General features: G+C 64.9%; 53 protein-coding genes (2 of these 53 only partly in view). 28 read left to right on the top strand and 25 right to left on the bottom strand.

Annotated features, from left to right (window positions below; translation table 11 throughout):
- On the bottom strand, positions 1–794 hold the beginning of the coding sequence (locus CR156_RS22060) for an NHL repeat-containing protein (RefSeq protein ID WP_100554684.1). 1,291 nt of this gene lie to the left of the window's left edge; the window shows 794 of its 2,085 coding nt (coding positions 1–794); it begins with the start codon at positions 792–794; its stop codon lies off the left edge, out of view.
- Between the two features lie 150 nt (positions 795–944).
- Here CR156_RS22060 and CR156_RS22055 point away from each other — a divergent pair, with 150 nt between their 5' ends.
- Positions 945–2,480, top strand: a complete 1,536-nt coding sequence (locus tag CR156_RS22055) for a hypothetical protein (RefSeq protein WP_100554609.1) — start codon at positions 945–947, stop codon at positions 2,478–2,480.
- 7 nt (positions 2,481–2,487) lie between these two features.
- Here the strand turns inward: CR156_RS22055 and CR156_RS22050 are convergent, their stop codons facing one another.
- Together CR156_RS22050 and cycA are read right to left on the bottom strand one after the other, a co-directional pair.
- Positions 2,488–3,264 (bottom strand): lytic transglycosylase domain-containing protein, encoded by a 777-nt coding sequence (locus CR156_RS22050; protein WP_100554608.1) that lies wholly within the window; start codon positions 3,262–3,264, stop codon positions 2,488–2,490.
- 395 nt (positions 3,265–3,659) lie between these two features.
- Positions 3,660–5,033: a D-serine/D-alanine/glycine transporter gene (gene cycA / locus CR156_RS22045; protein ID WP_100554607.1), complete on the bottom strand. Its 1,374-nt coding sequence runs from the start codon at positions 5,031–5,033 to the stop codon at positions 3,660–3,662.
- 228 nt (positions 5,034–5,261) lie between these two features.
- Here cycA and CR156_RS22040 point away from each other — a divergent pair, with 228 nt between their 5' ends.
- Complete coding sequence (locus tag CR156_RS22040) at positions 5,262–6,884, top strand: EAL domain-containing protein (RefSeq protein ID WP_100554606.1); 1,623 nt, start codon at positions 5,262–5,264, stop codon at positions 6,882–6,884.
- A 288-nt stretch (positions 6,885–7,172) separates the two neighbouring features.
- Here the strand turns inward: CR156_RS22040 and CR156_RS22035 are convergent, their stop codons facing one another.
- Positions 7,173–8,357, bottom strand: coding sequence for an MFS transporter (locus CR156_RS22035; protein WP_100554605.1), 1,185 nt, complete (start codon positions 8,355–8,357; stop codon positions 7,173–7,175).
- On the bottom strand, positions 8,354–9,532 hold the full coding sequence (locus CR156_RS22030; protein WP_100554604.1) for a serine hydrolase domain-containing protein: 1,179 nt from the start codon (positions 9,530–9,532) through the stop codon (positions 8,354–8,356). Before CR156_RS22030 ends, CR156_RS22035 begins: the two co-directional genes overlap by 4 nt.
- A gap of 228 nt (positions 9,533–9,760) precedes the next feature.
- Here CR156_RS22030 and CR156_RS22025 point away from each other — a divergent pair, with 228 nt between their 5' ends.
- Both CR156_RS22025 and CR156_RS22020 read left to right on the top strand, forming a co-directional pair.
- Positions 9,761–10,660 carry a LysR family transcriptional regulator gene (locus CR156_RS22025; protein ID WP_100554603.1) on the top strand — a complete coding sequence of 300 codons (900 nt, stop codon included), beginning with the start codon at positions 9,761–9,763 and terminating at the stop codon, positions 10,658–10,660.
- Between the two features lie 166 nt (positions 10,661–10,826).
- On the top strand, positions 10,827–12,434 hold the full coding sequence (locus CR156_RS22020) for an ATP-binding cassette domain-containing protein (protein ID WP_100554602.1): 1,608 nt from the start codon (positions 10,827–10,829) through the stop codon (positions 12,432–12,434).
- A 195-nt stretch (positions 12,435–12,629) separates the two neighbouring features.
- Here the strand turns inward: CR156_RS22020 and CR156_RS22015 are convergent, their stop codons facing one another.
- The gene (locus CR156_RS22015; protein ID WP_100554601.1) at positions 12,630–13,958 is read right to left on the bottom strand and encodes a GTP-binding protein; all 1,329 of its coding nucleotides are present in this window, start codon (positions 13,956–13,958) and stop codon (positions 12,630–12,632) included.
- Between the two features lie 69 nt (positions 13,959–14,027).
- Between CR156_RS22015 and CR156_RS22010 the strand changes: the two genes are divergently transcribed.
- The gene (locus CR156_RS22010) at positions 14,028–14,399 is read left to right on the top strand and encodes a MerC domain-containing protein (protein ID WP_089238366.1); all 372 of its coding nucleotides are present in this window, start codon (positions 14,028–14,030) and stop codon (positions 14,397–14,399) included.
- A 90-nt stretch (positions 14,400–14,489) separates the two neighbouring features.
- Here the strand turns inward: CR156_RS22010 and CR156_RS22005 are convergent, their stop codons facing one another.
- Positions 14,490–14,774: a metal-sensing transcriptional repressor gene (locus CR156_RS22005; protein ID WP_100554600.1), complete on the bottom strand. Its 285-nt coding sequence runs from the start codon at positions 14,772–14,774 to the stop codon at positions 14,490–14,492.
- 46 nt (positions 14,775–14,820) lie between these two features.
- Here CR156_RS22005 and dmeF point away from each other — a divergent pair, with 46 nt between their 5' ends.
- The 4 genes from dmeF (at position 14,821) to CR156_RS21985 (ending at position 17,626) form a co-directional block, all read left to right on the top strand.
- Complete coding sequence (gene dmeF, locus CR156_RS22000) at positions 14,821–15,798, top strand: CDF family Co(II)/Ni(II) efflux transporter DmeF (RefSeq protein ID WP_100554599.1); 978 nt, start codon at positions 14,821–14,823, stop codon at positions 15,796–15,798.
- Positions 15,799–15,889: 91 nt separating this feature from the next.
- On the top strand, positions 15,890–16,306 hold the full coding sequence (locus CR156_RS21995) for a hypothetical protein (RefSeq protein WP_089238360.1): 417 nt from the start codon (positions 15,890–15,892) through the stop codon (positions 16,304–16,306).
- Between the two features lie 75 nt (positions 16,307–16,381).
- Positions 16,382–16,705, top strand: coding sequence for a hypothetical protein (locus tag CR156_RS21990; RefSeq protein WP_100554598.1), 324 nt, complete (start codon positions 16,382–16,384; stop codon positions 16,703–16,705).
- A 78-nt stretch (positions 16,706–16,783) separates the two neighbouring features.
- Positions 16,784–17,626, top strand: coding sequence for a class I SAM-dependent methyltransferase (locus CR156_RS21985; protein WP_100554597.1), 843 nt, complete (start codon positions 16,784–16,786; stop codon positions 17,624–17,626).
- A gap of 3 nt (positions 17,627–17,629) precedes the next feature.
- On the opposite strand, the gene CR156_RS21980 is transcribed toward CR156_RS21985, so the two are convergent.
- The 4 genes from CR156_RS21980 to CR156_RS21970 form a co-directional block, all read right to left on the bottom strand.
- Positions 17,630–18,598 carry a polysaccharide deacetylase family protein gene (locus CR156_RS21980; protein WP_100554596.1) on the bottom strand — a complete coding sequence of 323 codons (969 nt, stop codon included), beginning with the start codon at positions 18,596–18,598 and terminating at the stop codon, positions 17,630–17,632.
- 116 nt (positions 18,599–18,714) lie between these two features.
- Positions 18,715–19,359 (bottom strand): hypothetical protein, encoded by a 645-nt coding sequence (locus CR156_RS21975; RefSeq protein ID WP_100554595.1) that lies wholly within the window; start codon positions 19,357–19,359, stop codon positions 18,715–18,717.
- A 174-nt stretch (positions 19,360–19,533) separates the two neighbouring features.
- Complete coding sequence (locus CR156_RS23035; RefSeq protein WP_165781037.1) at positions 19,534–19,704, bottom strand: hypothetical protein; 171 nt, start codon at positions 19,702–19,704, stop codon at positions 19,534–19,536.
- Between the two features lie 24 nt (positions 19,705–19,728).
- Positions 19,729–20,541, bottom strand: a complete 813-nt coding sequence (locus CR156_RS21970; RefSeq protein WP_100554594.1) for an alpha/beta fold hydrolase — start codon at positions 20,539–20,541, stop codon at positions 19,729–19,731.
- Positions 20,542–20,766: 225 nt separating this feature from the next.
- Between CR156_RS21970 and CR156_RS21965 the strand changes: the two genes are divergently transcribed.
- Complete coding sequence (locus CR156_RS21965) at positions 20,767–21,246, top strand: nuclear transport factor 2 family protein (protein WP_100554593.1); 480 nt, start codon at positions 20,767–20,769, stop codon at positions 21,244–21,246.
- A gap of 22 nt (positions 21,247–21,268) precedes the next feature.
- On the opposite strand, the gene CR156_RS21960 is transcribed toward CR156_RS21965, so the two are convergent.
- On the bottom strand, positions 21,269–21,814 hold the full coding sequence (locus CR156_RS21960) for a hypothetical protein (RefSeq protein ID WP_133120132.1): 546 nt from the start codon (positions 21,812–21,814) through the stop codon (positions 21,269–21,271).
- A gap of 147 nt (positions 21,815–21,961) precedes the next feature.
- Here CR156_RS21960 and CR156_RS21955 point away from each other — a divergent pair, with 147 nt between their 5' ends.
- Positions 21,962–22,360, top strand: coding sequence for an XVIPCD domain-containing protein (locus tag CR156_RS21955; protein ID WP_243382186.1), 399 nt, complete (start codon positions 21,962–21,964; stop codon positions 22,358–22,360).
- 251 nt (positions 22,361–22,611) lie between these two features.
- On the opposite strand, the gene CR156_RS21950 is transcribed toward CR156_RS21955, so the two are convergent.
- The 3 genes from CR156_RS21950 to CR156_RS21940 form a co-directional block, all read right to left on the bottom strand.
- The gene (locus tag CR156_RS21950) at positions 22,612–23,187 is read right to left on the bottom strand and encodes a hypothetical protein (protein WP_100554590.1); all 576 of its coding nucleotides are present in this window, start codon (positions 23,185–23,187) and stop codon (positions 22,612–22,614) included.
- Positions 23,188–23,331: 144 nt separating this feature from the next.
- Positions 23,332–24,480, bottom strand: coding sequence for a YncE family protein (locus tag CR156_RS21945; RefSeq protein WP_100554589.1), 1,149 nt, complete (start codon positions 24,478–24,480; stop codon positions 23,332–23,334).
- A gap of 166 nt (positions 24,481–24,646) precedes the next feature.
- Positions 24,647–25,573 (bottom strand): XVIPCD domain-containing protein, encoded by a 927-nt coding sequence (locus CR156_RS21940; RefSeq protein ID WP_100554588.1) that lies wholly within the window; start codon positions 25,571–25,573, stop codon positions 24,647–24,649.
- 245 nt (positions 25,574–25,818) lie between these two features.
- On the opposite strand from CR156_RS21940, the gene CR156_RS21935 reads away from it, so the two are divergent.
- Genes CR156_RS21935 through CR156_RS22830 form a run of 3 tightly spaced genes read left to right on the top strand, consistent with a single transcriptional unit; the run spans position 25,819 to position 29,847 of the window.
- Entirely contained in the window at positions 25,819–26,319 is a 501-nt protein-coding gene (locus tag CR156_RS21935) for a hypothetical protein (protein WP_100554587.1), read from the top strand.
- An 11-nt stretch (positions 26,320–26,330) separates the two neighbouring features.
- Positions 26,331–29,315, top strand: a complete 2,985-nt coding sequence (locus CR156_RS21930; RefSeq protein WP_133120131.1) for an XVIPCD domain-containing protein — start codon at positions 26,331–26,333, stop codon at positions 29,313–29,315.
- Between the two features lie 40 nt (positions 29,316–29,355).
- The gene (locus CR156_RS22830; protein ID WP_133120130.1) at positions 29,356–29,847 is read left to right on the top strand and encodes a hypothetical protein; all 492 of its coding nucleotides are present in this window, start codon (positions 29,356–29,358) and stop codon (positions 29,845–29,847) included.
- A gap of 113 nt (positions 29,848–29,960) precedes the next feature.
- On the opposite strand, the gene CR156_RS21920 is transcribed toward CR156_RS22830, so the two are convergent.
- The 3 genes from CR156_RS21920 to CR156_RS21910 form a co-directional block, all read right to left on the bottom strand.
- Positions 29,961–33,368, bottom strand: a complete 3,408-nt coding sequence (locus CR156_RS21920) for an XVIPCD domain-containing protein (RefSeq protein ID WP_100554584.1) — start codon at positions 33,366–33,368, stop codon at positions 29,961–29,963.
- A gap of 34 nt (positions 33,369–33,402) precedes the next feature.
- Positions 33,403–34,056, bottom strand: coding sequence for a DUF1629 domain-containing protein (locus CR156_RS21915; RefSeq protein WP_100554583.1), 654 nt, complete (start codon positions 34,054–34,056; stop codon positions 33,403–33,405).
- A 189-nt stretch (positions 34,057–34,245) separates the two neighbouring features.
- Entirely contained in the window at positions 34,246–34,623 is a 378-nt protein-coding gene (locus tag CR156_RS21910; protein WP_100554582.1) for a hypothetical protein, read from the bottom strand.
- Between the two features lie 167 nt (positions 34,624–34,790).
- On the opposite strand from CR156_RS21910, the gene CR156_RS21905 reads away from it, so the two are divergent.
- The 4 genes from CR156_RS21905 to CR156_RS21885 all read left to right on the top strand — a co-directional run bounded on the left by CR156_RS21905 (position 34,791) and on the right by CR156_RS21885 (position 37,880).
- Positions 34,791–35,000, top strand: coding sequence for a hypothetical protein (locus CR156_RS21905; RefSeq protein ID WP_207764226.1), 210 nt, complete (start codon positions 34,791–34,793; stop codon positions 34,998–35,000).
- A gap of 91 nt (positions 35,001–35,091) precedes the next feature.
- A complete protein-coding gene (locus CR156_RS21900; RefSeq protein ID WP_100554580.1) occupies positions 35,092–35,517 on the top strand; it encodes a TonB family protein in 426 nt (141 codons plus the stop codon).
- 452 nt (positions 35,518–35,969) lie between these two features.
- Positions 35,970–36,338 (top strand): hypothetical protein, encoded by a 369-nt coding sequence (locus CR156_RS21895; protein WP_100554579.1) that lies wholly within the window; start codon positions 35,970–35,972, stop codon positions 36,336–36,338.
- A gap of 624 nt (positions 36,339–36,962) precedes the next feature.
- Positions 36,963–37,880, top strand: a complete 918-nt coding sequence (locus CR156_RS21885; RefSeq protein WP_100554577.1) for an HNH endonuclease — start codon at positions 36,963–36,965, stop codon at positions 37,878–37,880.
- Positions 37,881–38,025: 145 nt separating this feature from the next.
- Here the strand turns inward: CR156_RS21885 and CR156_RS21880 are convergent, their stop codons facing one another.
- The 3 genes from CR156_RS21880 to aceE all read right to left on the bottom strand — a co-directional run bounded on the left by CR156_RS21880 (position 38,026) and on the right by aceE (position 43,838).
- Entirely contained in the window at positions 38,026–39,834 is a 1,809-nt protein-coding gene (locus CR156_RS21880) for an ATP-dependent nuclease (RefSeq protein WP_093820964.1), read from the bottom strand.
- A 52-nt stretch (positions 39,835–39,886) separates the two neighbouring features.
- Positions 39,887–40,423 carry a hypothetical protein gene (locus CR156_RS21875; protein ID WP_133120129.1) on the bottom strand — a complete coding sequence of 179 codons (537 nt, stop codon included), beginning with the start codon at positions 40,421–40,423 and terminating at the stop codon, positions 39,887–39,889.
- A 727-nt stretch (positions 40,424–41,150) separates the two neighbouring features.
- A complete protein-coding gene (aceE, locus tag CR156_RS21870; RefSeq protein ID WP_100554575.1) occupies positions 41,151–43,838 on the bottom strand; it encodes a pyruvate dehydrogenase (acetyl-transferring), homodimeric type in 2,688 nt (895 codons plus the stop codon).
- Positions 43,839–44,474: 636 nt separating this feature from the next.
- Here aceE and CR156_RS21865 point away from each other — a divergent pair.
- On the top strand, positions 44,475–45,035 hold the full coding sequence (locus CR156_RS21865) for a PadR family transcriptional regulator (protein WP_100554574.1): 561 nt from the start codon (positions 44,475–44,477) through the stop codon (positions 45,033–45,035).
- A 60-nt stretch (positions 45,036–45,095) separates the two neighbouring features.
- Positions 45,096–45,893: a siderophore-interacting protein gene (locus CR156_RS21860; RefSeq protein ID WP_100554573.1), complete on the top strand. Its 798-nt coding sequence runs from the start codon at positions 45,096–45,098 to the stop codon at positions 45,891–45,893.
- 93 nt (positions 45,894–45,986) lie between these two features.
- Here CR156_RS21860 and CR156_RS21855 read toward each other — a convergent pair whose 3' ends face one another.
- Positions 45,987–46,808: a hypothetical protein gene (locus CR156_RS21855; RefSeq protein WP_100554572.1), complete on the bottom strand. Its 822-nt coding sequence runs from the start codon at positions 46,806–46,808 to the stop codon at positions 45,987–45,989.
- 91 nt (positions 46,809–46,899) lie between these two features.
- Here CR156_RS21855 and CR156_RS21850 point away from each other — a divergent pair, with 91 nt between their 5' ends.
- Positions 46,900–47,301, top strand: coding sequence for a hypothetical protein (locus CR156_RS21850; protein ID WP_100554571.1), 402 nt, complete (start codon positions 46,900–46,902; stop codon positions 47,299–47,301).
- A gap of 158 nt (positions 47,302–47,459) precedes the next feature.
- Here the strand turns inward: CR156_RS21850 and CR156_RS21845 are convergent, their stop codons facing one another.
- Together CR156_RS21845 and CR156_RS21840 are read right to left on the bottom strand one after the other, a co-directional pair.
- Positions 47,460–48,167: a YceI family protein gene (locus tag CR156_RS21845; RefSeq protein ID WP_100554570.1), complete on the bottom strand. Its 708-nt coding sequence runs from the start codon at positions 48,165–48,167 to the stop codon at positions 47,460–47,462.
- A gap of 85 nt (positions 48,168–48,252) precedes the next feature.
- Complete coding sequence (locus CR156_RS21840) at positions 48,253–48,843, bottom strand: malonic semialdehyde reductase (RefSeq protein WP_100554569.1); 591 nt, start codon at positions 48,841–48,843, stop codon at positions 48,253–48,255.
- A 121-nt stretch (positions 48,844–48,964) separates the two neighbouring features.
- On the opposite strand from CR156_RS21840, the gene CR156_RS21835 reads away from it, so the two are divergent.
- The 6 genes from CR156_RS21835 to CR156_RS21810 all read left to right on the top strand — a co-directional run bounded on the left by CR156_RS21835 (position 48,965) and on the right by CR156_RS21810 (position 52,825).
- Positions 48,965–49,924, top strand: coding sequence for a mitochondrial fission ELM1 family protein (locus CR156_RS21835; RefSeq protein ID WP_100554568.1), 960 nt, complete (start codon positions 48,965–48,967; stop codon positions 49,922–49,924).
- A gap of 79 nt (positions 49,925–50,003) precedes the next feature.
- The gene (locus tag CR156_RS21830) at positions 50,004–50,222 is read left to right on the top strand and encodes a hypothetical protein (protein WP_100460003.1); all 219 of its coding nucleotides are present in this window, start codon (positions 50,004–50,006) and stop codon (positions 50,220–50,222) included.
- A gap of 57 nt (positions 50,223–50,279) precedes the next feature.
- Positions 50,280–51,131 carry a DUF2145 domain-containing protein gene (locus tag CR156_RS21825; RefSeq protein ID WP_100554567.1) on the top strand — a complete coding sequence of 284 codons (852 nt, stop codon included), beginning with the start codon at positions 50,280–50,282 and terminating at the stop codon, positions 51,129–51,131.
- A gap of 18 nt (positions 51,132–51,149) precedes the next feature.
- On the top strand, positions 51,150–51,641 hold the full coding sequence (locus CR156_RS21820; RefSeq protein ID WP_100554566.1) for a hypothetical protein: 492 nt from the start codon (positions 51,150–51,152) through the stop codon (positions 51,639–51,641).
- A gap of 33 nt (positions 51,642–51,674) precedes the next feature.
- The gene (locus CR156_RS21815) at positions 51,675–52,190 is read left to right on the top strand and encodes a hypothetical protein (protein ID WP_089238290.1); all 516 of its coding nucleotides are present in this window, start codon (positions 51,675–51,677) and stop codon (positions 52,188–52,190) included.
- Positions 52,191–52,264: 74 nt separating this feature from the next.
- Entirely contained in the window at positions 52,265–52,825 is a 561-nt protein-coding gene (locus CR156_RS21810; RefSeq protein ID WP_025878224.1) for a queuosine precursor transporter, read from the top strand.
- 200 nt (positions 52,826–53,025) lie between these two features.
- Here CR156_RS21810 and glnE read toward each other — a convergent pair whose 3' ends face one another.
- Positions 53,026–55,821 (bottom strand): bifunctional [glutamate--ammonia ligase]-adenylyl-L-tyrosine phosphorylase/[glutamate--ammonia-ligase] adenylyltransferase, encoded by a 2,796-nt coding sequence (gene glnE, locus CR156_RS21805; protein ID WP_100554565.1) that lies wholly within the window; start codon positions 55,819–55,821, stop codon positions 53,026–53,028.
- A gap of 368 nt (positions 55,822–56,189) precedes the next feature.
- Between glnE and CR156_RS21800 the strand changes: the two genes are divergently transcribed.
- On the top strand, positions 56,190–56,263 hold the 5' portion of the coding sequence (locus CR156_RS21800; protein ID WP_100554564.1) for an acetyl-CoA hydrolase/transferase family protein. The gene runs 1,441 nt beyond the window's last position; only the first 74 of its 1,515 coding nucleotides appear in the window; it begins with the start codon at positions 56,190–56,192; the stop codon falls past the right edge of the window.

Raw genomic sequence — 56,263 nt, 5'->3', positions numbered from 1 at the left:
CTGACCGTGCCATCGGCGCCGACGCGGCGGATCGCGTTGTTGAACAGGTCGGCCACCAGCAGTGCGCCGTGCGCATCGAAGGCCAGCGCCACCGGCGTATCGAAGCGGGCGTCGGTACCGGGCGCGTCGGCGAAGCCCGGGCGGTCGCCGCCGGCCAGCGTACGCACGTTGCCATCGGTACCGATCACCCGGATGCGGTCGTTCCAGGTATCGGCCACATAGACCTGTCCCTGCGCATCCACGGCGATGCCCATCGGTCCATCGAAACGCGCCTGTGCAGCGGGACCATCGGCGAAGCCCTGCTGGCCACCGGCCAGCGTCGTCACCTGTCCATCGGTGCTGATGCGCCGGATCGCATGATTGCCGGTGTCGGCCACATACAGATTGCCCTGCGCATCGGCAGCAATGCCCGAAGGGGTGTTGAAACTTGCCTGCAGGGCAGGCCCATCAACACGTCCCTCGCCCTGCCCCGCGACCGTTTCGATACGACCGTCGGGCAGGCGGCGGCGGATGCGGTTGTTGTCACCAGCATCGGTGAAATAAACGCTGCCATCGGCACTGCCCAGCAGTGCGTAGGGATCGGCGAAGCGTGCCTGCGCCGAGGGGCCATCGCGATCACCCGGATGGCCGTCGCCGGCCAGCAGCTCGATCTGTGCGGTCCACGCCAGCGGCGTCGGTACAGGGCCAGCCGGCGCCTGCGGGCCGGGGGCGGGAAAATCCCACCAGGTTGCCGCCAGGGCCACCGCTGTTGCCACCACCACCGCACCCACCGCCATCCCTTGCCACCGCGCCATCGTCCCGTTTGCCTGTACTTGCATGAAGAGGCACGAACGATAATCGCTGCGCCCGTGCAGCGCCATGGCCGATGGTCAGGGCTGTTTCGCGGCGCTTGTCCTGCGCTGCCACAGCAGGTTCAATGTCCGTTCCATGGACGGAGGCCCACCATGCCCCGCTGCACCCCACTCCTCGCGCTGCTGTTGGCCGCGCTGACCAGCGCGACCGCCTCGGCGAACGTGCCCCGCACGCCCACTCCTACCTCGCAGCATCCGCCCGATGCGGCGATGGATGCTGCGCACGCCGCGTACGCGCAGCAGTGGGATACGGCCATCGAACAGTCGCGCAGCGGCAATACGCTGGCCGCGTTGATCGCCATGCAACGGTTGATGGAGAGCCCGCTGCTGGCCGACTTCGATGCCGAACGCCGCGGTCGCGCCGCGCAGTTTGCCGGCTGGACGGCGGCCATGCAGAAGCAACCGGCGCTGGCACGGCGCTATCTGCAGCAGGCGCTGCTGGCGTTGCCGGGCGATGCAAGCATCCTGACCACGCTGGTGTCGCTGGACCTCAACGATGACCAACCAGCAGCAGCGGTCGAGCATCTGACACAGGCGCTGGCGCGTGCCGACAGCCCGCTGGCGATCGACCACCACACCATCAGCTACCTGCAGTACCACCTGCGCGAGCAGCCCGCGCAGCGCATGGCGCTGCTGCAGGCGCTGTTCGACAACGGCTGGAAGAGCGGCGGCAGCGAACCCACCGGGCTGTGGCTGGCGTTGGCAACGCTGCAGGCCGACAACGGGCGCGGCGATGCCATCCCGACCACACTGGCCCGCATCGACACCCCCGCCGAACTGATCCGCGTACGCAGCGACAAGCGTTTCGACCGCTACGTGGACCGTGCCGATGCACGCTTCGATCCGCTCAAGGCTGCGCAGGCCCATCTGGACACCCTGCGTGTATCGGGCCTGCTGGACCGCGTCCTGGATGCACGCATGGTGGATTTCAGCAGCACGCTGCTGATGCTGGATCGCAACGAGGAAGTCCTGGCGCTGACCGATACGCTGGCCGAGGCCGCCGCAGAAGGACAATCGCCGCCTGCCGCCGAGGCGGAATGGATTGCCTGGCTGCTCAACAGCCGCATCGCGGCACTGCGGCGCCTGCAACGCACCGATGAAGCGCTGGCGACGGCGAAGCTCGCCGCCCGCATCGGCGCGCTCGGACCGGATGGTCTGGAGCATCAGATGAACGTGGCCTTCGTGCTCAACTCACTCGGCAAGACGCAGGAAGCAGAGGCCGCGATGGAGACGCTGACCGGTCTAAGCGGCTATGGCCAGGCCGCACAGGCCTTGATCCGTTTCGCCGCCGCCCGCGAGCGCGGTGATGCCGCCGCTACCGCCGCAGCACGTGCGGTCATCGTCGCCCAGCGCAAGGACGCTCGGCTCTTCTATCGCGAGATGCTGCTGGAAGAAGGTGATCTGGATGGGGCCGCAGCCGTGCTGATCGAGCAGCTGCGTTCGCCGTTGGAACGCAGCGACGCGCTGGCCAGCCTGCAGGACATGCGCGTGTATCCCTCGTTGCCGGGCGATGTACGCATCGATGCCGCCTGGCGCGAACTCAAGCAGCGTTCCGATGTGCAGGCCGAAGTCTCGCGCGTCGGCCGCATCGAGCGTTACGACCTGGTGGGCAGCGCCACGTCGCGCTGAGCGCCGGCTACTTCGCTGGTACTTCGATGCGGATGCCCATCGCCTCGCGATAGCGGGTGTACAGGGCCATCACCTTGTCCACGTAGGCGAGGGTTTCGGCATACGGTGGCACGCCCTTGTAGCGCGCCACCGCACCGATGCCGGCGTTGTAGGCCGCCGCTGCCAGCGGACGGTCACCGTTGTAGCGGCGCAGCAGCGCGCGCATGTAGCGGGCACCGCCGTCGATGGACTGCTGCGGCGAGAACGGGTCGCGCACGCCGTATTCCAGCGCGGTATCGGGCATCAGCTGCATCACGCCCTGCGCGCCCTTGCTGGACACCGCCAGCGCGTCGAAGTTGCTTTCGGCATGGGCGATCGCCCGCAACCAGGCATCGTCGACACCGGTAGCCTTGGCCGCCGCCTTGAACTGTTTTGCGTGCTGGGCCAGCTGGGGCTTGCCGACCTTGCCGAGGCCTTCATGCGCCGGTTCGCCCGGTGGCGTGGCCACGGTGAACTTCAGGAACACGCGCGAGCCGGGCAGGTTGCGGGTGGAATAGACAAGCTTGCCGTCCTGCTCGCGCTCGTACAGCACGCCACTGAACACGCCCATGTTGCCCCACAGGTTGGGTGTCTGCACGGCGCTGTCGTCGATCTCCTTCGGCGTGCAGCGCGAGCCGGGCTCGGGTGCGGTGGCGAGGCTGACCGTGCTGCCCTGCACGCAGCGGTAGACCGTGCGCGCAGCGACCAGCCCTGGCCACAGGCCAGACAGCAGCAACAGCGCGACGAGGGCGGGACGGAGGGACATGGCGGCCGGATGATCCGGCGGCGGCCGCTAACAATGAGTGAATGGGGGGTTTCGGCCGGGCGGCGCCCGGCACCCGCAGAGGCAACGGCAACCTCAACAGCAACAGCAACGGCGGGCTATCCGTGGGATGGCGGGGTGGGTCCGGTGGCGGGGGGCGCCGTGAATCCGTCCCTGGGGGCTTGGGCGCGCCATCCATGGCGCTTACACCCCCGCAACCGGACCCACCCCGCCTTCGACAATTCCCCGCGACCTGGGAACGGTGTTCTGTGCGGCTGTTGGTGGGTGTCGACCCCGCGGCTGTTGGTGGGTGTCGACCTTGGTCGACACATGGATCCACGCCATGCGTGGATGGGACTCACCGAGGCTGTGAGATCTGTTGGCGAGGGTCTTCCTGATTACCGCGCCATCTTCCGCCGCAGCCAGTAACCTGCGCCCAGCAGCACGAACCATGCGGGGCTAGCCACCAGGGCCTGGCGGGTGTCGGCCTGCAGGCTCAGCAGTACCAGTACGGCGGCGAAGAAGACCAGACAGGCCCAGCACATCGCCACGCCACCGGGCATCTTGAAGATCGAGGCCGCGTGGCGTTCGGGGTAGCGACGGCGGTAGACCATGTAGGCCACCAGGATCAGCGACCAGACGAAGATGAACAGCACCGTCGCCAGGGTCGTCACCAGGGTGAAGGCGGTCACCAGGTTGGGGATCAGGTAGATCAGCAGGGTGCCGCCCAGCAGGCACAGGCAGGAGAACAGCAGGCCCCGTGCCGGCACCGCTGCGCGCGAGAGCTTGGACAGGCCACGCGGTGCATGGCCTTCCTCGGCCAGGCCGAACAGCATGCGGCTGGTGGAGAAGATGCCGCTGTTGGCCGACGATGTTGCCGAAGTCAGCACCACGAAGTTGATCAGGCTGGCCGCGGCGGGAATGCCGGCCAGCACGAACAGCTGCACGAACGGGCTCTTGTCCGGCACCACCTGGCGCCATGGGGTGACCGCCATGATCGCGATCAGCGCCAGCACGTAGAAGATGATGATGCGCACCGGGATCGAGTTGATCGCCTTGGGCAGGTTGCGCTCCGGATCGGCCGTTTCCGCAGCGGTGGTGCCCACCAGTTCGATGCCGACGAAGGCGAACACCGCGATCTGGAAACCGGCGAAGAAACCGACCAGGCCCATCGGGAACATGCCACCGTCATTCCACAGGTTCGACAGCGCTGCAGTGTGCCCGCTGGGCGAGGTGAAGCCCCACGCCACCAGCCCGGCGCCGGTGATGATCAGCGCGCAGATGGCCACGATCTTGATCAGCGCGAACCAGAATTCCATTTCGCCGAACAGCTTCACTGTCACCAGGTTCAGCGCCAGCAACAGCATCACGCAGGCCAGAGCGGGTATCCACGCGTCCAGCCCGGGGAACCAGAACTGCGCATAGGCGGCGATGGCAATCACATCGGCGATGGCGGTGACGATCCAGCAGAACCAGTACGTCCATCCGCAGAAGAACCCGGCCCACGGCCCGAGCAGATCGGTGGAGAAATCGATAAAGGATTTGTACTGCAGGTTCGAGAGCAGCAGCTCGCCCATCGCCCGCATCACGAAGAACAGCATCGCGCCGATGATCAGGTAGACGAACACGATGGACGGGCCGGCCAGGCTGATGGTCTTGCCCGAGCCCATGAACAGGCCGGTGCCGATGGCACCGCCGATGGCGATCAGTTGCAGGTGACGGTTGGACAGGCTGCGGCGCAGGTTCTCGGGGGGCGTGGCGGGCTCGGTCATGGGCGCGGGAAGAGGCGGGTGAAGCGTCCGACGGTAGTCCTCCGGCTTCCACAACGCCAGCGCCGGACGGACCAGGACCGTCAACAAGTGTCGCCTTCACCACAATGTGACCCGTTACCGCATTTGTCCCATTCCGCCCAGCCCGGCGCCGTGTTCATATACCGCCATCGCCCAAGGACCGGCCCCGCCCATGTGCCCAGCCCTGCACACCTCTCTGGAGCCCCGGTCATGAGCCGACTGCGGGTCATCATCGGCGGCACCGTACTGGCCGTGCTGGCCGCTGCAGTGCCGATCGCGGTCATGGTCTATGCCACCTGGGATCGCGCCGTCAGCGTCGAGCAACAGCGTCTGCATGCCATCGCCGAGCGCAGCCTGCGCCGTACCGAAGTGTCCTACCAGGAAGCGCTGGCGGCATTGAAGTCGGCCGAGGCCACGGTGCTGCCGCCCTGCGGGGCCGAACACATCCAGCGCATGCAGACCTTGGTGATGACCACGCCGTCGTCCGACCAGATGGGCTACTTCGAGGGCGGCAAGCTGCGCTGCACGTCGTGGGGCTCATTCCTGCGGGATGTGGACCAGCCCACGCCGGACCACGTCACCAGCGATGGCGTCGGCATCACCGTGGACGTGCGCCCCGAGGCGGCGGGCCGGCGGCCGATGCTGTCCATCATGTACGGGTCGTACGACGTGCTGGTCGACCCCCGTCGCTTCGTCGATGTCATTGTCGATCCAGACGTGCGGCTGGCCCTGGCAAGCCCGGATGGACGGCTGCTGACCCAGCAGGACGGCATGGACCCGACCCTGTTGCAGCAGTTGCTGCGCGAGCCCGGCGAGGGCCTGGACCGCAGCACCCTGTATGCCAGCGCGCGCAGCGGTGAATGGCTGGCGATCGCCACCGCCCCGCGCACCGCGCTGGCGGCCACGTTCCGGCAGCAGGCGTGGTTGTTCGTGCCATTGGGACTGCTGATGGCCGCCGCCGGTGCCGGCCTGGTGATCTGGCTGTCGCGACGACGGCTGTCGATGCGCGGCGAACTGCGCATCGCCATCCGCCGCCGCGAACTCTACCTGCACTACCAGCCGATCATCGAACTGGATACCGGCATCTGCGTCGGCGCCGAAGCACTGGTGCGCTGGCAGCGACCCGACGGCACGCAGGTGCGTCCGGACCTGTTCATTCCCTTGGCCGAAGAGGCCGGGATGATCGCCGCCATCACCGATCTGGTGATCGAGAACGTGGTTGCCGACATGCGTGAACTGTTGGCCGAGGATCGCAGTGCACACATCGCGATCAACCTGGCGGCCGAGGACATCAGCAGCGGGCGGGCGCTGAAGGTGATCTCGCAGCGCATGGCCGGCAGCGGCATCCTGCCGCAGCAGATCTGGCTGGAGGCCACCGAACATGGCTTCCTCGACATCGACCGTGCGCGCACCATGCTGGCGGCGGCGCGACGCGCGGGTCACAGCGTGGCCATCGATGATTTCGGTGTCGGCTATTCCAGCCTGCAGTACCTGCAGCAGCTGCCGTTGGATGCACTGAAGATCGACAAGTCCTTCATCGATGCGATCGGCACCGAAAGCGCGACCAGCCCGGTCACGCCGCACATCATCGGCATGGCCCGCGAGCTGGGCCTGTGGGTGGTGGCTGAAGGCGTGGAAACCGAAGCGCAGCTGGCCTACCTGCACAGCCAGCACGTGCAGTTCGGCCAAGGGTGGTTGTTCTCGCGGCCGTTGCCGCGCGATGAGTTCATCGCCTTCCACCGCAAGCGCCAGCAGCAGTACGGCGCGGCGCGGGAGCACATGCAGAATCCGCGTAGCGTGCCGTTCGAGCGTGAGCAGGCGGGGGAGGAGTAGTCGGCGAACGGCGCGGCCCCTCGTGGTGGGTCGCTAAGAGCGGTTCGTGGGTTGGTCGGGCGGGGTGGATACGCGGGGGACGCCGTGAATCCGTCCATGGAGGCTTGGCCGCGGCATCCATGCCGCGGACACCCCCGCGTACCCACCCCGCCCGACCCGGGACAGATCTCTGCGGCGTTCCACCACGTAAGAGAGAAGAGAAAAACAACAGCGGGTCGCTGCGCTCGCACGTTCTGCTCTCTGTAGTGCCGGCCGCTGACCGGCAACCCCGTCACCGTTGATCGACGCCTATGCCCAGGCCTTCGGGCGGGCCCACAGCCAGGCTGCACACACTGCCAGCAGCAGCAACGGCAACCAGGCCAGGTGCTGTGCGCCGCTGGCCTGCAGCATCAGGCCGCCGCCGACGCCACCGGCGGCGATGGCGAGATTCCAGCCGGTCACCAGCATCGACTGCGCGAGGTCGGCAGCGGCGCCGGCACGGCGCGCCAGCGCGGTCTGGAACAGGGTTGGTACGGCACCGAACGCGACGCCCCACAGGATCGTCACCAGCAGCAGCACACCCGGCACGCCCGGCCACAGCAGCAGCGAAACCACCGCCATCACGAAGCCGATCACGCTGGCCCATACCAGCGCGCGCAGATGGCGGTCCACGCCCCAGCCGGCAATGGCGATACCCACGATCGCGGCGATGCCGAACGCCAGCAGCAGCCGGTCCAGCCAACCGCCCGCGCCGGCCTGCACCGCCAACGGCTCGATGTAGGTGTACAGCACGTTGTGCGCCAGCACGTACAGCACCATCACCAGCAGCGTGCTGCGGATGCCGGGCATGCGCCAGACCGAACCCAGCGACATGCGCCGGCCTGCGCCGGCCGCCGGCAATGCGGGCAGCGCCCATCGCGCGTAGCCGAGCAGCAGCACCGCCAGCACGCTCATCAACGCGAACGCCCAGCGCCAGCCGATCTGCTGGCCCAGCAACGTGCCGGCCGGCACCCCCAGCGACAACGCCAGCGGCGAGCCGATCATCGCCACCGCGATCGCCCTGCCCTGCAGTTCCGGCACCACCATGCGCGCGGCGTAGCCGGCCACCAGCGACCACAGCAGGCCCGCGCCCACACCCGCCAGGAAGCGCGCCACCAGGGTCAGCACGTAGTCGTGGCTGAGCGCGGTCACGGTGTTGACCACCATGAAGCCGGCAATCGCCGCCAGCAGCAGCGGACGACGCGGCAGCCGCTGGGTCAGCGCGGTCATCGGCAACGCAGCCAGCAGCGAGCCCAGTGCGTACACGCTCACCAGCTGTCCTGCTGCCGCATCGCTGACACCGAGGCTCTCGCCCATCGGCCGCAGCACACCGGCCGGCAGCGTTTCGGTCAGCAGGGTGATGAAACCACCACCGGCCAAGGCCAGCAGACCACGCCACGGCAGACGCGTTGCATCACCGGCCGGTGCCCCGGCATCGATCGCGTGGCCGCTCATCGCGCCGTCTCCAGATCGGCGTACACCGCATCGCGCAGTTCATCCACGAACGCGCCATGCATGCCTTCGTACAGTGTATTGGTCAGCGCGACCACGCTCAGGCCGCGCGCCGGATCGACGAACCAGCTATGGCCGTAGGCACCGCCCCAGCGCCATGTGCCCACGGTCTGTGGCGTGCCGCTGGCTGCGGCATCACGCAGCACGGCAAAGCCCAGGCCGAAGCCCCAACCGGGTGGATCGACAGGTCCCAGTTCGCCCAGCTGAGGCGTTCCCATCTGTGCCATCAAGCTGTCCGGCAGCAGCTGTGAAACACACGAATCGCGCAGCGCCTCCAGCACGGCCATCACCTCGTCAGCGGTACCCACCAGCCCTGCACCGGCCGACGGATAACGGTGTGGATCGGTCGCCCGTGCCAGGCTGTATTCGATGCCTACCGAGCCCTCGAACGCCGCCACCACCTCGCCCTCCTGCAAGCGATGCGGCTGCGGTACGTCACTGACATACGGCGTCGCCAGACGGCTGCCCTCGCCGGTGGCGAACGCGGTGTCGCGCAGGCCCAGCGGCTGCGCCAGCAGCCGGTCGAACAACATCTGCAAGGTCTCACCGCTGGCTGCTTCAGCCACTGCGCCCGCCACATCCACGCCCAACGAGTACAGCCACTGGCTGCCCGGCGCGAACAGCAACGGCACCTGCGCAATGCGCTGCACGTTCTGCTGCAGCGTCACCGCGCTCGCGTCCATGCCATCGCTTACGCCCGCCTGCGCGTAAGGGCCCTCGGCGTCGGCTTCCAGAAAGCGGTAGCCCAGCCCGCTGCTGTGGCTGAGCAACTGGCGCAGGCTGATCGATGGCTGGCTGCCATCGGCCAGTGCCGGGCGGAACGCCGGCAACCAGCGCTGCACCGGCGTATCCAGGTCGAGCACACCCTCTGCCACCAGGCGCAGGATCACAGTGGTCAGCAGCGGCTTGCTCACCGAAGCCAGCCGGAACAGCTGGTCGCGGCGCATCGGTGTATTCGATTCACGATCGGCCAGGCCACTGGCGCTGGCATGGCGAAGCACGCCGTGTTCGCGCACCAGCACCACCGCACCGACCAGGCGCTGCGGGTGCACGGCCTGCAGCAGCGCGCTCACCGCGGGCAGTGCCGGTGCAGTTTCAACAGGGAAGGCGAGTGTCATCGGGGTGATCCGTGGGGAGAGGCCCGCCACGGTAGGCAGCTTCGGCGCCCGCAAAAAGCGGGGCCGGGCTCCGCGCATCATGGACCGCAAGGTCCGCAATCGGCATCATGCCCGGAACCACTGGGCCGCACCGACCCGCCAAGCACCCGCACCGCACTGTTGCACCGGCTGCGTCACCGCGCATGCCGACCGCCGCCTACCCTGCCCTCTTTCGCAGCGATCTTCCCCATGTCCGTCCTCGACAACCTGGCCAACCTGCAGACCTTCGTCCACGCCGCGGACACCCGCAGCTTCGTCGAAACCGGCCGCGTACAAGGCATCTCCGCCTCGGCCGCCGGCAAGTGCGTGGCCCGGCTGGAACAGGCGCTCGGTGTACGCCTGTTCCACCGCAGCACGCGCAGCATCACCCTCACCGCCGAGGGCCAGCTGTTCCTGGCGCGCTGCCGGCGCATCCTGGACGAGCGCGACGCCGCGCGCACCGAACTGGCCCAGCAGCATGCAACCCCCAGCGGCACCCTGCGCATCAGCCTGCCGCTGGTGGGCGACCTTACCCTGCCATTGATGGCGGAATTCATGGCCGCCTATCCCGACATCCGCCTGGAGCTGGATTTCTCCGATCGACTGGTCGACGTCATCGAAGAGGGATTCGATGCCGTGCTGCGTGTCGGCGAGCCCAGCGACTCACGTCTCACCGCGCGCCGCCTCGGTGTGTTCCCACGCCGCGTCGTCGCATCGCCGGCCTACCTGCAACGGCATGGCACGCCGCAGACGCCGGCGGACCTGCTGCAGCACCGCCTGCTGCACTACCGCTTCCCCAGCAGCGGCAAACTCGAACCGTGGCCGATCCTCTGGCCCGAGGGCGACACGGCACAGGAACTGCCGGTGCACCTGGTCGCCAACACCATCGAGGCACGGGTGGCACTGGCACTGCGCGACGGTGGCCTGGCGTTCGTGCCGGTGCATTCGGTACGCGATGCACTCGCTGCCGGCCGGCTGGTCACCGTGCTTGATGAGCACGTGCATTCCTGCGGCACGTTCCACCTGCTGTGGCCGTCGGGCCGCCACGTATTGCCGAAGCTGCGGGTGTTCATCGAATTCGTCGGCGCGCGGCTGGATACGGTGCCGTAACGCGGCGCAGCGGCCGCGACCATTCAGCTCGCGGCGCTATACTGCCCGCTCATTCCTCATAGAGGCTCGCGACCAATGCGCCAGTGATGCCGCCGTCTTCGCACTAGACGGCCCGACTCTTCCCGCCCCTGCGCGCAGGGGAGAACCAGGCATCCATGGAGGTCGCATGACTTCGCATTCCCTCACGCTCGATCGCGTGTCGTATCGGTTGGCCGATGGCCGACCGCTGTTTTCCAATCTGTCCTTTTCCTTCGAGCCAGTGGCCACCGGTCTGGTCGGCGCCAACGGCGTCGGCAAGAGCGTGCTCGCGCGCCTGCTCTCCGGTCAGCTGTCGCCCGACGAGGGCCACGTGCACCGCGGTGGCCAGGTATTCCTGTTGCCCACACCCGGCTATCCACCACGTGGCACGGTCGGCGAACTGGCCGGCGTAGGCGCCGAACTGGCGGCACTGGCGCGCATCGAAGCGGGCAGCGTCGATGCAGCCGACTTCACCTGCATCGGCGACCGCTGGAACCTGCGCGAACGCCTGCAGCAGCAGTGGCAGGCAATGCAGCTGCCGGCCGACCTTGATCCCGCGCAGCCCGCCGCGCGACTCAGTGGTGGCCAGGCGATGCAGGTCGCCCTGTCGGGCGCGTGGGCCAGCGGCGCGGACTGGCTGATCCTCGACGAGCCGAGCAATCACCTCGATGCCCATCACCGCCGCCAACTGTATGCACAGCTGCAGCAATGGCAGGGCGGCCTGCTGGCGATCAGCCACGACCGTGGCCTGCTCTCGCAGATGGCGCAGATCGTCGAACTGGATGCGCACGGCCTGCAACGTTATGGCGGGCCGTGGCAGCACTATGCCGACGCGCGTGCCGCCGAACGCGAGGCCGCCGCCGCCCAGCTTGACCACGTCCGCGCCCAGCACCGGCAGCAGCAACGCAGCGCGCGCGAGCAGCACGAGCGCCAGCAGCAGCGCCAGGCACGCGGCAACCGCGAGGCACGCGAGGCCAACCAGGCACCGATCCTGCTCGGTCGGCAGAAGCAGCGCGCCGAAGCCAGCCATGGGCGTGCGCAGCAGATCCAGAACGATCGCCTGCTGGCCAGCGCCGCACAGGTGCGCGCCGCCGCAGCAGCGGTGCACGTGGCGCCGGAACTGGCGTTGTTCAGTGGCGAAGGCGAGCGTGGCCAAGCCCGTTTGCTGCAGGCCCATGACCTGGTGCTGCCGCGCGGCTGTCGGGCGCCACTGCAGCTGGAGATCCGTCGTGGCCAGCGCATTGCAGTGGTCGGCGACAACGGCAGCGGCAAGTCGACGCTGTTGCGCGTGCTGGCCGGCGAGCTGCCCGCAGACAGTGGACAGGTACATCGGCACGCGCCGTTGGCCCTGCTCGACCAGCAGCTGCTGAATCTGCGCAGCCAAGAGAGCATTCTCGACGCGGTGCAGGCTGCCCATCCCAAGGCCGATCCGGCTGAGCTGCGCACGCGGTTGGCGTTGCTGGGCCTGGATGCACAGCGCATCCAGCGCCCGGCCAGCAGCCTCAGCGATGGCGAGCGGGTGAAAGGTGCGCTGGCCAGCGTGCTGTATGCCGATCCTGCCCCGCAGCTGCTGTTGCTGGACGAGCCGGGCAACGCGCTGGACCTGGCCGCGCTGCAGGCGCTGGAAGAGCTGTTGGCGGCATGGCCGGGGGCATTGCTGATGGTCAGCCATGACACCCACCTCCTGCAGGCCCTGCAGCCAACGCAGGTGCTGCAGGTCGGTGATGCAGGTTGGCAGTGGCGCGATGCGTTGTAGAGCCGAGCCCATGCTCGGCTCCTGCCGGCTGGCATCCACGCATGGCGTGGATCTACTGGCTGGCAATGCGTCCACGTCCATTGGAAGCGATGAGCTGTAGAGCCGAGCCCATGCTCGGCTCCCGCCGGCTGGCATCCACGCATGGCGTGGATCTACTGCCAGCCGAGCGTTCATCCACGCATGGCGTGGATCTACTCATCCGCGCTTCCACACCGGGAACGTCTGCGGCATCTGCTGCCACAGCAAGGGGCCGGCCTGCAGTTCGTCGTCGTTGAGCAGGCATGCATCCAGTGCCGAGCGCACCGCGCGCTCGTCCATGTGCACGCCGATCACCACCAGCTCCTGCCGGCGGTCACCCCACAGCGGGTGCCACAGGCGTGCCATCGCCGAGTGCGCTGCCGCGTCCGGGAATTCCTGTGCATCGGGCAACGGCGCGCTCCAGCAGTCGGCCTGCTGCCGGGCCCAGCCCAGATCGCTGTAGGGCAGTGGCGTCGGCGGCAGCAGCGGCGTGGTGTCCTCCTGGCCAGCGCGCACACGCTCGCGCGCCGCATACCAGAAGCCCGCCGCCTGGGTGCGCGTGGCCGCGCCCACACTGTTCAACTCACCCACCCAGTCCATGCGGTTGGCCAGCCAGAACCAGCCTTTGCTGCGGATCACCCCGGGCATGCCGTGCTGCAACGTGCGTGCGAAGCGTGCCGGGTGGAACGGCCGTCGCGAGCGGTAGACGAAGCTGGCAATGCCGTACTCTTCGGTTTCCGGCGTGTGCTCGCCGCGCAGCTCCTTCACCCAGCCCGGAGCCTGCTGCGCGCGCTCGAAATCGAAGCGGCCGGTATCCAGCAGCTCCGCAAGCGGTACGTCGCCGAAGCTGGACAGCAGCAGCTTCGCGTCGCGGTTCAAGCCGCGCAGCACCGCCAGCGTGTCCTGCAGCAGCTCCTCTTCCACCTGGTCCACCTTGCTGACCACGATCACGTCGGCGAACTCCACCTGCTCGCACAGCAGGTCGACCACGCCGCGATCATCGTCCGGCCCCGCCTGCTGGCCACGCTCGGCCAAGCGCAGCGTCGAACCGAAATCGGCCAGGAAGGCACTGCCGTCCACCACCGTCACCATCGTGTCCAGCCGCGCGATATCGCTCAGGCTGAAGCCATGCTCATCGCGCACCGCGAAGGTGGCCGCCACCGGCATCGGCTCGCCGATCCCGGTCGATTCGATCAGCAGGTAGTCGTAGCGGCCGCTGTCAGCCAGGCGCCGGACCTCCTGCAGCAGATCATCGCGCAGCGTGCAGCAGATGCAGCCGTTGCTGAACTCCACCAGCGTCTCTTCGGTGCGACGCAGCTCCGCGCCGCCATCGCGCACCAGCTGCGCATCGATGTTGACCTCGCTCATGTCGTTGACGATCACCGCCACCCGCAGGCCATCGCGGTTGCGCAGGATCTGGTTGAGCAGGGTGGTCTTGCCGGCACCGAGGAAGCCGGAGAGCACGGTGACCGGAAGGCGACGGTCGGCGCGGGAAATAGCGTTCATCTGGGGCTGGGTTGGCTGCAGAAAGGAAATGTTACTGTATAACAATTGTCGCGCAAGGAACCTCCCCACATGAAGTCGCCCTCAGCCGCCCTGCTTGATGCCGGTGCCGTCGCCCTGTCCAGCCTGTGCCTGCTGCACTGCCTGGCACTGCCCCTGCTGGCGGCCGCGCTGCCGCTGTTCGGCGTCTGGGCCGAAGCGGAATGGGTGCACCTGGTCTTCGTGGCCATCGCGCTGCCGATGACTGGCTTCGCCCTGTGGCGGGCCGAACGCCGACATCCCCTGCCTGCGCTGGCGTGGCTGAGCGCCGGTATCGGCCTGGCCCTGTTGATGGCGGGCGCCCTGGCGCTGCCCTCGCACGCGTGGGAGACCCCGCTGACGGTCACCGGCAGCCTGCTGCTGGCCGCCACGCACATCTGGAACGCGCGGCACCGGCACCGATGACACCGCAGGGGTAGTGCCGGCCGCTGGCCGGCAACTGCAGGCTACGTCCGCAGTTCATGAGGTTGCCAGCCAACGGCCGGCATTGCCCGGCTATTTGCCGTAGCGGCGCAGCAGCTCCACCAGCACCTCGGCTTCGGCCGCCCGCTGGGCCGGGTCTTCCGCGCCCACCACGTGTTCCTGCAGGTGCTCGTGCAGCAGTTCCATCAACAGGCTATGGGCAGCGCCACGCACGGCGGCCACCTGCACCAGCACGTCGGCGCAGTCGCCTGCTTCGCCCTCGGGCGTGTTCAACGCCTGCTCCAACGCCGCCACCTGGCCGCCGATGCGACGGATCCGGGTCAGCAGCTGCTTTCGATTCCGGTGTACATGCGCCATGAGCGGATCATATACCCTATGGGGGTATCCATCCATCACTGCCGCCATGCACCTGGACGCCCTCGCCGCTGCCCGCCGCCACGAACACCGCTTCGACGACGGCAACCCGCTGGCCGAACGCAATACCCGTCGCGCGATGTGGCTCACCGTCAGCATGATGCTGGTCGAGATCGTCGGAGGCTGGTGGTTCAATTCCATGGCCGTGCTCGCCGATGGCTGGCACATGAGCTCGCACGCACTGGCGCTGGGCCTCTCGGTGTTCGCCTACCGCTGTGCACGCCGCTACGCGCACGATCCGCGCTTTGCCTTCGGCACCTGGAAGATCGAGATCCTGGCCGGCTACACCAGCGCCATCGCCCTGCTTGGTGTTGCCGCGCTGATGGCCGTGCAATCGCTGCAACGGCTGTGGGTGCCCGCACCCATCCACTACAACGAGGCCATCGCCATCGCCGTGGTCGGCCTGGGCGTGAACCTGCTGTGCGCGTGGTGGCTGCACGACAGCCCCGGTCATGCGCATCACCATCATGGCCACGGACACGGGCACGACCATGGCGATCATCATGGGCATGACCACGATCACGACCATTCGCACGGTCACGACCTCAACCTGCGTTCGGCCTACGTGCACGTGCTGGCCGACGCCGCCACCTCGGTGCTGGCCATCGTCGCCCTGCTGGGCGGCAAACTGCTCGGCCTGACCTGGCTGGACCCGGTGATGGGCCTGGTCGGTGCGGTGCTGGTCACCGTGTGGGCGATCGGTCTGCTGCGCGCCAGCGGTCGCATCCTGCTCGACGCGCAGATGGACGCGCCGGTGGTGGCCGAGGTGCGCGAGGTGATCGAGCAGGGCCCGTGGCCGGCACGCCTGGCCGACCTGCACGTGTGGCAGGTGGGGCGCGGCAAGTACGCCGTTGCTGCCTGCGTGGTCACCAGTGATGCCACGCTCGACCCGGATACCGTGCGCCAGGCCTTGGCGATCCATGAAGAGCTGGTGCACGTGACAGTGGAGATCCATCGCAGCGCGTGACGCCAGCGGGTCGCGGTTCTTGCCGAAAATCTGTACCGGGCGCCACCGCGTACTGCCTACACTGGCCGCACCTGCCCCGTCGGGACATCCCATGCGCGCGCTCCGCCTGCTGCTGCCCGGTGCCCTCCTGCTGCTGGTGGCCTGTTCCGGCGACACACAGCTGCCGTTCTCCTCCGACCCGATGCTCGGCTGCTTCGCCACCAGTCCGCGCAAGTCCGCCGAGTTCCGCATCGAAAAGGAAGGAAGCCAGTACTTCGTGTCCTTCGAGCGTGACGGCCAATGGCAGCGCGAACCCAACGCGCTGTACAAGGCCAGCCGCAGCGACATCCAGCAGTACTTCCGCGACGACGCCGACCAGATCGACAGCGCGCTGATCCGCATGGCCGGCGGCTTCGGCATCTTCCATGTCAAGGACGGCGCCACGTTGAAGGCCCGGGCACGCGACAGCGACTACATGGCGCTGCTGTTGATCGGGGCGGGGCCGGTGTATGCGGTGAAGTGCCAGTAGCGACCAGATTGCAATTCTTCCCATGGCCTCAGCGATGCTGCTGGCACACGCTGCCGGTTTCGAGGAGGAATACCGATGCTCTTTCTTCTCCTGCTGGCCGCAGGCACCGCAAAGACCCAGGGTGCCTATGACGAGGTGCGTGAGACCGATGACGGCAAGGTCGTGGTGATGCGCACCTTTGACTGGGAAATCGAAGGGCAACGCGCCGAGCGTGTAACCGTGCATTGGTTGCTGCAGGAAGACGGCAGCATGCGCTACGACTTTGACCGGCAGCCAGCCGCCACCCAGGATGCCCATCGCCGATCTTGCGCATTGGAGGGCATGCAGCCCTCACGAGGTGTCGGCATGATCTCAGGAGAGGGAACCATCCACGGATTCAGCTGCACCGACCTGCGGTAGCGCCGCGCCCATGTCCGGCTCGGCGGCACAGCGCCTGCGGTACCATGCCCTCCCCCGAGCCACCCTGCGCTACCCACCGTGCCCCATTACTCCGGCCCCCTGCTGACCCGCGACAGCGCTGACACCCTGCGCCGTGCCCATGACAAGGGCACCACCGAATGGCAGGGCTCGCTCGACCTGGGGCGCAACGAAGAGGCAGCGCAGCTGGGTGCCGAGGGTTTCACCTTCCGTGGCCAGCACTACCCGTGGCCGGGCAAGCTGAAGGACCGCACGCTGTACTACTGGGATGGCGAGGAGTTCTCCGCCATCTCCCGCTTCAGCGGCTCGCTGATCAAGCTGGTGCCGACCGAGTGGGGCGCACCGACTTTCGAGATCGACGGCATCAAGATGCTGCCGACCTCCAAGCTGTCGCCGTTCGAGGACGCGCGCCGCAAGGTCGAGCTGGTCGCCCCCGCAGGCAAGATCATCCTCGATACCTGCGGTGGCCTGGGCTACTTCGCCGCCTGTGCATTGGAGGCCGGCGTCGGCCAGATCCGCTCGTTCGAAAAGAACGCCGATGTGATGTGGCTGCGCACGCTCAACCCGTGGTCGCCCGATCCGGATTCAGCTGCCGCTAGCGGTCGCCTGCACTTCAGCCACGGCGACGTGTCGCAGCAGATCGAACAGGTGACCAGCAACAGCGTCGATGCGATCCTGCATGACCCGCCGCGCTTCGGCATCGCCGGCGAACTGTACTCGCAGGTGTTCTACGACCACCTCGCCCGCGTCATCCGCAAGGGCGGTCGCTTGTTCCATTACACCGGCGCGCCGAACAAACTGACCAGCGGCCGCGACGTGCCCCGCGAAGTGGCCAAGCGCCTGGAAAAGGCAGGGTTCAAGGCCGAGCTGGCGCTGGACGGCGTGCTGGCCATCAAGCGCTGAGCCTCACTCGCCGTCGACCTTGGCCAGCTTCATCACCCACTTCGGCACTTCCGGCTCGCCGGCGTAGAACTCCTTGGGCTTGTTCTCGGCCATCGCCCAGCGGTGCAGCCAGCTCGGTCCGTAACGACCACTGTAGCCCTCCGCACCGCGTGCATAGGCAGGGTCGCGCACGGCCTCCTGCAGCGACACGAAGCGATAGCCACGACGCTTGGTGGCCGCCACCAGCTCGGCGAACGTCGCCGCGTTGAGTTCGTTGGCATGCATCAGCCACACCTGCGGCACCGCATACCCCAGCAGCGCCAGCGACTGCTTCTCGTAGTAATCCACCTTGTTCAGCATGTACGGCACATAGCCCTTGCGCAGGCTCGCCAGCGTCGCCTCACGCTCAGGTGAGTCAGGCTGCTCGTTCATCACGTTGGCGTAGGCGAAGGCCCACACCCACTCACCGTTATCGACCGTCACCGGCGCAACGCGGTAGCCGTGCTGCTTGAAGAACACGTCCATCGCCGCGCGATCTTCCGGCGTGCGGCCGGCGCGCAGATACGGATGACGCATCCACTGTGGCGCCTCCCCGCGTTCGGCCAGCAGCGGTCGCAACACCTGCTCGCCGCGCAGGAAATCCTGCTGGAACGCTGGCACGCCCTTGGCGTTGAGGTCCATGTGCGACCAGGTGTGGTTACCCAGCTCGTAGCCGGCATCCAGCCAGTCGCGCAGCATCTGCACGCGCGCCGGCTGCACCTTGCCATCCACTTCCAGCTTGTTGCCGTTGACGAAACCGATCACCGGCACGTCAGCCTGGCGCAGCTGCGCCATCAGTGCGGCATGACGCGCCTGCAGATCCGCCGGCACGATCTCATCCAGGCGCGCCCACGGCAGATCGTCAATGGTCACCGCAATGCGCCGATCGACCTCGGCAGCGTGGACGGTGAGTGACAACAACAGCAACGGCAACGCACGCAGGAACAGACGCATCGGTACATCCATGGGATGAGGATGCAGCGACTGTAGCGCGATTGAGCCTTGCAGCCGAGTGTGGGCCAGGTGTTGCGGCGCTGGGCCGAGTCAGCGGGCGATATCCGTACCGGGCCTCAGGGCTGCGTCAATCGCGAAGTAATGCGCCATAGCCACAGACCAACCACCATCGCTGCCAGCAACAACCCACACAGGATGATGGCCAGCGCATCAGGCGCGTGCGGTGGCATCAGGTCCGCCCTGGCGAAGAGCTGCAGCAACCATTGCCGCATCGAGGACGGCAGCTCATGTCCATCCGGTGCCAGATCTGTCATGCACGCAGCCGGCAGTGCTGTGGTGATGCCTTCCCACACATGCTCATACAGCCGCAGCATCGCGCTGGCCAGCAGCAGTGCCGCCGCGTGCAGGGCAAGCAGGCCCCATGCGCTGCGGCGTAGCGGCGCATCAACATGGCGCAGCCAGTGTACGCAGACCAGGAGCGTACCCAGCAGAGCAAGCACCAGCGCTGCCATCGGCAACCAGCACAGCGGCTGCCAATCATCCAGCGCACCGGCACGCGCCAGCAGATGCTCGGCCACGTGCAGGCGCGCGCCCGGATCGGTGCCACCGCAAGCCAGCGACAGGGGCTCCAGCAGCAGGTCCACGCGGTGGTGGAAGTAACCTGCGGCCAAGCCAACCGACAGCAGTGCTACCACCTGCAGCAGCAACAACATCAGGCCAGCGCCGAAGAAGCGCCCGAGGCGGGCAGTGAAGGCAGTCATCGGTGTATCCCCAGCGAGTGACGCGCATGCTAGCCAAGCCAACGGCCGCTGTCGGCTGGCAGATGCGACACCATCGCGGATGACGCGCGATCATGTCCGCTGCATATGCGCTGCATGCGGGAGTGTTGCCGATGGTGGAGCTGCATCTGTTACTGCGGCGCGTCAGGTAGCGCGTCAACCACGCGGCAGTTTCGCCGCCCACATGTTGTCCACCAGGTTCGGGTAACGACGCCCGTTCTCTTCCGCCCGCTGCCGCGCCGCCGCCTTCTGCGACTCCGTCAGGGGCTGCGTCTTCTGACCCTTCGGGTTGGGCTTCTTCCAGGGCGGCGTGCGGGCAGTGGGCATGAGCGGATGATGCCGTAGTCGGTGTTACTTCTTCAGGAATTCCAGCAGCGCCAGATTGAAATCATCGGCGTGGCTGGTGTTGCAGCCATGGGGCGCATGCTTCAGCACCACCACCTCGCTGCCGGCGACGGCCGCGTGCGTGCGCTTGCCCGAACCTTCGAACGGCACCGTAGCGTCGCTGTCACCGTGCAGCACCAGCGTCGGTACCGTCACCTTCTTCAGGTCCGCACGGAAATCGGTGGTGGCGAACGCCTTCATGCATCCCAGCGCCGCGTTCTGGTCGGACTGATGGGCGAGTGCGATGGCGGCCTGACGCTCGTCCTCGGTGACCATCAGCTTGCCGTCGGCACTGAAGAAGTCACGGGTAAAGCCGTCGAAGAACGCTTCGCGGTCTTTCTCCAGCCCCTGGCGCATCTCATCGGCCTTTTCCTGGGTCAGCGGCCCGTCCGGGTTGTCCGCGCCCTTCAGCAGGTACGGCGGTACGGCGGAGGCGAACACCACGCTGTGCAGGCGATCCTCACCGTGGTTGGCGATGTAGCGCGCCACCTCGCCACCGCCCATCGAGAAGCCGACCAGGGTCACGTCGCGCAGGTCACGCTCGTCGATCAGGCCGGCCAGATCAGCGGCCAAGGTGTCGTACTCGTAGCCATCGGCAGGCTTTTCCGAGCGACCGAAGCCGCGGCGGTCGTAGCTGATCACGCGGTAGCCGGCATCGCGCAGCAACGGCACCTGGGCCTTCCATGCTTCGGCCGACAACGGCCAGCCATGGATCAGGATCACCGGACGGCCGGTGCCGCCGGTGTCTTCAATGTGCAGGCGGACGGAGGAGGTAGGCATGGGGGCTCCGGGGGGGGAATGAGGACCCCAGCCTAGGCACTCGCGACGGAGACGCCCGTGATGGAATCGGCTCAGGCCATGACATCGCGTACACGGGTGCCGGGCCGCACAGGTTCACACCCGCCAGTGCGGCATTGGTCGGGCCCTGGCCCCGTTTCGTCAGCGCCCGCTTACGGTGAGACAGCCCCCGTGCCAGTCTGCGCCGGTCCTCAACGGAGCCATGCCATGCTGCTCGCCCTGCCCCTGCTCGCCGCCGCACTCGTCGGCACCTCCCCCGCCAGCGACAGCCTGCGCGAGCAGATCCGCGCAGCCGACACGCAACTGTTCGTCGCAGCGTTCGACAGCTGCGACGCCGACAAAGCCGCCGCGATGACCACCGAGGACATGGAGTTCTTCCATGACAAGGATGGAAAGTCCGCCAGCAGTCGCGCCGACTTCCGCCGCAGCGTGGCCAACCTGTGCGACAACGCACACAAGGGCGGCTGGCACCTGCGGCGCGAGCTGGTGGAGAGCTCGCTGCAGGTCTTTCCGCTGCGGGATGATCGCGCACTGGAAATCGGCGACCACCGCTTCCATGAGCGCGGCACCGATGGCGTTGAACGCTGGACCGGCCAGGCCCGTTTCATCCAGGTCTGGCGACGGGTGGACGGCCAATGGCAGGCCGAGCGCGTGATCAGCTACGACCACCGCCCAGCGGACAAATGATCGTCAGCGCCGCAGCGCCTGCTCAGTCGCGCAGGTTGCTGGCGCGCGTCAGCATCCAGCAGCCGTAACGGCGCGCGAAGGTGTAGGTGTCTCGCTCGGTGTCGCTACCGAAGGTCACGCGCTGCCCGTTGTCATCGATCGGCTCGATCTGCGTGGGGGCGTTGTAGGTGCCCGCGCGCATGCGCTCCAGCGCGACCGGGTCACGGCTGACCGGCGAAGGCACGAACAGATCGAAGGCAGCGAGGTAGCGGTAACTGAAACGTTTCAATCGCGCGGCGCCCTGTTCCAGCACGACGTGCGTGGCCGCCAGCCCCTCGTGGTCGTCGCGCACGGTGTGCATGGGCACCTCGTACTCCAGCGGGTCGGAGGTGTAGCGCAGCCGCACCCGGTCATCCGCCGGGTCGGCAAAGCGTTGCAGGAAACGGGTGAAGTCCTGCGATGGGCAGGCGGGATCGTCCGCTGCTACCGGCGTGTCAGCCGTCGCAGCACCTGCGCAGGCCCACAGCCCCACGCCCAGCAGCAACCGCGCGGCCGCCTGTCCCCGTATCCGGATTGTCTCCCCGTGCACCATGCTCTCCCCCGCTGCCATTGCAACGGACGCCATCCCCTGCGTCGCCGGGCCACAGGCTAGCAACAAAGCGGTTACCGGCGCAGCCTGCGACCGATTTACACTGGCCACATCCGGCCACACGGTAGCGGCCACATGGAGCCCCCAATGACCCCTGACGATTCCCTTCACCAGCAGATCCGCCAGAACGTGGCCGCACTGGACGAGAAGCACGGCCGCGAGTTCGATGCCACCAGCGAGAACGTGGCGGCCAGCCTGGCCGTCAAGGCCCGTGAACAGGGCCTGGAACGCGCCGACCACGTGGTGGTGAGCAACGCCACGGCCAATCACCCGGCCGGCCACAACATCTTCGTGGTGCAGGGCGACCCGGCCAACCCGGCGCATCTGCGGGCGATGCTGCCGACTGCCGTGGCCGCGCAGACGCCGGCCGAGGAGTCGCTTCAGAAACTGGGGTTGGGTGGGCAGCCGCCGGTGCAGGCTGAGCAGCAGACGCTGGATGCACAGGTACAGGACCAGCAGCAGAATCCTATGCATCGTCTGGGATGAGAACCGCCAGGCGTCGATGTCTTCGACGCCTCTGTGGCATCGGCCGATATCAGCCCGCTCGCGGCTGGGACTGCTGCTTCTGCTGTTGGTTAATTACCAGGCAGACGAGCAACATGCACGCGCACACGCACTGTGTACTGCTGCACCTCCGGCTTCACCTGCGCGGTACGAACCCTGTAGGCGGTAGCGCGCATGACTGTCTACGAGCAGCGCAATTCGGACAAGGGGTCGGCTCTACAACTTGAGGATAGCTATTTGCCTACAGGTCGCGCTGCATGTACCCGCACCCGAGCCGAGTAGTGCTGCAATTCCGGCGTGGTCTGTACGGTACGAACCTGTACGCGATAGCGGTTGTTGCACTGCAGCGGCAGAGCGACCACGCTCAGCAGGTAGTGGCCCGCGCTACCCATGTGGGGGGATGTGTAGCGCCATTCGCTGGATGCATGCCACTCGGGAAGTGACTTGCCTGCATTCAGCACGCCGGCCTGGTAGCTGTCGTAGGTGGGAACATCTTTCCAGACATCGGCGCCCCATTGCTGCAGGGTTACCTCGAATGGGACCTTCAATCTGCCTACGTCAGGCTCGTCGTTCGTGACCGGTCCGTACCGTTGCAACTCCAACTCCAGCGCATAGGTTCGGCCTGGATCGAAATTGCGCGCATTCGCTTCGAACTCGAACCGCACCTCTTGGCCCGGCTGATCCACCGTAATCGGTTGCGTCAGTTCCAGAGGTTCCGGCGGCTCCGGGATGCGGCTGGTACAGGCGCCGAGCACGGAGCTCAAGATGATCAACAGGCCGACGCGCAGCCAGCGGTGGATACCCAGCATGATTCAGACCCTTTGGCTCCCTGCCATGGGCTTCAACCCTAGCGGGTTGGCGGTGGGCACTGCAACCGGGCAAAGAAAAAGGCAGGGTCTGCACCCTGCCTTCTTCACGCGCCAGGACGCCGGGCGTGGCCCAGCGTCATCGCATCACAGCTGAATCCGCGCCACGCTCTCTTCCGAGCCCTTGGCATCCTTCTCGCCGTTCTTGATGCTCACGTACAGCACGTTGTTCTTCGCATCCAGCGCCAGGCTGTTCGGGTGCGTCGGCACGGCGTAGGTGGCCACCTTCTGGTAGCTGTCGCTGTTGTACGCGGTCACCGTACCCGCTTCGCGGTTCGTCACGTACAGGCGCTTGCGCGGTGCATCCAGCAGGATGCCCAGCGGGCCGGCGTCGGTCGGGATGCTGGCCAGTTCCTTGCCGTTGCTGCGGTCGAGCACCAGCACGCGCTGGCCCGGGTGCTTGCTGACCAGCCCGCTGCTCTTGGCCTGGTAACCACGCAGCATTTCCGAGCCCTGGTCGGTCACGAACAGGCGCTTGCCGGCCGGGTCCAGCGCGATGTTCATCGGCTGCTCGGCGGCGATCCTGTGCTGGGCCTCCACCTTGTTGGAGTCGGTGCCCACCACCACCAGATCGGCCAGCAGATTGCTGGTGTACACGCGCTTGTTGGCGGCATCCAGCGCCAGCCCCGGCGCCTTGGCATTACCCAGGCCCGGAATGGTGTTGATCACCTTCAGGGTGTTGGTATCGATCACGAACAGCACGCTGCTCACATCCGGCTGGCTGCTGTGGCCGGTGACGTACAGGCGGTTGGCGGCGCTGTCGACCACCAGCTCGCGCAGGTCGTGGGTGTAGGCCGCCTTGCCGTCCTTGCCGGTCTTCTTCTCCATCAGCTGTACGGTGCCGATGGCCTTGTTCTGTGCGGTGTCGACCACGGTTACCGACAGGTCCACGGTGTTGCCCACGTACAGGCGGTTGTGGGCGTCATCCAGCACCACGCCGAACGCCTTGCGCTCCAGCGGGATGCGGGTTTCCACGGCCAACGTGGTCGGGTTCAGGCGCAGCACCTGGGCCGGGCCGGCGTCATCGCCGAACCCACCGGACGAGGCAACGAACACCGCGTTCTGCTTGGGGCTGTAGGCCAGCTCGTACAGGCCCTGGGCGACGGCCTGGCGCTGCACGGCGGTGGCGGGGCTGGTTGCGGTGGCGGCGTCAGCGGCGAAGGCGGTCGGAGCGCCAAGGCTCAGCGACACGGCAACGGCCAGCGCGGCCGAACGGAAAAGGGAATTGCGGATCATGCGAGCGTCCTTCAATGGGCACGGAGGGTGTCCTGGCTCGCGGGGCCGTTCTTCGACGGCCCGGCCCTGCATCTGTCTGCGCGGGGTGGGGCTGGCTGGGTAGCGGGGGAATGGTAGCAGGTGGGGACCGTGGCGTCCGCCTGCGGATGCATGGCGGACGCTCGGACTACTGCTCCTTCAACCGCAGCGAATCCGCCACATCCGTCTGTGCCGCTACTTCCGTAGCGATGCTCGCGCGACGATGCCCAGGGTCATCGCGGTCACCCTGCACGATGAAGATGCTCTCCGCCTCGTGGCTGCTCTTCGTCGGCCGGCTGAGCAGCACGTGGTCCACGCGGGACAGGTTGTTCTGCTTGGCCAGCACCAGCAGGCTGGCGCTGATGCGCTGGCTGGTGTCGTCGAAGGTGCGGCCGTGGGCGGCGTCCAGCTCGGCCACCTTCTGGATCAGCTGCGCGAACAGCCGGTGGTCGGGGTGCGAGGGATCCAGCAGCGTACCGGCCACTTCCATCGGGCTGGGCGGCGGCTCGTGGCTCGGGCGACCGCCCTCGCGGTGCAGCTCGGCCTCGCGTTCGGGCATCGGGTGGTGCTGTTCGCCATTCAGCTCGCTGGCCGGGAATGGCGCCGCAATGCACTGGATTTCCGGCAGGTTGAACAGCACCGCGAACTCGCCCAGGTCGCTGCCACCGTCCAGAGGTGCCGGCTGCGAATGCAGGCCGGCGTAGTGCAGCGCGGCCCATACAAAATCGCTGCAGCGGTTGATGGTGGCGGGTCGATCAACATCGAACTCGAACTCGGCCGGTTCCTCGGCGAAATCGCGCAGGCAGCCGTAGTGCTCCTCGCTGATCTCAAGGGTTCGGCTGTAGTACGGGTCCCGGTGCTCGTCGGCATCGTCGTGTACAACCTCGGCGTACTGCACACCGGCAGCGGCCTCACCGGTCGGAAGGCGCGGCGGTGCGAAGCCGTAGCTGTGCGCTTCCTCGCCGGCGGTGGTCTGGAAATACATGTGGCCGCGCGGCGAGCTGCCGCCGCTGTTCAGCGGGGTGCCGGGCGCGGCCAGAAAGAGGGTTACCGTGTAGCGTGTTGCTTGCTCCATGCCTGCTCAGCCTTGTTGGGTACTGCGGTCCTGGCGGGATGATCGCATAGGTGGGTTCGCGGGCAGGTGGAGGTGGCCTGGGTGACGGGATTGGCTTGCTGAATGTGTGAACCAGGGAGCAGTACGGAGGACTTTAAGACCGGAGCCTATAGAGCAGCCAGGATGACGTCGTATAGTCCGCAAAAGGACGCGGCGGGATCATTGGATCCCATCGCCTGCAACCGGACTCCATTGAAGGATCAATCATGCCGCTGGAATTTGAGCGTCAGCCAGGCTCCGCAGTCGATCGCCACACCGGCGTCACCATCACCGCACCGCGCATCCTGCCGGCGAGCCCCCCCGAAGATCCGAGCCACACCGAGTATCAGTATCTCTTCTATCTCAATGGCCAGAGAGTTGACGGACTGGGGCTCTTTGGAAGCGACGAGATCGTTGAGACACAGAATGGCCGGGAACGCGTCTTTACCCTAGATCTGGGCCGCGACTGGGTCCTGAAGTCTATCCTCGGCTTCAAGCAGACGCTGAACAATCAGGACAGCCACTTCGCCTTCCTATGCTCAGTGGCGCAGGGGCTGGTGCTGGCGAACATGGACCACAGCAGTGCAAGGTATGGCGTGCGCTACGTTGCGATCACCACGGCCGAAGCACTTGCTCGCAACGATATTTCTACAGTCGGCTTGGCGCCCGCTCACCATGGAGGCGTCATCATCTTGGCTGAAGCAGTCAATCCCATCCGTGCGGATTGAGGCTGGCCGTCATGTCCAAGTTCATATTCGACGATTTCGCTCTCGCCACATTGGGCGGAGCGAAGAACACTTCTGACGGCAGCCCGCTTTCAATGCAACAGAAGCAAGAGGTGATCTCCTATCTGAGATCACCCCAATCAGGGCCGGATGGCGTTACGAGCTTCGCTGACTACGTCGCTACCAAGATGCAGGCACACCCTCCTGAGCTTTCCGCAGGCACCGACTATCTGGGTTTCTCTGCTACAGATCGTAGCGGCCAACTGAATTTTGATAATGCCAAGAACTATGCAAAAGATGTGAACGGCAGCGCCGGCATCATTGGTGACACCCCCTGGGGACGTTTCATTGACGAGATGAGGACGGCCCCTCTGAAACACCCGGAGTTCCAGATCATGGAGCGAGGGCTTGAGCGCTTCATGAATGCCCAGGGGACGGAGCCTTGGGGCGGAAATCATAGAGCAGCGCTGCAGGACATCATGTGGAATGCGGGGAGTCCAAGGTATTTCGAGAACGCCATTGCCACACATAGGCCCTTGGTGGCATTCGTCGATGGCGCAAAATCCGGACGTGGCTTCGACAAGTTTGAGCTAGCCACCGCTCTCGATCACCCCACCGTGCGCATCAACGGCTACCCCGTAAGCACATTCGGTCCCGACCCGCTCGCCTTCGCCAGCCAATCAGCCGCCGAGTACCAAACCCTCGAGCGCACCCTGGCCCAGCACGCCACCATCAACACCGGCCAAGCGGTCGACGTGGCCCAGGTACGCCTGCACCTGAAGCCCATCGATGGCTATGACGCTTTGGGCAAGACGCTCTTCGAAAAGCCCCTGCACGACTACAGCGCACTAAGCCTGCACGAGATGTCCACCACCCGCGCGGACTGGGTCGCTGCTCGCTCGGCGCTGTCTACAGGCCCGCGTCTGTTCGCCGATCTGCCTGAGCCAACTCCGCATTCGCCGCTGCAGCCGGGCGCGCCGCGCGGGCCTCCGGGCATGGCAGTAGCCGAGGCGGTACCTCACGGTGTGAACCCCGGCATGAAAGCACTTGGCGTGGCCGGCGTCGCACTTATGGCGCATGACTTTGCCACCTCTGGCCACAAATGGGTTGAGCTGAACTCGCAAGGCAACACTGCAGGTGCCGATTCCACATCGGCGCATTTCGTCGGCCGCAACGTGGGCGGCGCGCTCGGCGGCTTCGCAGCAGGTGCAGGCATTGGCCTCGTATCCGGCTCGTGGACGGGCCCCGGCGCTGTCGTTGCCGGCATCGGTGGTGGCGTGCTTGGCGCCCACCTGGGTGAGAAGTGGGCCGAGCAGAAGGACATCGAGCGGGTCTATATCCAGCAGGATCCATTGCAGCGTACCTGGACGCGCAACCCGGCAGACCCGGATGGCCGCTGGCTGCGCAACGCCGAGCAACAGCAAGTGCAGAGCGCTGATCTGGGTACGGGCGTGGAGGTGCGGCCAGTGCAGACGGCACGGGGCGACGATGTCACCTTCCGCGCCGACTATGTGGCTACTGGCACGCTGGAGCGCCAATTGAACTGGCAGGCCGCCCGTGCCTCCTACGAGCTGGGCCTGGCCAACCTGCCGCCGCCACGGGATCCTTACCGACTGAGCGCCAATGGCGTGAGCGAACCGCCACCCGGCGCGTTCGAGACCGGAAGGGAGTTCGTACGCGACACCGTATCGCGGCAATGGGAGCTGGAGATAAAGGAGGTCGTAGATGGGCGCACCCCCATCACGCGACGCGAGCCTGTTCCGCCGGAACGCGAACCCGCCTTGGATGAGCAGTCGCGCACCGTCATCGCGCAGAACGCGGCCAACACCAAGGCAGCCGTGGCCGCGCGCTACGTGGTCGCCCACGAGCAGGGCCGCTGGAGTGACTTCGGCGACGCCCAGAACCCGTCCATTCCACAGGCAATCCGCGATGCGCAGGACAGCGCCAATACCCTGCGCGCAAGTGACGGTCGTAGCTACAGCCGCCAGGCGGATGGCCAATGGCTGCATGAAGGCGCGGTCTACAGCAGCCAGGCCAACCGTAACCTCAGCGATGAGCTGGAGATCACCTGGCAGAGCCAGAACGCCGGCATTGCGAACATGGGCAGGATGGCGGAACAGATCAAGGCCACCGTGCACATCGCGCCTGAGGGCGTGCGCGGCCAGGTGGAATCGCTGTACGCGAAACATGGCATCCCGCGCACCGAGGAACAGCTTGCCGCCACCACCGCAGCGGTTGAACAGAATCTTGCCGCCGTTGGGAAACAGGCCGACATCACGCTGGAGCTGATGCCCGACCCACGCACGCACGTGCCCAGCCCGGACAGCGCCATCGCTTCCTTCGGCACTGCCCCGGGCAACCGCATGGAGCTGACCTCCACCACAACCGTGGAGGATGTGGCGAGGCTGCAATTGGTTCATCGGTCTCCATCCCATCCCCTGCCACAGATGGATGGGCAGCAACGCGAACACCCCACCGCTCCCGCCGTAGTGCAGGAGCAGGATCACCCCGCCCATGCTCTGCACGACCACGCCCGCAAGGCCGTGGATGAATCCATGACCGGCGGCGGCCCGCAAATGCCGGGTCATCCTGACCACCCGCTCTACGAGCAGATTCGCGACGGTGTTGCGGCACTGGATGCCAAGCACGGGCGCAGCTTCGACGCGATCAGCGAACGGATGAGCGCCAGCCTGCTGGTGCTGGCCAAAGACAGCGATCTGTCACGCGTGGACCACGTGGTGCTGAGCAACGCGACTGCGCAAACCCCTGCGGGACACACGGTGTTTCTGGTACAGGGCGAATTGAACGACCCGTCACACGCACGGGCCTCGATGCCGACGGCGCAGGCCGTGCAGACGCCGGTCGAGCAATCGCTGCAGCAGTACGAAAGCGTGAGCCAGGAAGCGCAGCAGCGTGCGGTGAGCCGTGAACTTGAGCAGCAGTCGCAGGAGGATCGGATGCAGCAGGAAGTAAGGGGACGGGCGGCGAGTATGGGGTGATAGTCGCCAATACCGTATCAAGGGCAACCAAGAGGAACACATGCCAAGTACTTTCTATCCAGATGCAACGTCGGAAGCCGAGATGCAGAACGCGGTCATGGTCAGCCTCGCCCGCCTGCAAGGTGGTGGGCCATCACCTGCAGAGTATGAGTACGTGTTCCGTCGCAACGACGAGCGCGTTGGGGTCGCGGGGGTTAGCGGAGGGCTGGATTGGTACATCAGAGAAGAGGGGCATTGGGAGGACATTTATTCACTCGACTTCACACATCCTCAGTCATTGAGATGCTTGCTCGAAGAGAAGTCAGCCCTGGGCAGCACCGAGGACGATTTTTCCTTTCTGCGCAGGATCGTTTATGCGCTGCTGGCAGCCGCAGGCTCCGGCGTCCGGTCACGGCATCCTGTGCGCTATGTCGCCTTGACCACGCACGATGCACTGGCTGCCGCTGGCGTGCCGGCGAATGCGCATCGCGTACTGGATTCGCTGGAAGGCTATCTGCTTCTCGCAAGTCTGCAGATTCCGCCAAGGGATTGAGTGACCTGAAGCACGACAAGCGCGACCTGAAGGTACTGAGGGACAGTAGTGAGTGTCGTCCTTGGTGATTCTTCTCACCCATCCTTCTGAACCGGCTCGCCGCTGACCATCGATCATCCTCCTCCACTGGCTGCACGAATCTGGATATCCTGCTGCACGCGCTGATCCTCTAGTTGCTGCTCCATCTGGTTGGCAATAGCACGCTGGCTCGCCTCGCGGCTGACTGCATCGAACTGCTGCATCGAGTCTTCCACCGATGTCTGCGCAGCCAGTTCGGTAGGCATTGCCGCACGATGATGCGCCGGATCACTTGGCTCTCCCTGCACCACGAACAGCGTGTGCCCAGCCGGATGCTCCCTGGTGGCGTTGCTCACCAGCACATGATCCACACGCTCCAGGTCGTTGTCCTTGGCCAGCACCAGCAGACTGGCGGTCACCCGTTCGCTCACTTCGTCGAAGCTACGCCCGTGGCGGGCATCCAGCGCTTCCACGCCCTCGCGTATCTGCTGGTAAAGCGCGTGATCCGGATGGCCCGGCAGGGTCGGGTCGCTCCGCGGGTCACGCGGGGGCAGCGCGTCATCGACATCCGGCACCGAGACGTCGGCCTGGTACCGCGCGGGTTCTGCCACCGGCTCGATGGATGATTCGAGTTTGCTCTCCTGCAGCACCAGGTCCGGCCGCTCGGACTCCGCCTGAGGGGTGGCGTGCGCAGCAGGTGACTGCATTTGCGCTTCAGGCTCCGGCGTCCTCAGTTCGACCGGCTGGGCGGGCGATGAGTGCTCCGCGACCAGTGGCGCCTGTTCCGGCACTGGCTCGGGCCTCGGCTCCAATGGCTGTACTGCGCTGTTGAGCGACGAAACGTCAGGGATTTCGACAGCCTGTTCGGAAACGTGCGTAGCGGTGAGCGGCTCTGCCGCACGGGTCGGAGTGGCGTCCACTACTGCCTCGTGCGAAGTCCCCTGCCCTGACGCTTCCTGCTTAAGGGGCTCAGCGGCCACCGCTGGCGCCAACGCAGAAGTGGGGGGCTGCGTCGGCAGTGGAACGTCCGCCACGCGGGGCTCCGGCTCGGGCGGCGGCGTCTGTACCTCTGGCTCGCGTCGCGGCGGCTGTTCACGCTGCTCGGCGTGCTGCGTGCGCTCAGGTGTTTCAGGTTCAGGGATTGATGCCGGCACTACCACCGTCGATGGCGTTGCAGCCACCGGCTCCGTCGCTATGGGCGGGCGATGCAGGGCCTCCTCGCGTTGCGCATCGGCAACAGCATCGCGGGCATCGGAGGGCGCAGGTGCGTCGCTCTGAACATGCTGTGCGGCCGTGCGTGCTACCTGCCCGGCATCCACCGTCGCCGCGCCTTGACGATTGGCCTCCTGCAGGGCCTGCTGGTAAGCCTCCCGCTCGCGGGCGGATAGCGCCGCGATGCGCAACTCCGGCGATTCCGGCACGGGCGCCTGTTCGGCAGCGCGTGCACGAACCTCGCTCCACGCCGCCTGCAGTTCTACTGTCGTGGTGGTCGCCACCGCCCGCGCCACCCCATCCTGCCCCACCTGGTAATGGGTGATCGGCCTTGATTCGCCTGCGTTACCTGCAACGGACGGCCCAAGCTCCTGCATCGTCGGGCCAGTGATGCCGTGCTGCTCGCGAGTGCGCGTGGTGGCCAGTTCGATCGCCTGCTCCCACACGGGGGTAAGCGCGATGCCCGCAGCGTAGTAGCTGTGTCGCAGCTCGTTCTGGTTCATCTCCGCAGCAGAAGGCAGCGGCCGCGCCTCCAACGCAGCGATGGTCTCGTTGAACCGCTCGAGCGATGGTTGCTGGATCGTGCGGGTCAGTTCCAGCTCCAGCGCCATATTGCCTTGCGCTGTTTGCCCGGCGCGTGTCCATTGCCCCGCCTCATCGCGTTGGTAGCGCTGGTTGTCCGAGCCAAGAACGGCGTCGCTCCTGGCGCGGGCCTGCTCCACCACTTCGGGCACCAGCGGTACGAAGTCGCTGGCGCGGGTGGCGGCGCGCGTCTCCAGGTAGCTGGCGGCGATGGCGGCCTTGCCGTTGGCAATGTTGTTCTCGATACGTTGCACCGCCTCGCGATTCAACTCGTTGGCGCGCTCGGGGCTGGCGGTCTGCGTCTCGTAGACACCCCGGTCGTTTACGCCGGATACGCCCACCTTGACCTGTCGCGTCCACTGCTCGGTCTGCGCATCACGATGCCAGTTGGGATTGTCCAGACGGCCCTCGCCCTCCCGTGCCGGAATGCTGAAGGGGTCCTGCGGCGGCGGTGCCTTGCCCAGCGCCAGCTCCACCGCTTTTACATTGGCATACGCGCCCAGTTCGCGGGCCTTCTCGTAGCTGGCGCCCACGCTGCGCTCAGCGGGATTACCCACGCCATCGCCCGTGCTGTCCATGAACGCCTGGCGCTGCCAGTTGAGGCCATTGAACTGCCAGGTCACATCGGCCTTGTCGGTCTGTCGGTAGACGGCGCGGTTGTCGAGCAGATCGGCGCCCTTGTCGAAGGCCTTGCTCATCAGCAGCGCATCGCCCGCGACGATGGCCGCAGGGACGAAACTGGAGGTGCCGATCACCGACGCGGTGGCGATGCCGCCGATCCAGCCACCGCCGTTGCGCGCCAGGGCGTGGGTGAGCTCGGACTGGGCGGCGGTGCCGTTGCCTTCTTCCAGCAGCTGCGAGGTGCGGCGGGCGGTGATGACGGCGTCGGCGCCAGAGGCGAGCAGGCCGCCGGAGCGGATCAGTTGGCTGGAGGAGGCTTCCCCGAGGAGGAGGTCCATGGTGATACCGCCTTGCTGCAAGCGAGGCGCACGAATGCGATAGGCAGCCTCTTCACCTAGCACACGCTCCACTTTCAGGATGCCGGGCTCCGACATGGCAATCCGACCAGATTGTTGCGCATCGGAGATCGCCGCAGACAAGCTCTTCTTCTGAAGCTCAAGATCACCTCCTTTAGTCAGCTTGGTGCCGAACTGATCGTGGACTTCCAGCAAGGCCACAATGCGTGATTCAGTTCTGGTCACTAGAAGATGCATTCGCTCGTCTGGACTCATGCCAGTCAACGCACCGTACTGCACGGAGTGGACCTGCGCGTAGTGATCGACACTCCCGAAGAATGCCTGCGTTCGTGGCCTGATGGCATCCGAATCCATGCCAAGAGGGGCGTTCGTGTAAAGATCACCATTGACTAGGCCAATCGTCATTGTGTCGCGAAGGCCGTTGACCTGAGCTGCCACGCGCTGCATCGCAGCCACGTCACCGCGAAGCGCAGCTTGGCCGTCTGGTGATGCCTCGATCAGCTCCAGAGAAAAGGTGATTCCGTTTTGATAGTCCTTGATCGGCCCCCCGCCATGAGGGGAAACACCCATGGCAGCAGCGAGCCTCTTGTCTGCCGGCATGTAGAGCAGGTTCTCGAACACGTCCTTCTCAACGAGCTCTGCGTCCACCAATGCCTGCAGAAAATCGTTGTTATTGAAGGTTTGTTGCTCAAGCACATGGTGCTTCTGGAGAATCGGACTGTTGCGCGGCATAGAGCGACCTCTTCCTTGAGTTCAATCAGCGGACTCAGATATCAGCTGCGTCCGTAAACGATAATCCTCGCGACTCGCCCCTCCCGCCGATGCCGGCGGCCAGAACCGCATTACGCAAAGCGCTGTCACAGAAAACCAGGTTCCCCGAGTACGGCGTTCGGAATATGTGCGCGTGGTTGACGGCATCCTTTCGGAACGCCAGGGAACTCCCACCCCTGAGGTCGTAAAACTTGCCTCCGGGATAGCCGTCGTCGCGAACGACGCGGAGCTTTGACGCAGCTTCATCGACCGCATCGATCACTCGAGTCACATCGCAGAGGAAGTAGCGCGGCCCTTCAGATCCATTGGCGAGGCGGTATTCGCTCTCCGCAAACTCGAATCCGTTCGGATCGACAGAGACGAACGCGTTGCGCAAGCGCTCCGAGACGAGCCAGTAACCGCTCATCCCTCCTTCAAGATCTTCGGGAAGCCCTCCCTTCTTAGGCGAATGAACCAGCAGCGGCTTCTCTGCCAAAGGTGGAAATCCTCCACCTTCAGGACGCAGGATCAGGCGTGGCGGCGTGCGGAGCTTTTTTACATTGTCGAACACTACCCCGTGTCCCTTTCCCCCTCGCGTGGTATCTGGCATCAAGAGAAAGAACTCTCCACGCCTGGGCTGGTTTGGCACCATTGGCTCAATTGACTCCATGATCTGAATTCCTTCCAAAGTCCTGATTGCTAGCCTAGAACTAACCTGAATTAGAGGGAAGGGAGTGACTTTCATTTACGTGAAAACTGGCACCACGCCCGCCGTACCTTTGCCCCAGCTTGACCTGGCTGTCGCACATTCCCGATGCACCGAAGCTCCAAGACCTGACGCCAGCCAGCCTCGTCTCCGCTAGGCCAGCATCAGATCCCCATTGACCAACGCCACCCTCACCGTGTCCTGCAGCGTCCTGATGGCCTCCACTGCCCGAACGGTGGAACCCAGGTCACCTCCAAGCGCACCCTGCCCGTCCGGCGAGGTCTCGATTGCAGAAAGCTGCTTCAGCATGCCCTGTGTGTAGGCGTCAACCGGCTCCGAGACATAGCGCGAGCATCCCAGCTTGTCTGCGAATTCCTGCTCGATGGGCAGGTACAGCCAGTTGGGTGGAGAGTTGATATCGAACTCGCCCGCAGCCTGCAGATGACGCAACAGCGTGCTGCCCGCAAGAATGCTTGGACCGATGATCAACTGAGAATCGAACAGCGCGTCATTGTTTTCGATGGCAGCCATGGATCTCCTTTCCTATGGATGTTGCGATGGGCAACTTTCGACCTCTTGTACTCTGGCATGCATTGGTGCGCAATCGGACCACAATGAAATTCTGCGGAGCGCCGACGGCGCGTCCCGCCGTGTGAGACCCATCGCAGCCACACTCCCTCCCCCACTGGAGGATGACCATGGCCAAGATCGACCCCACATGGCTGGAAGCCTTCGACAAGGAGCTCCTCCACCTGTTCGCCATCGACCATCGCGATGCCGACATGGATGAATACCTGCTGCGCTGCTACGCAGACCTTCCGCCACGCGATGCAGCGCTGGCGTTCGGCAGCGACTACGACCTAGAGCGCGACGATGCGCTGTGGCCACGGCCGGGCGTGCCTGTGTGAACCACGCAGCAGTCCCGCACGCCAGCATTCAAGGCAAGCGATGCCAGCGCATGGCCGCTATGCTGGCAGCGCACCGGAATGGAAACCACGCATGCCCCGTTTGAACACCGCCCTGGCATTGAACCTCGTTCTGATGCTGCTGGGCGCTACACCTGCCATAGCCGTGGCGGCAGACCCACAGGTTTCCACCGAAGTGCTCGTAGAGCGCGGTGACAACCCCACCTTCGAGCTGCAACAGGCGCCTGCCGTTGTGTATTCAACGGCCCCTGCCACGCCGCCCGACACCGTGCTGCAGGTTCCCATGCAGGTGCTGCTGGTTGCTCAACTGGATGAGCTGGGCCACGTTTCCAACGTGATGGTGGCGCGGTCCAGCGGACTGCGGGAAATCGATCGTGCAGCCTTTACCGCAGTGGACCAGTGGCGCTTCGAACCGGTCGTGGTTGAGAGCGTCGCGCGGCATGCGCGGGTTCGGGTGCGTTTGACCTTTGTGCCCACGGCCGCGACGCCGCCCGACTGAACCGCTGATCCAATCTGTCGCAATTGGTCCTACGCCGTGGGCCTGGCTGTGGGCATCCTGCGCTTGGGGCCAATAGCGCCAAGCCCTTCAAGACCGTTGCGGCGCAATCGCTTGCCGGCTTAACACCGTGTGCGACAATCCCGAAAGCGTCAGGATTGGCAATCGCCAGTTCTGCAGTTTCTTGGCATTTGGCCTCTACGCGGGTATCTCTTGGCGTGCCACCGAAAAAGGGTGGCGCGGGACTCGAAAACCCGTGTATCTGCCAGTTGTATGCGCTTGCCAGCCGGCGTCACCTTTTGTGTGGCGTCGGCTGGCAATCCGTTCGCGTTCCATGGCGGGCGGTGCGTGGGGGCCTTCGTGCCCGCCGGTCTGGCATTTACCGGTTTTCGAGCCACGCACCGTCCGCCGCCTTTATTGGTGGCGCTGCAATCTGTCCTGTACGGAGCATTGCCATGAACACATCGGACTTCCGTTCCCTGCACGCGCAGTACGATCCGGAAAACGCTGAAGCCGAGCGCGAACCGTCCGTCGATCCCAACACCTTCGTTGCCACGCTGCGCCGCATCGGAACCGGTGCGGCTGCCGACGGCCAGCCTTGGCCGGAACGGCATCAACTGCCTGGGCGTTGCCTTGAGCTGGCGGATGCGGACTGCGCGTTGGCTGGGCTGCGCGTGGTGGCCGAGCTTATGTTGGCTGCGGAGCGGACTCGGCAGAACGGCGCGCCCGAGGAGTACCTGGGGGATCGGGTGATGGAAGGGTTGAAGATGGTGTGTGTGGCGTTGACTGCGCAGGTGGCTGAGCGGTTGCAGGTGCGGGAGTAGCGCGCGCTTCGCTACGTACGTCGATTGCGGTGCGCCCGATCGTTTCGCGGTCCAGAGCATTCACCGCAACCTCAGCCCTTTAGCCTCCAACACTGGCCTCACTATGCCGAGCCGGACTTTGCTTGCCCTGACAGCGGCATCGTTACTGGGATTGATCATTGGCGGGGCGAATGCCCCGGCCTCCACAATAGATTTTGAGATCTACCCAAGACTCGCCGACTCGGAGTTCGCGCTGTTTCAAGCCGAGGCCGAGAGCTTTTCCGAAGAGTTGGCTTGCCAAGGCGTCATCATCGGAAAGCACGACTTCAGTACACGCTTCTTTGATCTGAACGTGCGCGGCGATCCCATCCTATTCGTGGACAACTCAGGGCCCACTCTTCTGATAGTCACCATGTCTACGGCTGGAAACGATGCAATGGAGCTACAGCGCTGGAAAGATGGATGGGGCTCACCAGAAGGACGCAGGAGGAACTTGAGCGCACCTGAGAACAGCTGCCCTCGGTCTGCGCCCCAATAGCAGCCATCTGCACCCTGTCCCAGCAGCCAAACGCGTCAACCAATGACACAAGTAACCTGGTTCTAGCTAGAATCCTGAGCACTTAGCTTCTGGAACAGGGATCTAGGATGGAACTCCCATTCGAGGTGGGCGCACTCTACAACCGTCAAAAGCAGATCCATGGCGTATTTGGCGGGCAACAGCAAGGCGGCATTTCGACACCCAAGGAGCATCCGCTAGTCATCGCGTTCACTGGCGAGGCGGGCGTGTCTCACGGCTACCATGATTTCTGGGACGACGACGAAGTCTTTCACTACTTCGGCGAGGGTCAAATCGGAGACATGAAGTATGTGGCGGGCAACCGAGCGATTGGCGAGCACGTCAAGGATGGCAAGACGCTCGTAGTGTTTCAGATGATGGGCAAGGGGCGGCCCTACCGGTACCTAGGTAGGTTCATGTGCCAGTCCTCCTATGTTCAACCTGGCACGCCAGATCGAGAAGGGCAGCTAAGATCTGCCATCGTGTTCCGCTTGAGATCGCTGGAAGCCTCGCTGGGGCTCGCCGCAAGTGAGACGGACCAAGCTGAGATCGATGCCGCTATCGATGACGTTGGCGCGACCAGCACAAGACGCGAAACCGAAGTGCGAACGAAGCAACGTCTGTTTCGCGAGCGCCTGATTGGCGTTGAGAAGGGCTGCCGACTGACCGGCATTGAGGACCTGAGATTCCTCCGCGCGAGCCATATCAAGCCATGGGCTGATAGCACTCATAGTGAGCGTGTTGATGGGGAGAACGGTCTTCTTCTGGCTCCGCATGCCGATCTGCTCTTTGATCGCGGATGGATTAGCTTTTCGGCGAGCGGTCGCCTACTAGTTTCGAGCAGCCTACCATCTGACGTCCAAGTTCGGTTCGGCCTGAAGTTTGATACATCAATTCGATACGGGATCTTTTCTCGGAAGCAGCTTAGCTTCTTGGAATTTCACCGAGACGTCGTTTTTGATAGAAGAATGGAGATTTCGAGGCCCTTCCATTCTTCTAATGCATAGAAAGTCTACTCCTCGGCAAAGCGAGACTTCTTGATTTCCTGACTTTCCTTAACCCACAAGGGCTCATGCAGGATGAAGTATCTACTTTACGCCGATGCCATTTTCAAGAGTCGCCAACGCCCTCGACTGAAACACCCTGAAGTCATCATGCAGAAATTGCCGCCTGCTCGAGCTTATCCAGGACAGAGAGCAACCTGACTTGTGTCGCGTCCGTGAATGAGAATCCAGAACTTGAAGCACATGCCTGTTGCATGGCGTTGAGCAATGCCTTCTTATTAGCCTTTTGTACACCTGGAAGAAACTGGTTCAATATATCATTTTTATCCTGATCATCAAGCAGGCTTTCAATGGTAGCCTTCACCAATTCAGGATTTAGATCCTCGTATGTGAATATTCGTCCTTTTACGAGCGGACCAAATATATCTTCATATCGCTTCTTTTGTAGCCGCCCCTCAGCATCTGAGTCCAGCAGTATGGAGAATTGACGCCCCCATCCCGAATACAGCCTTATGAGGGTATCCAGAGTCCCAGCACCAGATCCCGGCATCAGAGAGATCTTTCTCGAACCTCTCATCAGAGCAAGTCGCATAGCGTAGAAGTCAGATTTACCCTCAAGGAAAATCGCTGGGCCTACGTCATCTAGCAGCCGCGGCGTGTATTCCAGAACATCCAGGACTGGTTTAAAGAAGAAACTTTGATCAGGATGATCATGGACGAATTTCGAGTATGGCGTCGCAGAAATGTCGGTCTCTGAATGGTCCTGAATTGGATCAATACTGGCACCTACACCCTTATTTTTCACCACGTACGCATACCCTAGCCAATCTGGGTTTATCAGATGGTGACTGTGCGTTGTATATATAACGCTACCCGCATCCAGCAGCATAGGAAGACACTCAAGCAAACGAGTTTGGGCTACTGGATGCAGGTTCGAGGCTGGTTCGTCAAAAAGAAATATGGAGTTCTTTTGAGAATTCTGTCTATATGCACGGAACTGAGTGAGAAGCAGAAATGAAAAGAACCACCTAAAACCAACAGAGCGTTCCGATAGAAGAAAGAAGCCATCAGAGTCCTCTATCCGGAACTGTAGATAGGGAGCTAGACCCTTTGAATTCTCTTCGACTCCTCCGATAACACTCACCCTCTTCAACACTGAGGGCTTGTTAAATACACGATCCCAGGCTGAGAAGACTGAATGTGAAACTGCTCGACTGATGGCTAACAGAGTGCCATCTAGCGGCACGCGATCATGCTCTTTATCGCTGAGAAGGCGCCTCGATATGTGATTCTCAACCGTTGCTCCATTTCCAACTGAATCAAGCACGTCTTGAATTACCTTTACGTAGAACTGATGCTTTTTTTCATCGGATGGAGCATTCTCCAGATAAATTTTTTCTGGAAAATCAAGACTGAACGTCGGAAAGTATATCAGAGACGGCATTCGCTCCTTGAGAAAAGCAACTGCCAACTTCCATTCTTCCGCCTTCGCCCTCTTTAACACGCGAGACTTACCACTTCTCGTTTGAAATTGCAGGTTCCATGTATTACTTGCAGCAGAGAAAACGGAATCCGCGAACTTCAGTTCCTGTCTAATTTCAAACCTCTGGGGCGTGAGACTCGTCTCCTTGATTCCAGTGCTGGCGAGGTGCTTGTTCGTGGCCGCGACATCGGCCGCGTCCATCGCCACCATTGCCCTTATTACAATAGAACCATTGAAGTTTGATTTCTTTGATACAGGAATGAGGCTGTTGGGATCCTTAATGCCGTACCCCTTTATGTCAAGCGGGGCAAGTGATTCCGTATTGTATGTAAAATGATTAAGCGCCTCTAATATTGTTGTCTTTCCACTCTCATTGAGACCAACCAAAGTTAGTATCTTTGGAATATCGGGAAGCTCTATTGAAAGTTTCTTGATGCCTCGAAAATTCTCAATTGAGAAGCTTATGTATTTCATACCCCCCCCCAGATGGCTGCAGAAAAATCTACGAACACCTTGAAATAGATATCTAATCCTCAACCGGACCGGAATCAACGCTCGGCTTAGCAAACCAATCCTTGTATGCACCCGAGTCAAAGAATGAAAGTGAATCGATCTCTTTCACGGGGAGGACCTTTATCCAATCTCCTACATCTAGAGATCGCCCTCCCATGAGGTGCCGTACGAGCCGCTCCGCCTCATCATACTGCTTCTGCAACCCCCGCCTAACCCTTCTTATGTATTTACTCCCCTGTGGACTTTGGCTCAGCCTGGCAGGGACTTCCTTATGGACATTTGCATCGAACATCTCAATTTGCTGTTCCAGAGTATATGCACGCTGGCGGGCGACCCAAATATCAACCACTGGATACTCGGTCCTCTCCCCCATCCGAAGAGTATCTTTATCTCTGAATGATGAGAACGTCGGCAGAAGCTCAATGCATGACTCAGGAAGATCGATTCTAGATGGGACTTCAAACACCCTTCCGCAGTATATCTTTCTCGACTTAAGCGTTACCATAACGAGCTTTTGCTCATCAACGGCACGCCGAAGTAACTGAGCCATAGGCGAACCGAACTGCTCAGTAAGTCGATCGTAGACACACTGCGCGCGCCCTCGCTGATGCAAAATATTGCTTACATGAGGCTTCGAACGCTGTCCTCCGACTAGAATTACAGAGAATAGATTTAGCAGCGACGCGGATACTATTGAGCCGAGAATCATAGCAATAAGCTTGCAGGCATGTGGAACTGGAATCGCACGATCCACTACATGTGCAGCTCGCAAGATCCACGCCCCCGAGTCAAGGGACGGCCTGAGAATTCCAGCAGCCAGAAAAACAAAAGCACCGAGGATTAACCCGGTGCCCGCAGCCATAAAGAAAAGCTTTTGCCCTTCCGCCCTGTTAGAGAAAAATCGAAAAGGGTGAAATATTAAGTTAAACAGATAGCCACTAATAAGCAGCGCTGTCATAACAATAGCTGAGCTTCCTGCCCCCATATATACATCCCTATTTTATCGAATCTGCTCTTGAATTCTCTTCCTAAGCGCATTCACTGCATGACGTGCGTCCACGAAACCTACGTAAACCTTGGAAGCGTCAACCTTAACTGAACCATTAATATTCTGACTGGTCTGAGCCTGCTGAATATCTAGAACTGACTTCCTTTCAATCGTCTTTAGATGCCGCTTCAGTTCTCGGACTTCCGAACTCATAGACGTTCTCCTACGTTAGTGGGCCCATCATATGGGCCCACTATCTCAATAGCTGAGAATCAAGTCCACCCGTCAATCAAACCCCAACAGGGTTAGCCTTCTCCGGATCAATCTTGTACTGCTTGATCGCCCGGGCCACATCCTTCGCGGTCATCTTCCCGTCCTTCGCCAGCGCCGCAATCGCGGCATGCGCGATGTAGTACCGGTCAACCTCAAAGAACCGGCGCAGGTTCGCACGCGTATCCGAGCGACCAAACCCATCGGTACCCAGCACCGTATAAGACATCGGCACGAACGCACGGATCTGGTCCGCATACGCACGCACATAGTCGGTGGCGGCAATCGCCGGCCCCTGGCGGCCTTCCAGCAGTTCGGTCACGTAGGCCTTGCGCTGCTCACCTTCCGGATGCAGGCGGTTGGCACGTTCCACGTCGAAACCATCGCGACGCAGTTCGTTGAAGCTCGGGCAGCTCCAGATGTCGGCGGTCACGCCGAAGTCCTTGTCCAGCAGCTCGGCCGCGGCAATCGCTTCGCGCAGGATGGTGCCCGAACCCAGCAGCTGCACGCGCAGCTCGCCCTTCTTCGGCTTGCCGGCGTCGGTCAGCAGGTACATGCCCTTGACGATGCCTTCGGCCGCGCCTTCCGGCATTTCCGGGTGGGTGTAGTTCTCGTTCATCAGGGTGACGTAGTAGTACTCGTCAATCTGATCTTCCATCATCGCCTTGGTGCCGTGCTGCAGGATCACCGTCACTTCGAAGCCGAAGGTCGGGTCGTAGCTGCGCACGTTCGGAATGCCACCGGCCACCAGATGGCTGAAGCCATCTTCGTGCTGCAGGCCTTCACCGTTCAGCGTGGTGCGGCCGGCCGTACCACCCAGCAGGAAGCCGCGGGTACGCATGTCGGCAGCCTGCCAGGCGATGTCGCCCACGCGCTGGAAGCCGAACATCGAGTAGTAGATGTAGAACGGCAGCATCGGCACGTTGCTGACCGAGTAGCTGGTACCGGCGGCCATCCACGAGCTGATCGCACCCGGCTCGCTGATGCCCTGCTGCAGCACCTGGCCGCTCTGGTCTTCGCGGTAGAACATCAGCTGGTCGGCGTCGACCGGCTTGTACTTCTGGCCGAACGGCGCGTAGATGCCGATCTGGCGGAACAGGCCTTCCATGCCGAAGGTACGGGCTTCGTCGGCCACGATCGGCACGATGTGCGGGCCCAGTTCCTTGTCACGCAGGGTGATGTTCAGGCTCTGCACGAAGGCCATGGTGGTGGAGTAGCTGCGCTCGCCGCTGCTCTTCAGCAGGCGCTCGTAGCTTTCCAGCTTCGGTGCGTTGAAGCTCTTTTCGGCCTTGCGGCGGCGCTGCGGCAGGTAACCACCCAGCGACGCACGGCGTTCCTGCAGGTACTGCACTTCCGGCGAATCCGGGCCCGGGTGGTAGAACGGCACCTGGCCATCGGCCAGCTGCGCGTCGGTCACCGGAATGTTGAAGCGGTCGCGGAAGTGGCGCACCGCTTCGTCGTCCAGCTTCTTGGTCTGGTGGGTCGGGTTCAGTGCCTCACCGGCGCTGCCCATGCCGTAACCCTTGACCGTCTTGGCCAGGATCACGGTCGGCATGCCCTTGGTGTTCACGGCCTGGTGGTAGGCGGCGTACACCTTGTGCGGGTCGTGGCCACCACGGTTCAGGCGCCAGATGTCGTCGTCGCTCAGGCCGGCAACCATCGCAGCGGTTTCCGGGTACTTGCCGAAGAAATGCTCGCGGGTATACGCGCCGCCGAAGGCCTTGCAGTTCTGGTATTCGCCGTCGACGGTTTCCATCATCAGCTTCTTCAGGACGCCATTGGTGTCCTTGGCCAGCAGGGCATCCCAGTAACCGCCCCACAGCAGCTTGATGACATTCCAGCCGCCGCCACGGAACACGCCTTCCAGTTCCTGGATGATCTTGCCGTTGCCGCGCACCGGGCCATCCAAGCGCTGCAGGTTGCAGTTCACCACGAAGATCAGGTTGTCCAGGCCTTCACGGCCGGCCAGCGCGATGGCACCCAGGGTTTCCGGCTCGTCGCTCTCGCCGTCGCCGATGAAGCACCACACCTTGCGGTCGGACTTCTCGATCAGGCCTCGGTTTTCCAGGTAGCGCATGAACTGCGCCTGGTAGATGGCGGCCAGCGGGCCCAGGCCCATCGACACGGTCGGGGTCTGCCAGTATTCCGGCATCAGCCACGGATGCGGGTACGACGACAGACCGCCGCCGTCCACTTCCATGCGGAACTTGTCCAGCTGCTCTTCGTTGATGCGGCCTTCCAGGAAGGAACGCGCATAGATGCCCGGGGCGCTGTGGCCCTGGATGAACAGCAGGTCGCCTGGGTGGTTCTCGCTCGGGGCGCGCCAGAAGTGGTTGAAGCCCACGTCGTACAGCGTTGCGCCGGAGGCGAACGAAGCGATGTGGCCGCCCAGGTCACCCGGCTTGCGGTTGGCGCGCACCACGGTGGCCATCGCGTTCCAGCGGATGATCGAACGGATGCGCCATTCCAGTTCGGCGTTGCCCGGGCTCTTCGCCTCCAGCTGCGGCTCGATGGTGTTGACGTATTCGGTAGTGGGAGAGAACGGCAGATAGGCACCCGAACGACGGGTCAGTTCCACCATGCCTTCCAGCAGCTGATGCGCGCGCTCGGGGCCCTCGACATCAATAACGGCCTTCAACGACTCGATCCACTCCTGAGTTTCCACAGGATTCGGGTCGTTGTTCAGCACCTCGTTCAACCAGTTCATTAGCGCTCCCATTACCGCACGCACGCGCGCGACTGTTGATAGATTTCTAGACCGCAAAGTGTAGCGCACCAAGGGCTTTCGTCACTTGGCTACGCCGGCGTATGGAGGCAGCCCCCCCCTGTCTGCATGGCATGTCCCGGGACGTCCACCGGCGGGACAAAGCACTGCTGCAGGCCGCTATGGCTGCCTGCAAGGGCTGCGCCAGCTGTCGCCTGCGGCCTGCTGCGCCCATGCGCAGGACGCAGTGTTACTGCTGCGGATGACCGTTGTGGGGCAAGGCCGGCGCAGTGTCGGCGTTGTCTGACGGGCTGCCGCTGAACCCGCGACAACGTGTCGCGCGCGCCTCTCGACGCGGGCGGGGCGGCTGCGCACGGTTGGCGGCGAGCAGGCCCCTTCCCGCGGTTCGCCGCTCGTCTGCTGCGCCCCGCCCGGGGCGGAAACCCGCAGCGCCGTTGCGTGGCCCGATACGGATGTCAGGCCGCGCAACGGTGGCTTGCGCCGCGCGCACCCCTCCCCTTCAGCCCTTGCAGTAGCTGGCTGCATGGCCCGATCTGGCAAGCGTTGTGGCCGAAACCGTGCTTGTCGGGTCCGGCTTATCGATATATCGTTTGCGGCACACGTTACCGATATATCGAAATGGGCCGATCCCCCTCCCCCAGGAACCGCACCGACGATGCCGCGGTACCCCGCCGCAACGGCCAGCCGCGCGTGCTCAGCCGTGGCGACCTGCGCCTGCTGGTGCTGGCGCTGATCGGCGAGCAGCCGCGCCACGGCTACGAGTTGATGCAGCACATCAGCACCATGTTCATGCAGGCCTACACCCCCAGTGCCGGCACCATGTACCCGCTGCTGGCCAGCTTCGAGCAGGCTGGCTGGGTGGCGTCGGAAGAGGTGGACGGCCGCCGTGTGTTCCGCATCACCACTGCCGGCGAGTTCGAGCTGAAGGTGCAGCGCACCCAGGTGCGATTGGCGCAGCGACGCGCGTTCGACCGCGCCCGCGAGATCACCAAGGCCTCGCTGCCGGCGCCGCTGGCCGCTGCGCTGCGCGAGTTCAAGCTGGCGCTGGTGCACCACCACGGGCGCTGGGCCGACGGCGAAGCCGAGCAGGTCGCCGCGCTGCTGTCGCGTGCGTCGGCGCTGATGAATGGCCAGGCCAGCAACGTGTCCTCTCCCTTTTCTACGACCCAGCCAGACTGAATCCAGCCAGGTCTTCCCCCATGCCGCGCGCCCCCGCGCGACCTTCCGACAGGTACCCCCATGACCGAACATCACAACTCGCGACTGCGCCTGGATGTGCGCTTCCGTGAACTGACGGTGCTGCGCACCGAGACCGTCACCCCGCACATGCGCCGCATCGTGCTGGGCGGCGACGACCTGGCCGGCTTCGATTCGCCCGGCGCCGACGACCACATCAAGCTGTTCTTCCCCAACGCCAGCGGCGAGATGGTGCTGCCGGTGCTGACCGCCGAGGGCCGCAGCTACCCCGACGGCAAGCAGCCGTCGCCGGCACGCGACTACACCCCGCGCTGGTGGGACCACGAAACCGGCGAGCTGGCCATCGACTTCGTGCTGCACGACCAGGGCATCGCCGGGCCGTGGGCCGAGCGCGCGCAGGCCGGCGACACGCTGCTGATCGGCGGCCCGCGCGGTTCGTTCGTGGTGGCCGACAGCTACGACGCCTATGTGCTGATTGGCGATGAAACCGCGCTGCCGGCCATCGCCCGCTGGCTGGACGTGCTGCCCGAGGGCGCGCAGGTGCAGGCGTACATCGAAGTGGCCGACGAGGACGAGCGCCAGGATCTGCCGCAGTACGAGAACGTGCGCATCCACTGGCTGGAGCGCAATGGCTTCCCGGCGGCCAGCAGCACGCTGCTGGAAGACATGCTGACCGATTTCGAGGCCCCGGACGGCGATGCGTTCTACTGGATCGCCACCGAATCGCGCCGCGCACGGATGATGCGCAAGTTCATCGAAGGCCACCTGGGCGTGCCGCGCGACTGGATCCGCTCGACCGGTTACTGGAAGGCGCACCCGGACGAACAGGACGGCGATTGACCGCAAAAGGGGTAGGTGCGGACCGTTGGTCCGCACGTCTTTGACTATGTAGAGCCGAGCCCATGCTCGGCTGCTGTTCTATCCGCCCTCGCGCTACGCGCGATGAGCCGAGCATGAGCTCGGCTCTACAGGAGCGCGGGGCGCAGCCCCACGCACCCACCCGAACCGGTGCGCGGCCCATATCTCCAGCGCCAGCAGCAGCGCAATGATCGCCAGCGGCAGCAGCAACCCCAGGTACACGCCCGGCATCATGCCGTTGATCTGCGCCTTCACCAGCCGCAGCACGCCACGTGTATGCAGCAGCTCATCCATGCGCATGGTCAGCGCCTCGCGCACCATCTTCGGCTCCAGGCCGACCGTGCCGGCCTTGTCGATCAGCGTGTCTTCCACCATCGCGCGCAGCAGCCCGGCGCGCACCTTGCCGATCACCCAGCCCACGCCACGCGCCATCGGCCCGTCACCCAAACGGTCCACGCCGGGCAGCGGATGCTCGCTCAGGTAGATCGCAGCCAGCGAATCTGCCACATCGCCCACCGTGCCCTGGCTCTGCAGCGCTGCACGCATGCGCTCGTCTTCCAGCGAAGCGGTGAAGCCACTGCTCCACCCTTCCACCATCGTCTGCAGGTGCGGCTGGAAGTGGTCGAGCTGCTTGAACAGCGCGCGGTGCGCGCCGGCGGTGAAGCCCAGCTGCAGGCCGAAGAATGCGACCAGCAACGGCAGCAGCACCACATACGAGGCCAGCAGCCCGTGGTGCCAACGCCGCTGCCGCCGCAGCCAATCGCGTCGATGCAGCCAGCGCCAGGCGAAGATGCCCAGCGCCAGCCCCAACAGGGTGCCCAGCACGCTGCCGCCGATCAGATCGAGCACGCTCAGGCCGGTCCAGAATTCGCCAAGCCAGTACTGCGCTTCCTGCATGGTGTTGCCTTCCGTGGTTCAGTGCGGCCGCCATGGTAACCGCGACCCCATGCGACAATCGCGCTCCTTTCCTGCACCAACGAGGCCCCACGTGGGCAAACTGACCCTGAGCGGCGTGGACACGCTGCGTACCCGCCTGGCCGACGACAGCGCCTGCGACGCAGCGCTGTCCGCCTTCGCCGACCCGGCTGCGGCGCGCGTACCGCTGCGTGAGCTGGTCGAGGCACAGCACCGCTACCTGCAGGCCGAACACGAAGTGGCACAGGTAGCCGACATCCTGCGCCGCGACCAGAAGTACGCGCCGGTCGGTCGCCCGTCGGTGCATATCGTGCAGCTGCGCAAGCAGCAGGCGTCTACCAGGCAGGCGGCGCTGATCGCCCGCCAGGTGGTGGCACAGGCCGCGCAGACGTTCGTGCGCGCGAGCGGGTTGACGGTGAAGGCCAAGCAGAGCCCGAGCGAAGCGTCGACCGCGTGGCTGGGTACGCTGCGCTGAGAAATCCTGCTTCGGAGAGATTGTGCGGACCAACGGTCCGCACCCACCGAATCCAGGTCCGCAGCCGGCCAGCGGCCGGCTCTACCAGCGCCCAAAAAAGAAGGCCCGCTTTTCAGCGGGCCTTCTGCCTTCTCACGACGAGTGAGCGGGATGTTGCATCAAGCAGCCGGCTTCTCGCCGGTGGCTTCGGTGGTGATGCGGATCTTCACTTCATCGCTGACGTTCGGGGCGTAGGCGCCGACGCCGAAATCGCTGCGCTTGATCGTGGTGGTGGCATCGAAGCCGGCGGCCGGAACCTTGGCCATCGGGTGCTCGCCGCCGCCGTTGACGGTCACATCCAGGGTCACCGGCTTGGTGATGTCCTTGATGGTCAGATCGCCGGTGACGGTCAGCTTGTTGGTGCCGGCCGATTCGACCTTGGTGCTCTTGAAGCTGGCGGCCGGGAACTTGGCAGCGTCGAAGAAGTCGGCGCTCTTCAGGTGCTCGTCGAACTTGGCGGTGAAGCTGTTCAGGCCGCTCAGCGGCAGCTTCACTTCCACGGTGGACTTGGTGACGTCGGTGGCGTCGTACACCAGGGTGCCTTCGGCATTGCCGAAGTGCGCGCTCGGGTTGGAGAAGCCGAAGTGGCTCCACTGCGCCAGCACGTCGGTGTGGGTCGGGTCGAGCTTGTAGGTGCCCGAGGCGATGGTGATCGCGGCAGCAGCCGGGGCAGCAGCGGCGTCGGCGGCCGGGGTGGTGGCAGCCTGCTCGGTGGCGGCCGGGGCAGCAGCATCAGCCGCCGGGGCAGCGGTGTCGGCCGGCTTGGAGCAGGCGGCGATGGCCAGGGTCAGGGCCAGCGGCAGCAGCAGTTTACGGGTGGCGCTCATCTCAGGAACTCTCCGGATCGTAGGGTGGGAACACAGTGCAGCAATGGCCCGCCACGGCGGGCGGGCCCGAAACCGATACAGCGACTTACGCGATGCGCGCCGCTTCGTCGAACGACAGACGCGGCAGACGGGGGAACAGGCCCGAATCGTCACCGTACCCCAGGTTGACCAGGAAATTCGACTTGATGCTGGTGCCGGCGAAGAAGGCTTCATCGACCTTGGCGTTGTCGAAGCCGGACATCGGGCCGGCATCCAGGCCCAGCGCGCGCGCGGCCAGGATCAGGTAACCGCCCTGCAGGCTGCCGTTGCGGAACGCGCCTTCATGGCGGCCTTCGCGCGGGCCGTCGAACCAGGCCTTGGCATCGGTGTGCGGGAACAGGTACGGCAGCTTCTCGTGGAAGTCCTGGTCGAAGGCCACGATGACGGTGACCGGGGCGGCCAGGGTCTTGTTGTGGTTGCCTTCGGACAGCGCCGGTGCGAGCTTGGCCTTGGCTTCGGCCGACTTCACGAACACGAAGCGCGCCGGGCTGCCGTTGGCGGCGGTCGGGCCCCACTTCAGCAGGTCGTACAGGGCGTGCAACTGCGCGTCTTCGACAGGCTTGTCGAGGAAGGCGTTCTGGGTACGGGCGGTGCGGAACAACTGGTCCAGTGCAGCAGCGTCGAGCGCGTGGGACATCGTGGATCTCCAGGGCGGCTAAGGTCAGTGCCCGCGGGCGGCGCGGGGCGAAACGTCGATCCGCAGTGTAGAGTGTCGCGACTGTTGCAACACCCAGCAGGATTGAAACGAATTAATGCCAATGGTGAAACGATCGAGCACGCCATGGACGGTCACCGATGGCCGTGCCGGTAATGTCCGCCAGGCGGTCGCGCTGGCGACGGCGCTGCGCCTGGGCAGCCACCGTCCCCTGGTACTGCAACCCCGCGCCCCTTGGCGCTGGCTGTCGCCGCGGCGCTTGCCTGGTGATGTGAATGGCTACGGCGAGGCGCTCGCGTCCCTCGCTGCCGAGGCGCCTGCGCTGGCGATCGGCTGTGGCCGCCAGGCCGCCGGAGCGCTGCGCGTGCTGCGTGCGCGCGGCAGCCAGGTGGTGCAGATCCTCGACCCGCGTATCGGTTCCCGCCACTGGGACGTGGTGGTGGTGCCCGAGCATGACGCCCTGCGCGGCAGCAACGTGCTGACCCTGGTCGGCAGCCTGAACCCGGTGGACGATGATTGGCTGGCCTTGGGCCGCGCCGCGTTCGCCAGCTTCAGCACCCTGCCCGGCCCGCGCACCGCGCTGCTGGTGGGCGGCCCGACGCCGCTGGCACCCTGGGATGAGACGGCGATGGTGCACGTGTTCCAGGCGCTGGCCGAACAGATCCGCAGCGAGGGTGGCAGCCTGCTGGCGACCACTTCGCGGCGCACGCCGCCGGCGCTGGCCGAGATCCTGCGCGCGAAGTTCGCCGACCTGCCGCATGTGATCTGGGGTGATGGCGGCGATGGTGTGAACCCGTACGCCGGTCTGCTTGGCTGGGCCAACCGGGTGGTGGTGTCGCCCGATTCGGTGAACCTGCTGTCCGAGGCCAGCGCCACGCGCATGCCGGTGATGGTGGCCCTGGCAGATACGGCGCAGGGACGGTTGGCGCGCTTCCAGCAGCAGTTGCGCGAACGCGGGCGCTTGCAGCCGCGCTGGTTGGATTGGCAGTACGACCGCATCGAACCGCTGCGCGAGACCGCGCGGATTGCCGCCGAGGTCAAAGCGCGGCTGGCGTTGGGGTGATGCCGTCCAGCGCTTTTTGAACATTTCGATCCGTCAGCGCAGTTAGAGTCCAGCCTCCCCCCTCGGACTGGATGTCCCCATGCGTACCCTGCTTCTGCTGCCGCTGGCCCTGCTGGCGGCCTGCTCTACCACCCCCACCGAACTGGACCCGCTGTCGCACGCCTGCCAGCAGCAGCTGGATGCCTACCGCGAGCAGCCGGCCCTGCGCAATCCGCGCAACGAGCGCCCGCCGTTGCCGATCGCGCCGATCAGCGATACCTGCGACAAGGAATTGCGTCGCAAGGGCGTGGAGCGCTGATTCCAGCGATGCGGGTATGATCGGCGCGCGGGCCTGCCCGCGTCTGGAGCGGTATACATGGAACGTCTGCATCGCCTGCGCTGCGGCCTGCTGCTGTTGATGGGCCTGCTGGCCACCGCGCCGGCATGGGCCGACAGCGGCACCTGCCTGGAGCGCTACCCCAGCGTGGCCGCACAGGCGGCGATGTTCGATGTGGCGTGGACCACGGCCGAGCGCCTGGATGCGCTGCCCGACGTTGACGTGGTGATCGCCGCGCGTGGTGGCCAGGACCTGAGCCGCTACGGCCTGCGCCACAGCCACCTGGCCTTCCTGCTGCGCGAAGACGACGGCCGCTGGCGTGCGATGCACCTGCTCAACCGCTGCAAGACCGACAGCTCGCAGCTGTACCGCGAGGGCCTGGGCAATTTCGTCGGCGAGAGCGGCACCCATACCGATCTGCGCATCGGCGTGCCGCCGCCGGCGTTGCAGCTGGCACTGAAGCGGATGCTGGCAGCACCGGCGATCCAGCCCAAGGCGCTGCACGAATCGAAGTACAACGTCGTGGCCTATCCGTTCGCCACCGACTTCCAGAATTCCAACCAGTGGATCCTGGAAGTGCTGGCCGCGGCAATGGCGCAGGCTGAAGGTGGCCCGGTCATCGTCAAGCGCGAACAGGCGCAGCAATGGCTGCGCGCGCAGAAGTTCCAGCCCAGCGTGTTGCATATCGGCCTGGGCAAGCGCGTGGGTGCGCGCTTGTTCGTGGCCAACGCCACCACCACCGACCATCCGGCCAGCGAACGCATTTCCGGCAACTACTCGGTGGTGACGGTGGAATCGGTATTCGACTTCCTGCACCAGCGCAGCCAGCTGCAGCAGGAACTGACCATTGCGCATGCGACGGTCGACGGCACCGCCGCCGCTGCGCCCTGACCTGGCAAGGAGAAGATGATGCGCAACCTGCAGTTTTCCGCGTTGGCCGTGCTTCTGTGCGGCAGCCTGTTGTCCGCAGCGCCGGCACACGCCGAGCGCCGCATCGTGATCATCCAGAACAGCGTGCCCGAAGGGCCGAGCCTGGAGATGTCCGCACCGATGGTGGCAGCTGCGCAAGCGGCGGCGGCCAAAGAAGCCGAAGATACCGGCGTGCCTGCGGGCCAGGGCGCGGTGAAGCTGCCGCAGATGCAGGTCAGCGCCATTTCCACCACCGTCGATGGTCGCCGCGAAGTACTGCTGCGCGATGCCAACAATCCACAGAACACTGCTTCGATGCAGTGGCCCAAGCGCCCCGGCGACCCGGCCGTGCAGTTCAACGTCGGGCAGACGGTGAACTTCCAACCCACCGGATCGGGCGACGGCTGGCAGGTGCGAGACAACCAGGGCCGGCCGCTGGAATACCTGCCCGAGGCCACCGGCCCACGCGATCTTTTCGATACGCAGCGCTGAGCCGCTGCTTCTCTTCCCGACCAGGAGGTCACCATGCTTCGTTCCCTGCGCGCCCCCGCCGCCGCCCTGCTGTTGTCTGCCCTGACGGTGCCGACCGTGCACGCCGGTGCCGCCCCGCACCTCAACAGTGGCCAGGCCAGCGTGCTGGTCACTTCGTTGATCGTGGTGTCGGTTCCGCTGGCCACCTCGATGGGCCTGGCCGCGCTGTCCAAGGCGCCGTTCAAGGCCAGCGAGCGCAATGGCAAGGTCGCCGAGCGCACCCCGGCGGTGCCGCTGCCGCCGATGGAAGTGAAGCAGGTGGCGACCACCGCCGCTGGCGAGCGCCAGGTGCATCTGCAGGTACCGGACAAGGCCGACCAGACCGCTACCCTGCAGTGGCCGGCGATTGAGGGCGAAGACCCGGTGGCCGGCTTCGTGGTCGGCCAGCAGGTGCGCTTCGACCCGACCGATGCCGGTGCCGGCTGGACGGTGAAGAACAGCGACGGCAAGGCTCTGGCCTATGTGCCCACGGCCTATGCCGCCGGCGACGCGCTGAGCGAACAGCTGTAAAGCTGAACGGCCGTTTTTGGCTTTGCGGCGGGCCGGGCGGATAATGGGCGATCCCCTTTTTCCCCTGGCTCGCCATGTCCGTGCGTCCTGCGCCTGTTTTTGCCCCGTTGACCGCCCGCGCCCTGGTGCTGGCGGTACTGGCCATGGGCGCGGTGGTGCTGCTGTCCAACGTGCTGGTGCAGTACCCGATCAATGACTGGCTGACCTGGGGTGCTTTCAGCTACCCGGTGGCGTTTCTGGTCAGCAACCTGATCAACCGCCGCTTCGGCCCGGGCCCGGCCCGCCGCGTGGCGTGGATTGGTTTCGCGGTGGCGGTACTGCTGTCGGTGTGGGTGGCGACGCCGCGCATTGCGATCGCCTCGTGCTCGGCCTTCATCGTCGCCCAGCTGCTGGACATCACCGTGTTCGACCGCCTGCGCCGTGGCAGCTGGTGGCGCGCGCCGATGGTGGCCACCACCTGCAGCGCGACGGTGGATACCACCATCTTCTGGTCGATCGCCTTCGCCGGTTCCACCCTGCCGTGGGTGAGCTGGGCCGCGGGCGACCTGGCGGTGAAGCTGGCGATCGGCGTATGCCTGCTGGCCCCGTTCCGCGCGTTGTTGTGGAAGATGGCGCCGCTGCGCACAGCGGGCTGACCGCCGTTGCCCGGGTAGTTGCCAACCTTGGTTGGCACACTCCCAGACCCCGGTGGCTGCCATCCTTGTTTGGCACATTCCCAGAACCCGGTGGGTGCCGACCGTTGGTCGGCACGCTTCTTCAGGGTTCATCGCAGCTGAGAGATTGTGCCGACCAACGGTCGGCACCCACCCAAAGCCGCTACAGCCATTTCAGGCACTCAGGCGAACGGCAGGTCCGCGGCGATGCATGCGGCGCTGATCGCCGCACACGCCTCTTCGATGGCCGGCGTCGTCGGCGCCAACCGCGGCCTGCGATCCAGCGTGCAGGCCAGCCCTACCTCCAGCAGCGTGGCGTGCGCGCCATGCAGCGTCTGTGCGGTGGCTTCGGGCAGGAATCCCGCCGCTGCCAACGCGTCGATCAATGCCGGCGTGGCACGCGGCTGCAGCAACGCAGGTGTCTGCGCACTACGTGCCAGCACGCCGCTCTGCAGCAGGAACTCCAGGTCGACCACACCGCCCGAGCCCTGCTTCAGGTCGAGCCGTGCGGCATCGCTGCGGTCCAGTTCGGTGCGCATGCGCCCGCGCATCTTCACCACATCGGCGTACAGCGTTGCGCGATCACGTTCGCGGCCCAGCGTCTGCGCACGTACCTGTTCGAAATCCTGCAGCAGGCTGGCATCGCCGGCCACGCCGCGTGCGCGTACCAGCGCCTGGTGCTCCCAGGTCCATGCGCGATCACGCTGGTACTCGGTGTAACTGGCCAGCGAAGACACCAGCGAGCCCTTGCCACCGTCCGGGCGCAGGCGCACGTCGATGTCGTACAACCGCCCGGCGGCGGTGACCGCAGCCAGCAGCGCCATCACCTTCTGGGCCAGGCGCGCATACCAGCGGCCCGGCTCCAGCGGGCGCGCGCCATCGCTGGCCTCCAGGCCGGCGGGATGGTCGTGCAGGAACACCAGGTCCAGATCCGAACCGAAGCCCAGCTCCAGTCCGCCCAGGCTGCCGTACCCGATGATCGCGAAGCGGCCGCCGGCAATCACGCCGTGTGCGGCGTGCATATCGGCCTCGGCCATCGCCAGCACGGTGACCACCACCGCCTGCGCCAGTTCGGCCAGTTGCCGGGTGCTGTCGACCGCGCCCTGGCGTCCGTCCAGCGTGGCCATGGCCATGCGGAAGCTCAGCGCCAGGCGCGTTTCATTGAGCCAGCGCAGCGCCGATTCGGGATCTTCCACCGTCAGCACCTGCTGGCATTCGGCCAGCATGCCGGCCGCATCGGGCATCGGCCCGGACACGCGCACGTCCAGCAGTTCGTCCAGCAGCAGCGGATACGCGGCCAGGCGTTCGGCCAGCAATGCACTGCGTGCCAGCACGTCGACCAGGCGCGCGAGCGCGCTCGGCTGTTCGTCCAGCAGCGCCAGGTAACTGGTACGACGCAGCACTGCCTGCAGCAGGCCGAGCACGCGCTTGAGTGCGGCATCGGGCTGCGGTGAGCGGGTGGCAGCGTGCAGCAGTGCAGGCAGCACGCGGTCCAGCCGCGCACGCGCTGCATCGGACAGCGACTTCACGCCCGTGCCCTGGGCGAAATCACGCAATGACTGGTCGGCGCCATTGGCATCGAGGAAACCGGCCTCGGCCAGCAGCGGTGCGTTGCTGCCCTCGGGCAGGCTGCGCCAGTAGTTGGCCAGCGCATCCGGCGCGGCCTGGCCCTTGCGCGGGGCCAGCAATGCAGCGAATTCGGTACTGACGCGCTGCTGCTGCACGGTCAATGCGGCACGCAGCGCATCCCAATCGGCATAGCCGAGGCCGACGGCAATGCGTTCGCGATCCAGTACATCAGATGGCAGCACATGGGTCTGCGCATCGCGCAGCATCTGCAGGCGGTTTTCCAGCCGGCGCAGGAACAGGTAGGCCTCGCGCAACGCGGCGCCATCATCGCGGGCGATCTGCCCGGCGGCGACCAGCGCATCCAGCGCGACCAGCAGCCGCCGCTCGCGCAACACCGGCTCGCGGCCACCGCGAATGAGCTGCAGTGCCTGGCACAGGAACTCGATTTCGCGGATGCCTCCGGCGCCACGCTTGATGTCGTCGTGCATCTCGCGGCGCGCGACTTCGGCGGTGATCGCCGCTTTCATTTCGCGCAGGCCATCGAGCGCGGTGAAGTCCAGGTAGCGGCGGTACACGAACGGACGCAGGGTCTGCAGCCACGCCTCGCCAGCGGCGATATCGCCCGCCACCGCGCGCGCTTTCAACCAGGCATAGCGCTCCCAGTCGCGGCCTTCGCGCTGGAAGTACTGATCCATCGCCGCGAACGACAGCGCCACGCGGCCGGCGCTGCCGAACGGACGCAGGCGCAGGTCGACGCGATGGCTGAAGCCATCAACGGTGGTTTCATCCAGCAGCTTGGCCAAGCGCTGACCGAGGCGGGCAAAGTACTCCTCGGCCGCCAGCGCGCGCGGACCGTCGGATTCACCGCCCTGCACGTAGGCGTAGACCAGATCGACATCGGAACTGAAGTTGAGCTCGCCACCGCCCAGCTTGCCCAGCCCGAACACCACCAGCTGCTGCGCTTGGCCGTGGTCATCGAGGATCACTCCATGGCGCTGGGCGAACTCCTGCTGCAGGGCGTCCAGCGCCAAGCGCAGGCAGTCCTCGGCCAGCGCAGTGGCACCGGCGAGGGTCTGTGGCACGTCGTCCAGCCCGGCCAGGTCGCGCCAGATCAAGCGGGTCGACATCGCCGTGCGCCAGCGCCGCAGTTGTGCCGGCCAGTCGCTGGGCTGCAGTGGGTCGAGCACCGGCGCCGGCAGCGGCGGGCAGCCCGGCGCGGACAGCTGCGCCAACAGGCCGGGCTGGCGCACCAGCGTGTCCATGGCGAAGTCACTGCTGACCGCCAGTTGCACCAGCATCGGCTGCAGCTCGGCCGGGATGGGATCGGGCACTGCCTGGGCCAGGCGCGCCAGTGCGCGGTCAACGAGGGGCTGCAGGGTGGCGGGCAATTCGGCGGGGGCGAGGGTCATACCGTGATTCTCGCGGGGTCGGATCCCTTTGCCAACGGCGAAGGGCTGTGACCCGTTGCCGTGGCCTGTGGGGTCAGAGCCTTTTGCCCTTGGCAAAAGGATCCGACCCCGGCACCGCGCATTCAGCTTTAGCGACAGGCAATAAAAAAGCCCGCTTGCAGCGAACTGCCAGCGGGCTCTGCTCCCTCCCCCACGTCGGGATGCAGGGCCATCGTGCGGTGTACGAAAGTACTTTGCACGCTGCACTGCAAAACAAAACTGACGGGTATGGGAGAGGCCTTGCCGGAAACACCATTCCACGAAGGTAGAACCCCCCGTACGGCAGGGGATGGCCGATAATCGGGATTTCCCCCAGAAACGCTGTCGTCATGACTGTTGATCGCATCGCCAACGCGCGTCTTCGTGACCGCGTGGTCTCCGCCGAGGCCGCAGCCGCGCTGAT

Source organism: Stenotrophomonas lactitubi (assembly GCF_002803515.1).
GTDB lineage: Bacteria > Pseudomonadota > Gammaproteobacteria > Xanthomonadales > Xanthomonadaceae > Stenotrophomonas > Stenotrophomonas lactitubi.
Note: the sequence above shows the minus strand (reverse complement) of the source record. Positions and strands in the feature narration are given on the sequence as shown.

Bases quoted from the DNA above. Each gene is read 5' to 3' on its own strand.
- CR156_RS22055 (WP_100554609.1), top strand. From the start codon at position 945: ATGCCCCGCTGCACCCCACTCCTCGCGCTGCTGTTGGCCGCGCTGACC.
- CR156_RS22050 (WP_100554608.1), bottom strand. From the start codon at position 3,264: ATGTCCCTCCGTCCCGCCCTCGTCGCGCTGTTGCTGCTGTCTGGCCTG.
- cycA (WP_100554607.1), bottom strand. From the start codon at position 5,033: ATGACCGAGCCCGCCACGCCCCCCGAGAACCTGCGCCGCAGCCTGTCC.
- CR156_RS22040 (WP_100554606.1), top strand. From the start codon at position 5,262: ATGAGCCGACTGCGGGTCATCATCGGCGGCACCGTACTGGCCGTGCTG.
- CR156_RS22035 (WP_100554605.1), bottom strand. From the start codon at position 8,357: ATGAGCGGCCACGCGATCGATGCCGGGGCACCGGCCGGTGATGCAACG.
- CR156_RS22030 (WP_100554604.1), bottom strand. From the start codon at position 9,532: ATGACACTCGCCTTCCCTGTTGAAACTGCACCGGCACTGCCCGCGGTG.
- CR156_RS22025 (WP_100554603.1), top strand. From the start codon at position 9,761: ATGTCCGTCCTCGACAACCTGGCCAACCTGCAGACCTTCGTCCACGCC.
- CR156_RS22020 (WP_100554602.1), top strand. From the start codon at position 10,827: ATGACTTCGCATTCCCTCACGCTCGATCGCGTGTCGTATCGGTTGGCC.
- CR156_RS22015 (WP_100554601.1), bottom strand. From the start codon at position 13,958: ATGAACGCTATTTCCCGCGCCGACCGTCGCCTTCCGGTCACCGTGCTC.
- CR156_RS22010 (WP_089238366.1), top strand. From the start codon at position 14,028: ATGAAGTCGCCCTCAGCCGCCCTGCTTGATGCCGGTGCCGTCGCCCTG.
- CR156_RS22005 (WP_100554600.1), bottom strand. From the start codon at position 14,774: ATGGCGCATGTACACCGGAATCGAAAGCAGCTGCTGACCCGGATCCGT.
- dmeF (WP_100554599.1), top strand. From the start codon at position 14,821: ATGCACCTGGACGCCCTCGCCGCTGCCCGCCGCCACGAACACCGCTTC.
- CR156_RS21995 (WP_089238360.1), top strand. From the start codon at position 15,890: ATGCGCGCGCTCCGCCTGCTGCTGCCCGGTGCCCTCCTGCTGCTGGTG.
- CR156_RS21990 (WP_100554598.1), top strand. From the start codon at position 16,382: ATGCTCTTTCTTCTCCTGCTGGCCGCAGGCACCGCAAAGACCCAGGGT.
- CR156_RS21980 (WP_100554596.1), bottom strand. From the start codon at position 18,598: ATGCGTCTGTTCCTGCGTGCGTTGCCGTTGCTGTTGTTGTCACTCACC.
- CR156_RS21975 (WP_100554595.1), bottom strand. From the start codon at position 19,359: ATGACTGCCTTCACTGCCCGCCTCGGGCGCTTCTTCGGCGCTGGCCTG.
- CR156_RS23035 (WP_165781037.1), bottom strand. From the start codon at position 19,704: ATGCCCACTGCCCGCACGCCGCCCTGGAAGAAGCCCAACCCGAAGGGT.
- CR156_RS21970 (WP_100554594.1), bottom strand. From the start codon at position 20,541: ATGCCTACCTCCTCCGTCCGCCTGCACATTGAAGACACCGGCGGCACC.
- CR156_RS21965 (WP_100554593.1), top strand. From the start codon at position 20,767: ATGCTGCTCGCCCTGCCCCTGCTCGCCGCCGCACTCGTCGGCACCTCC.
- CR156_RS21955 (WP_243382186.1), top strand. From the start codon at position 21,962: ATGACCCCTGACGATTCCCTTCACCAGCAGATCCGCCAGAACGTGGCC.
- CR156_RS21950 (WP_100554590.1), bottom strand. From the start codon at position 23,187: ATGCTGGGTATCCACCGCTGGCTGCGCGTCGGCCTGTTGATCATCTTG.
- CR156_RS21945 (WP_100554589.1), bottom strand. From the start codon at position 24,480: ATGATCCGCAATTCCCTTTTCCGTTCGGCCGCGCTGGCCGTTGCCGTG.
- CR156_RS21940 (WP_100554588.1), bottom strand. From the start codon at position 25,573: ATGGAGCAAGCAACACGCTACACGGTAACCCTCTTTCTGGCCGCGCCC.
- CR156_RS21935 (WP_100554587.1), top strand. From the start codon at position 25,819: ATGCCGCTGGAATTTGAGCGTCAGCCAGGCTCCGCAGTCGATCGCCAC.
- CR156_RS21930 (WP_133120131.1), top strand. From the start codon at position 26,331: ATGTCCAAGTTCATATTCGACGATTTCGCTCTCGCCACATTGGGCGGA.
- CR156_RS22830 (WP_133120130.1), top strand. From the start codon at position 29,356: ATGCCAAGTACTTTCTATCCAGATGCAACGTCGGAAGCCGAGATGCAG.
- CR156_RS21920 (WP_100554584.1), bottom strand. From the start codon at position 33,368: ATGCCGCGCAACAGTCCGATTCTCCAGAAGCACCATGTGCTTGAGCAA.
- CR156_RS21915 (WP_100554583.1), bottom strand. From the start codon at position 34,056: ATGGAGTCAATTGAGCCAATGGTGCCAAACCAGCCCAGGCGTGGAGAG.
- CR156_RS21910 (WP_100554582.1), bottom strand. From the start codon at position 34,623: ATGGCTGCCATCGAAAACAATGACGCGCTGTTCGATTCTCAGTTGATC.
- CR156_RS21905 (WP_207764226.1), top strand. From the start codon at position 34,791: ATGGCCAAGATCGACCCCACATGGCTGGAAGCCTTCGACAAGGAGCTC.
- CR156_RS21900 (WP_100554580.1), top strand. From the start codon at position 35,092: ATGCCCCGTTTGAACACCGCCCTGGCATTGAACCTCGTTCTGATGCTG.
- CR156_RS21895 (WP_100554579.1), top strand. From the start codon at position 35,970: ATGAACACATCGGACTTCCGTTCCCTGCACGCGCAGTACGATCCGGAA.
- CR156_RS21885 (WP_100554577.1), top strand. From the start codon at position 36,963: ATGGAACTCCCATTCGAGGTGGGCGCACTCTACAACCGTCAAAAGCAG.
- CR156_RS21880 (WP_093820964.1), bottom strand. From the start codon at position 39,834: ATGAAATACATAAGCTTCTCAATTGAGAATTTTCGAGGCATCAAGAAA.
- CR156_RS21875 (WP_133120129.1), bottom strand. From the start codon at position 40,423: ATGGCTCAGTTACTTCGGCGTGCCGTTGATGAGCAAAAGCTCGTTATG.
- aceE (WP_100554575.1), bottom strand. From the start codon at position 43,838: ATGAACTGGTTGAACGAGGTGCTGAACAACGACCCGAATCCTGTGGAA.
- CR156_RS21865 (WP_100554574.1), top strand. From the start codon at position 44,475: ATGGGCCGATCCCCCTCCCCCAGGAACCGCACCGACGATGCCGCGGTA.
- CR156_RS21860 (WP_100554573.1), top strand. From the start codon at position 45,096: ATGACCGAACATCACAACTCGCGACTGCGCCTGGATGTGCGCTTCCGT.
- CR156_RS21855 (WP_100554572.1), bottom strand. From the start codon at position 46,808: ATGCAGGAAGCGCAGTACTGGCTTGGCGAATTCTGGACCGGCCTGAGC.
- CR156_RS21845 (WP_100554570.1), bottom strand. From the start codon at position 48,167: ATGAGCGCCACCCGTAAACTGCTGCTGCCGCTGGCCCTGACCCTGGCC.
- CR156_RS21840 (WP_100554569.1), bottom strand. From the start codon at position 48,843: ATGTCCCACGCGCTCGACGCTGCTGCACTGGACCAGTTGTTCCGCACC.
- CR156_RS21835 (WP_100554568.1), top strand. From the start codon at position 48,965: ATGGTGAAACGATCGAGCACGCCATGGACGGTCACCGATGGCCGTGCC.
- CR156_RS21830 (WP_100460003.1), top strand. From the start codon at position 50,004: ATGCGTACCCTGCTTCTGCTGCCGCTGGCCCTGCTGGCGGCCTGCTCT.
- CR156_RS21825 (WP_100554567.1), top strand. From the start codon at position 50,280: ATGGAACGTCTGCATCGCCTGCGCTGCGGCCTGCTGCTGTTGATGGGC.
- CR156_RS21820 (WP_100554566.1), top strand. From the start codon at position 51,150: ATGCGCAACCTGCAGTTTTCCGCGTTGGCCGTGCTTCTGTGCGGCAGC.
- CR156_RS21815 (WP_089238290.1), top strand. From the start codon at position 51,675: ATGCTTCGTTCCCTGCGCGCCCCCGCCGCCGCCCTGCTGTTGTCTGCC.
- CR156_RS21810 (WP_025878224.1), top strand. From the start codon at position 52,265: ATGTCCGTGCGTCCTGCGCCTGTTTTTGCCCCGTTGACCGCCCGCGCC.
- glnE (WP_100554565.1), bottom strand. From the start codon at position 55,821: ATGACCCTCGCCCCCGCCGAATTGCCCGCCACCCTGCAGCCCCTCGTT.